This is a genomic window from Vibrio sp. SCP2 (assembly GCF_059295395.1).
The window spans coordinates 1-57671 of record NZ_JCAFVV010000014.1 but is presented as its reverse complement, the minus strand read 5'-3'; the positions used below and the strand labels follow the sequence as shown (position 1 = coordinate 57671).

Below are 57671 nucleotides of genomic sequence, written 5' to 3'. Positions count from 1 at the left end.
TTTTGCCGCAAACTCCGGTCACCTTGATTCGCAAAGCCCCAATGGGTGACCCGCTACAAGTCGAAGTTCGCGGAGTTTCGCTTGCTGTCCGCGTTAACATTGCCGATGCAATTACAGTGGAGGCGAACTAATGGAGTACAAAATTCTAACGGTTGGTAACCCTAATAGCGGTAAAACGACACTCTTCAATGGCTTAACAGGCGCCAAGCAGCAAGTAGGTAACTGGGCAGGGGTCACTGTCGAGAAGAAAACAGGTAAGTACTCTCATTCTAGCGACGACTTTTTGCTTACCGACCTTCCGGGTATCTATGCTTTAGACAGCGGCAATGATGGTAATAGTATTGATGAGTCTATTGCGTCAAGAGCAGTGCTAACCCATCCCGCAGACCTAATTATTAATGTTGTCGACGCCACTTGTCTCGAACGCAGTTTATATATGACTTTACAGTTGCGTGAGCTTGGCCGCCCTATGGTTGTTGTACTTAATAAGATGGATGCGCTAAAGCGTGAGCGTCAGACCATCGACATTAAAGCGCTTGAAAAAGTGCTAGGTTGCCCAGTGATGGCAATCTCTGCCAACAACAAATCTCAAGTTCAATCCTTTAAGGACCGCCTACATAAAGCGTTGGTACAAGGTGTTGCACTGAATGAAATCCGCCTAGACTACGGGGCAGAATTTGAGCAGGCAATTGAAACTATCTCGCCAATCTTCAAATCGCAATCTGAAGTATCGGCGCGAGCATTGGCGATTCGTGCACTTGAAAACGACCTTTTGGTTGTAAACTCTCTAGCGGAATCTGACCGAATGATCGTAAAAGCGGAGCAGCAGAAAGTTGAGCTAGATATCGATCTACTGGTTGCAGATGTGAAATATACTTTTCTTCACCAGCAGTGCCAGAAAGTGCGTCGCAGCGAAGGTAAACTAAGCCACAGCTTCACAGAGAAAGTGGATGCCATCATTCTCAATAAATGGGTCGGTGTGCCTTTCTTCTTTGTTGTCATGTATCTGATGTTTATGTTCTCTATCAATATTGGTAGCGCCTTTATCGACTTCTTCGATATTGGTGTCGGCGCTTTGCTGGTTGATGGTGGACATTACCTACTTGATGACCATCTGCCAGTTTGGCTAGTGACCTTATTGGCTGACGGTGTTGGCGGCGGTATCCAAACCGTGGCAACGTTTATTCCTGTGATTGCTTGTCTATATCTGTTCCTAGCGGTACTGGAAAGCTCTGGCTACATGTCGCGCGCGGCATTTGTGCTCGATAAAGTAATGCAGAAAATTGGTCTACCGGGTAAAGCCTTTGTTCCATTAGTTCTAGGCTTTGGTTGTAACGTGCCATCGATTATGGCGACACGTACGCTCGATCAAGAGCGTGAAAGAAAGCTTGCTGCCTCTATGGCGCCATTTATGTCATGTGGTGCTCGACTCCCTGTTTATGCGCTATTTGCCGCGGCCTTCTTCCCACAAAGTGGTCAGAACATTGTTTTCGCACTATATCTATTAGGCATTGTTGCTGCAGTATTTACGGGTTTAGTACTTAAGAAGACATTGTACCCAGGCTCAAGTGATAGCCTAGTGATGGAGATGCCGGACTATGAACTGCCGACGATGCGCAATGTGGTGATTAAAACTTGGCAAAAGCTGAAGCGTTTTGTATTGGGCGCGGGTAAAACCATCGTCGTGGTTGTGACGATTCTGAGCTTCCTAAACTCGGTTGGTACAGATGGGTCATTTGGTAACCAAGATAGCGAAAACTCAGTGCTGTCAAAAGCATCGCAAATTGTTACGCCTGTATTTGCCCCAATTGGTATTCAAGAGGACAACTGGCCTGCCACGGTGGGTATCATCACGGGTATCTTTGCCAAAGAAGCGGTAGTCGGTACTTTGAATAGTCTCTATGCGCCAAGCGAAGAGGAAGGTGGTGAATACGACCTAATGGCGAGCTTAGAAGAAGCCGTAATGTCTATTCCAGATAACCTAGCAGGGCTAAGCTACTCAGATCCACTGGGTATTGAAGTGGGCGACTTGACTGACAGCCAAGCGGTTGCAGAAGAGCAAGAAGTAGATGCGTCTATCTTTGGTAACTTGAAAGGCTATTTTGCTTCAAGCAATGCGGCATTTGCTTATCTGATTTTTATCTTGCTTTACACGCCTTGTGTTGCCGCTATGGGTGCCTACGTACGTGAGTTTGGTCAGAAATATGCGCGTTTTATTGCGGTATGGACGATGGGCTTAGCTTACGGGGGGGCGGCGCTTTATTACCAAGTTACTCACTTTGCTGATCACCCTGCTACAAGTTCAGCGTGGATAGCAGGTATCTTGTTAGTGAGTTTTGCGACTTACCGAATTCTTAAGTCCGTGGGTAGCAAACAGAGCCAAGTTTTAGAGGTACAAACCGCATGATTCTTGCTGAGCTAAAGCAGTGTATTGATCAGAACGGAAGCATTTCTCGTCGTGAACTAGCGAAGAAATTCGCGATGAGTGAAGATGGTGTTGATGCGATGCTCTCAGTGTGGATTAAGAAGGGAAAGATCTCGCGATTTATCGATACCAATGCATCACACAAAGTCACTCGTATCAGATACGCTAAAGTGAAAGCCGATGCCTTAGCTCTCAATGTCACCATGTAGGTGGTTTGTGATAGCAAAAGCCGTTCTAGATAGAACGGCTTTTTAATACGCGTTTGGGAATAAGCAGTTACGCTGGAGAGAAAATCGAGCTCAATGAAAGAACATTTTTAATTCGGCCCAAAAGCTGCGCTTGCTCCTCATCACTACGGAATTGACCGCCTGTATTACCCCAAACAGGACCAGGCCAAGCGATGTCATCTTTAAAGCGAGCGATATGGTGAATATGCAGTTGAGGCACCATGTTGCCAAGCGCACCAAGATTGAGCTTGTCAGGTTGGAATGTGGCTTCTAACGCTTGGCTTACCGCTTGTGACTCTAACAAGAACTGTTGCTGCTCTTTCATTGGCAAGTGATGTAACTCTTTTAAGTTGCTTCGCTTAGGTACAAGGATAACCCAAGGTACAGCCTTGTCTTTATGCAGTAGAGCAAGGCATAAAGGGAATTGACCAATCACAGTGGTATCTTTAGCGAGTTGAGGGTGCAGTTCAAAACTCATAGTTAGTATCCGTTTGTCTCTATTTTCGATTAGTATACGCCAAATAAAACAAAAGGTTGACGCTCTCACGCCAACCTTCGTCATTCTAGCTCTCTAGCTCTCTAGCTCTCTAGCTCTTACATACGCTCTAGCGTATCGATACCTAGTAGAGATAGACCTTGCTTGATTGTTTTCGCTGTTAAAGCGGCTAGCTTCAAGCGACTTTGCTTCACAGACTCATCTTCGCTGCTTAGGATCGGGCATGCTTCGTAGAAGCTAGAGAATTGACCCGCTAGCTCGAATAGGTAGCTACACATGATGTGCGGTTGACCTTCACGAGCAACAGATTGAACCGCCTCTTCGAATTGAAGAAGTTTAGCAATCAGCGCTTTCTCTTTCTCTTCGGTTACTTTGATCTCGCCAGATAGCTCATCCATAGAGATACCAGCCTTAGCGAAGATAGAAGAAACACGAGTAAAGGCGTATTGCATGTACGGTGCCGTGTTACCTTCGAATGCCAACATGTTGTCCCAGTCAAACACGTAGTCAGTGGTACGGTGCTTAGATAGGTCAGCGTATTTAACCGCAGCCATAGCCACCGTTTTCGCGATGTTTGCTTTCTCTTCAGAGTCTAGGTCAGCGTTCTTAGATTCGATTAGCTTGATTGCGCGCTCTTCTGCTTCATCAAGAAGATCAGCAAGACGAACTGTACCACCTGCACGAGTCTTAAATGGACGACCATCTTTGCCTAGCATCATACCGAAAGCGTGGTGCTCTAAAGAAACTTCTTCTGGCACATAGCCTGCTTTACGAACGATAGTCCAAGCTTGCATTAGGTGTTGGTGCTGACGAGAGTCAATAAAGTAAAGTACGCGATCTGCGCCTAGTGTTTCGTAACGGTACTTAGCACAAGCGATATCAGTCGTGGTGTATAGGAAACCGCCGTCACGCTTCTGGATGATAACACCCATCGCTTCACCGTCTTTGTTTTTGTATTCATCTAGGAACACAACTTGAGCGCCGTCATCTTCTTGCGCTAGACCTTGCTGTTTAAGGTCAGCAACAATGCCAGGTAGCATGTCGTTGTACATGCTTTCGCCCATAACATCATCGCGAGTTAGAGAGACGTTTAGACGGTCGTAGTTACGTTGGTTTTGAACCATAGTAACGTCAACAAGCTTTTTCCACATTTCAGCGCAGTATTCATCACCGCTTTGAAGTTTTACAACGTAGTTACGTGCTCTTACTGCGAACTCTTCGTCTTCGTCGTATAGTTTCTTAGACTCACGGTAGAAGGCTTCAAGGTCTGAAAGCTCCATTGAAACTTCACCAGACTCTTTTTGTACGCGTTCTAGGTTTGCGATAAGCATACCGAACTGAGTGCCCCAGTCACCGATGTGGTTAGCACGAACAACTTTGTGGCCAAGGAATTCTAGTGTACGAACAACAGCATCACCGATGATAGTTGAACGTAGGTGGCCTACGTGCATCTCTTTAGCAACGTTTGGTGCAGAGTAGTCAGCAACAATCGTTTTTTGTTCTTCTGCTGCAACGCCTAAACGAGCGTCTGCTAGGGCTACATCAGCCTGTTTCGCTAGGAACTCTTCGCTTAGGAAAATGTTGATAAAACCAGGGCCTGCGATTTCTGTTTTGCTCGCGATACCTTCTAGGTCTAGAACATCCAATACTTTTTGCGCGAATTCGCGTGGGTTAGTCCCTAGTTTTTTTGCAACGCCCATCACACCATTTGCTTGGTAGTCACCAAACTGAGGTTTTGCAGATTGGCGAACGGCTGCAGGGCTGCCTGCAGGTGCACCAGCGGCTTCTAAAGCCTGAGAAACTTTGTCATTAATAAGTGCTTGGATATTCACACGCGCTTCCTTCAATTCTTGGGAATTGGTTAGCTATGCATTCGTTACTATTCGGGTGATTCTTCGAGTGGAACCATGAATAATATCCACCAAGTGGAGTGAATGCATATCTCGATCTAGTTCATAAATTTGGCGCACATAATAGCAACTTTATTGCTTCTCTTATAGGGAGTGAACTGGGAAATTTACTACTTTTCCTGATGATCTTGTTACTATTAGGAAAAAATTAACGTTTTGACTAAATCATTCAAGAGGAATGGCTGTTGAAAGCATAAAGAACTGGGTTACCAACCAAACGTGAACAGTTTGATTTTATGCATAAAATTCATGAATTAAGCGAATTTCTGCATATTAATTGCCCATGTTTTTACTCGTTGGAGCACATGAACGAAAAAGACGGCTACAAAAGAGCCGTCTTGAGATTGTTTTAAGCCGAGCTAAGCGATTAGAACTTGAGTTCTGCACCCATGAAGTAACCATCCATACGGATGTTGGTTTCCTTAATTGTCTTATGCTTAAACTCGTTATCCATAACGCGGTAACCCGCCTTTAAGCCGAGATCAAGTGGGCCCATTTCGATGGTCCATTTTGCGCCAGCTTCACCATCAAAAGTTTTGGTGCCGTCAAAACGACCCGCAGAAACCGTTGAGTACAAGGTGACTGGTGTTGCTGGGATGGTAAATTCTACATCACCGTACGCAGCCGGTTGCCACTCATTATCTTTTACGCCAGAAAAATGTTGCATGTTTAGACCGAAGTCAACGCCGATCATATTAGTGTCGATCAAACGGTAGTAAGCAATGTAGTCAACTTGGCGGTACGACATATCAAACTTGTCAGATTTTACGTTTGTTGAACGGATTTTTGCGTTAGGGATTAGCGGAACAAAGTGTTCGAAACCGACGTAGTATGAATACTGTGATTGGCGTTCACCCGCTTTAATGTCATCTACTTTTGCTTCCGCTGACCAGTAATCGAAGCCACCTTTAATTTCAAAGGTATCCCCAGGTGCCGATAGGGCCGCAAATGGAGTAAGAGCAGAAAGGGTAAGGCCAGCGCCCAAAAGAGTTTTCTTAAAAGACATGATTGCAATCTCGTAGCAAAAGTTGATGAATAAAAACGGCACGAAATATAGCAGCATTAGAGATTGGAAAAGTCCGGGTAATGTCATTGTTTTACGTTGAACTATATGGTTCAGCTATTAACCATTATCTTCGAAATATGAGTGGTTTAGTGGTGACACACTTTTATGGATGCTGTCACTGCTGGTACTGTGCATCATTGAACGGTAACATTCACGCATTAGCACTGAAAGGAAAGTTCGATGACCAGTCAATTACAGCAAGCTGCGCTTTTGCCATCGCAAATGCAGCAAGACCTGCCTGAGTTCATTTCTCAAATCATGACGCTTGCTGACAAGCTTGGTTTAGAGTTATCTCAGTATCAAGCTGATCACATCGCCATGCGCATTAATGAGCCAGATTTGGCTATGCAAGCACATCAGGAGTGGAGCTCGTATGGGCAAGTTATCTCACAAGCACAGATCAATGGCCGACCTATTGTTGTTATTGCGTTTGATACACCGCTTGAAAGTCACGGTTGGAGTTTTGAGTGTTTGGAGTTGCCTTATCCAGCACAAGGGAAGTTTTACCCAAAACAGGGTTGGGAACACGTTGAGTTTGTTGTGCCTTCAACGGCGCAAACCGCAGAGGAGTACCTAGCGGATCTCATGCAACAATTCCCTGATTTTGCGACTCAGTGGGAGAGGCTGTCAGATCTCGGCATCAAAACTAAGCTATCAAGCCCGAAAGGGGAAGGTGAGCGTCTGAATAACCCGACGGTGGCATTCAAATGGCAAGGGGTGTGCATGAAGCTCCACCCCCATTCATTGAAAAAGATTGTTGAGTCTGAGCAGGCTGTTTAAGCCTGCAAAATCACATAGCGATTAGCCAAGTTCAATATCTTTAGGTCTCAATTGAAATTCTTCAATTGAGCCTATCTCCAAACCAAGGTTTAGCTTCTCTGATTCATGATGCGCGTTACCTTGAGTATGCATAATGAGACGATTAGCTGTTCTTGGCTTAAGCTCGTTAACCACAAAACGAATCATGTCGGTGCGGGTTAATGCTTTTAACTCTTCTAACACCACTTCCCGCTGATTGAACTCCGTATCCTTATTACCAATCGCCACCCATAAGCGTTGGGCGCGCCCACGTAAAGTGGTATCTGGGGTCGAAATTTGATTCCACAGACCTCGTTTACTGCTATGCCATTGGTATTCATTAAGCTCGAGCAACACCATGTAAAAGGCGTTGAGGAACTCGTCAATGGAACTGATAAGATCAATCGGCGCCGCATTTGGTGACTGAACATAAAGTGCAATTCCCGGGTGCCTATTTAATGGCAGATTCCCCGTACCAACCATGTAGCCAAGCTGCTGTTTGGTTCGGATCTCATGGAAGAAGGTCGCAGACATCAAGTGATTGGCTAAGGAATACAAAGCGATGCTTTTGGGACTGGTATCGTCACACTGGTAATACAGTACAGTGGCTGAATCTTCCTGATCACAGAAGACTTCTCGTTGGAATGAACCGTTTTTGCCGAGCATAACAAGTGGGCGCAGGGCTTCTTCATATTGCTGGTCTTGTACTCTTAATGCATCTTTGAGTGTGTTGCCGAGTGACAGTGCATCTGCTCTTGTCCAATCGCCGTAGACAAACATTTCGACGTGTAATTCCGCCAAGATCGCGTCAACAAAGCTCGCTAATTCATCTACCTCTATTGACTCTAAGGCTTCAACTAAGACGGAGTAGGGAGGGTTGTTGGGTTGTAAAATACCTGTCAATGCGTTGAAAAGCTGTGAAATTGGACGATCCTGAGCTGAATTGCGCCAATTTCTTAGCAGTTGCTGCTTGATGGTGTTAAATCGCTGGCTACTAAACTCACGCTTAGCGAACCTCTCTAAGATCTGTTTCATTAACTCAGGCTGCTTTTGGCTAAAACCCGATATTGTGAGAGTGACACCACCTTGATGGGCATACATGTTGTAACCCATCCCGGCAATCTCTGCTTGGTAAGTATCAGCAGCGAGGCTGTCTAAAAACATCTCTACACAAAGGCGCGTTTTGACGATGTTTCGAGGGGTTTCTACCGCATGTGGGCTATCTATTGCGATATAAACGACGCCCTTTGGTACACGAAACTCATCGTCTTGTAGATGCCAAAGCTTAAACCCTGGCAGCTCTTCTAAAACTTGAGGGGTTGCATGGGAAATCTCTAGTTCTTTAGGGTCAAGGTCGTAGCAAATGAACGGGTTTTTTTCAGGTAGTTCGAACGCTAATGGACTTGGCTCAAGGTAGTGCTCCCTTTGTTGTTGAGTAAACTCTGTCACTGAGTAAGGGGTGAAGTACCATTTGGCCGTTTTATCATATTCATAGCCATGCGCGATAAGCGTTGTACGCAGATTGGCTGGAGAAAAGTAGTCAAGCAGCGACTTAAGCAGTGTTTCATCGTAGCGCTTCATCATGAAATCGCCGTAGACGATGTCTTGCTCTTGATAGTGCTGCATATTGACCACTAAGTGGCTCACCAGATCGAGAGGACGAGTTGGCTCTTGGAAGCGAAATGCGGACTCTAGAACCGCTTGCTTTTCTAGGTAACGCCACTCATCTAACCCGTTTTCTGCAATCAAAGAGATATAACTAAAGACCGCTTGAGTAATATCGTCTATGTAATCAAGACCAAGTGGAGTGAGTGCGCAGCTGACCGTAAACTCACGATAATTGCTGCCACTTGTGCCTCCTCCGGCAGATAAAGAGGTAATCCAGCCTTTATCTTTGAGCACCAACATTAAGCTTCCAGCACCTTCGTAACCGAGTAGGTGAGCAAAATAAGACAACGGTTTCGATTGGTAGTGCTCATCCATGCTTGGCATTGGGAAAGTCAGGATGAGTTTACGAATCTCTTTGACCGGTTCGACATTAACTAAGATTGAGGTTGATTGCTTGTCGGTATAAGGCGCAGTAATACACTTCCCTGATAGTTCATGATTAGGAATTGCCGAGAATTTTTCGTGGCACCACGCTTCTAACTCATCCAGCTCTTGAGGACCAATCAATGTGAGCGTCATTAAGTCGGCGGAGTATTGCTCATAGTGGAAGCTGACAATCTCATCTCGAATCGATTGCCCATCTCTATCAGCCAACGTCTCTAAATTACCAACTGAAAATTTGCTGAAAGGGTGGACAGGATTAACCAGCTCTTTGTGGACTTGATACAACCTTCTCGAGTCATCGTTGAGTTTTAGTTTGTATTCAGATTCGACCGCTTGGCGCTCTTTATCTAGTGCCTCTGAGTTAAAAAGAGGCGCAGTAAAAAACTGACTAAAACGATCAAGGCTTGGTTCAAATGCGCTCGGCGAGACATCAAAAAAGAAACAGGTATGTTCAGTGCCCGTCCATGCGTTATTGCTGCCACCGTGTTGATTAATATAGCTTTGAAACTCACCCACTTTAGGGTATTTTTCTGTGCCCAAAAATAGCATGTGTTCTAAATAGTGGGCGAGGCCTTCTCTATCGGCTGGGTCGTCGAAGTGACCAACATTCACTGCTAATGCAGCTGCGGACTTTTGCGCACTGTGATCGTGAATTAGTAAAACCCGCACACCGTTAGCTAAGGTGAGGTAACGGTACTGGTTCGTATCATTTGGACTAATGTGCACAATACACTCTCCGAACTTATGAAGTGGTCTTATAGACAATAGAGTAATTATGACTCGGATATGGGCGACTGCAAACTATCTGTTTGAGAAATATGAGCAAAATGGGTTAACGATAGTTAACAATTTGACTTTAAATAGTGTTAAGAAAGTCAGGGTCTTTGCTCAAAGAATTGATATAATTATTTACAGTTCAACGAAAATTTAGCGGTTTTATAATTTTCCGCTCAATAATAATTACGCTGTAGATAAACAGTGAGACAACAATATTCCGCATTAAAACGACGGCGGATAGTATTAGGAATATGCCATGAAAATTTTCATCATGCGTCATGGAGAAGCCGAGCATTTTGCCCAATCAGATGCCGAAAGAGAGCTCACTCAAAATGGTAGGAGTGCCTCTGTCGCGGTAGCCCGTGCTTGTGCGGAGAGAGGTTTTTCACAGTTCGATAAAGTGTTAGTCAGCCCCTATGTTCGCGCTCAGCAGACCTGGCAAGAAATATCGAACTGTTTTCAATCCGAGCAAGTAGAAACATGTGAAGACATTACGCCTTACGGTGAATCAGAGCCGGTTGCGGACTATGTATCGGCGCTTATCGATGTTCACCAATACCAAACGATCTTGTTGGTATCGCATCTTCCGTTAGTCGGCTATCTTACCGCCGAGTTTGTCGCTGACATTCATCCGCCTATGTTTCCCACTTCAGGTTTAACCTGCATTGAATATTCGCCAGAAAAACGCTCTGGTGAGATTTTGTTCAATATTCAACCCTAATTGTTGCGTTTGGCAGGGAAAGCTTACCTCCCTGCTAAGCCACTCTTCATTACGCTGAATCCTCAGTCAGCCATTAATTTGACAGAGTAGATGGACTGGATATTGCATAGCTAGTCCAAGTTCTTCTTTTTTCCGACTATTGTAGCTACTCAACTATGAAGTTTTCTTTGCCGTTTGCGGACAAGTTACCACCAATTCCTCAAAGAGCGATGCCTGCGATTGGCGCTCCGATCATGGTATTGGCTACATTGGCAATGGTTATCTTGCCAATTCCAGCATTCTTGCTCGACTTATTCTTTACCTTCAATATCGCTTTAGCCATGGTTGTCTTGTTGGTGACGGTATACACCCGCAGACCCCTCGACTTCGCAGCATTTCCTACCGTACTGCTGATATCGACACTTTTACGTCTGGCGTTAAACGTAGCGTCAACGCGTGTGGTACTGCTTTATGGTCATGAAGGTTCAGGTGCCGCTGGTAAAGTAATTGAAGCCTTTGGTAGCGTAGTTATTGGTGGTAACTATGCAGTGGGTCTTGTGGTCTTCCTGATCTTGATGATCATTAACTTCATGGTTGTGACCAAAGGTGCAGGACGTATCTCTGAAGTTAGCGCACGTTTTACCTTGGACGCCTTACCGGGTAAGCAGATGGCGATTGATGCTGACTTAAATGCCGGACTGATTGACCAAGACCAAGCCAGAACGCGTCGTCAAGAAGTGACCAAAGAGGCAGACTTCTACGGCTCGATGGATGGTGCTTCAAAATTCGTAAAAGGTGATGCGATTGCCGGTATCTTGATTCTGTTTATCAACATCATCGGCGGCCTATCCATCGGTATGGCCCAGTATGACCTTGGCTTTCAAGAAGCGCTTCAAATCTACACCCTATTGACGATTGGTGATGGTTTGGTTGCCCAAATTCCATCGTTACTACTTTCAATCGGTGCGGCGATCATGGTAACTCGCCAAAACACTGATGAAGATATGGGACAGCAGGTTGTCTTCCAAATGTTCGACAACCCGAAAGCCTTGATGATTACCGCTGCTATTCTTGGCGTGATGGGCTTAGTCCCGGGAATGCCACATTTTGCGTTCTTGTTGTTAGCCATTATTGCTGGTGGCGGTGCTTACTGGATTTACCGCAAGCAGAAGAAAGCAGCAGAGCAACCGGCGACTCCCGCAACGACCGAACAAGAAACGGCGACACCCAAAGAGCTCTCTTGGGATGACGTTCAACCTGTCGATATCATTGGTTTAGAAGTTGGCTATCGACTTATCCCTCTGGTTGATAAAGACCAAGGTGGTGAGTTATTGGAGCGTGTTAAAGGAGTACGTAAAAAACTATCGCAAGATTTTGGATTCTTAATTCCAGCAGTGCATATTCGCGATAACCTAGAGCTCACACCAAACAGCTATCGTATTACCCTGATGGGGGTAGCTGTCGGTGAAGCAGAAATTCGACCAGATATGGAGCTCGCCATTAACCCTGGACAGGTCTACGGGATGATTGAAGGTGAACCAACAATCGACCCGGCGTTTGGACTTGAAGCGGTTTGGATACGCGAAGAGCAACGCGAACATGCGCAAGCGCTCGGTTATACCGTGGTCGACTCATCGACGGTACTGGCAACTCATTTAAGTCAGTTGCTGACCAACAATGCCTCACAACTAATTGGTCATGAAGAAGTGCAAAATCTGCTTGAGATGCTTGGTCGAAGCACACCTAAGTTGGTGGAGAGCTTTGTACCAGATCAGCTTCAATTGGGCGTGGTAGTTAAAGTACTGCAAAATCTGCTTAATGAAGCGGTACCAATCCGAGATATCCGTACCATTGTTCAAACCTTGTCCGAGTACTCAAGTAAGAGTCAAGAACCCGACATTCTGACTGCTGCGGTTCGCATCTCATTGAAACGCTTAATTGTTCAGGAAATCAATGGGATAGAGCCTGAGTTGCCAGTGATTACTCTTATTCCTGAGTTGGAACAAATATTGCATCAGACAATGCAGGCTTCTGGCGGGGAATCAGCGGGAATTGAGCCAGGCTTAGCAGAGCGACTACAATCATCATTAAGCCAAGCGACTCAAGAGCAAGAGCTAAAAGGTGAACCTGCGGTGCTTCTGACATCTGGCGTGTTACGTTCTACGCTTGCCAAGTTTGTTAAGAACACGATTCCTTCACTAAGAGTTCTCTCTTATCAAGAAGTCCCTGACGAGAAACAAATTCGCATTGTTCAGGCTGTCGGAAACTAAGTCTAATGCGTTGATATACGGTACTTAATTTGAAGATTAAACGATTTTTTGCCAAGGATATGCGCACCGCCTTACTCCAAGTGAAAGGGGAGTTAGGCGATGACGCGGTGATCATGTCAAACAAAAAAGTCGCGGGTGGTGTAGAAATTGTCGCTGCGGTTGATGGGGCTGAAGGAGCAAAACGTCAAAGCAACGGTTATAACTCAAACCCTCGTCACAATAATACTCGCCAGGCACCTGCCAGTATTCCTACGCCAAATCAACGCGCACTGGATGACGACCGTGTGAGCTTGCAATCCCAAGCGGATTCGGGTCGCTCAATGACCAAGCGCTTTGCGAGTATGCTTAAACAGTACAGCAATGGCGCAGACGGTTCGCAGCAGGAACGCGATGACAACCCTGATTCTTTGTCTGCCTTACTTCAAAGGCAGTCGGCGACACGTGACCAATCGCGTGAAAACGTTCAGATTAAAGAAGATTCCCCATTAGCACGTTTAATTGCTGAAGATCGCCGAGTTGAAAGGCCAGCAGCTAAACTTGATCCAACGCGTTATGAGCGTCAACGTCGTGAAGATCCTTCAGTCTCGAATGAAGACCTAGAAGAGATGAAAGAAGAGATGACGTCGATTCGTCAGCTTCTAGAACATCAGGTTTCAGGCTTAATGTGGCAAGAGGTGGAGCGTCGTGAGCCATTGCGCGCGATGCTCATTAAACGCCTAGAGCGTATGGGTGTCTCTTCTGACCTAGCCGATCAGCTCGCCTGTTATATTCCTGAAGATACGCCACCGACTAAGGCATGGAAAGCGCTGCTTGGCTTGGTTTCAGACCAGATACCTATTTCTCGCCAAGATATCTTAAAACGTGGTGGTGTGGTTGCACTGTTAGGCCCAACAGGAGTGGGTAAAACCACAACGGTTGCGAAACTGGCGGCACGTGCTGCGATGGAGTACGGATCAGACAACGTAGCACTGGTTTCGACAGACACCTATCGTATCGGTGCACACGAGCAATTGGCGATTTACGGAAGAATTATGGGATGTCCTGTAAAAGTCGCTAAAGATTCCAATGAGTTAGCCGATGTAATATATCAATTAAGAAATCGTCGCCTAATTCTGGTTGATACAGCAGGTATGGGACAGCGTGATGTAAGGCTGTCTGAACAATTAGATACGCTTATGCATGAAAGTGGAGAAATGATTCACAGCTACTTGGTTTTGCCTGCAACGGCGCAACGAAAAGTACTGCAAGAGACCATAGATCACTTTAAACGCATACCGCTATCAGGGTGCATTATGACTAAACTGGATGAATCGCTGAGTCTCGGTGAATTTGTCAGTGTCGTTGTACAGAATTCTCTGCCCGTTGCTTACATAGCGAATGGACAACGAGTTCCGGAAGATATTGTAATAGCGCAACCGAAGTACATGGTCGCTAAAGCAAACGAATTATTAGAGAAGTCGACAGATGATGAACCTCACTACTGGAATAGTGAAGCGGAGAGGTTCTAGGCGGCGGACGATTATGACTAAAGATATGATACAAGACCAAGCAAGCGGATTACGCCGCTTAACACAGCCATCATTGACCAAGGTTATTTCTGTAACCGGTGGTAAAGGCGGTGTTGGTAAATCAAACGTAACGTTGGGTATGGCTATCTCAATGGCTCGCCAAGGCAAAAAAGTCATGGTGCTAGATGCTGATTTGGGATTGGCAAATGTCGATGTAATGCTCGGTATTCGGCCAAAGCGTAACCTAGGCCATGTGCTCGCAGGCGAATGTGAACTTAAAGATGCGATTGTAGAAGGTCCGCATGGTATTAGGATCATTCCAGCGACGTCGGGAACCCAGTCGATGACCGAGCTGTCGCATGCTCAGCATATCGGTTTGATCCGAGCGTTTGGCAGCTTAGAAGATGAAATGGACGTTTTGCTGATTGATACAGCGGCGGGTATTTCAGACATGGTTGTGAGTTTTTCTAGAGCTGCACAAGATGTTGTTGTAGTAGTTTGTGACGAACCTACGTCAATCACTGATGCATATGCTTTAATTAAACTGTTAAGCAAAGAACATCAGGTGCAACGTTTTAAAATCGTTGCAAATATGGTCAGAAGCTATCGAGAAGGCAGAGAATTGTTCGCAAAGTTGACCTTGGTCACAGAGCGATTCTTGAATGTGAGCCTAGAGCTCGTAGCATGTATTCCGTTGGATGATAAAGTTAGACAATCTGTTAAGAAACAAAAGATTGTTGTAGACGCGTTCCCAAGATCTCCGGCGGCTCTCGCAATTGGCTCCTTAGCGAATAAAGCGCTGACATGGCCAATTCCGAAAACACCGAGTGGACATCTTGAGTTTTTTGTAGAACGCTTACTAAATAGACCTGAGATGCTAGAGGAACCATTTGGTGAATAAGGCTTTGACCTATGAACAGTATGCGAATCAAGATAGCCAACGAGCATTTTTAGAGAAATACTCGGTGTTGGTGAAGCGTATTGCTCACCATTTGCTAGGACGTCTGCCGCCAAGTGTCCAAGTAGAAGATCTTATTCAAGCGGGCATGATTGGATTGCTCGAAGCGCAAAAAAACTACGATGGTAGCAAAGGCGCAAGTTTCGAAACGTATGCTGGCATTCGCATCCGAGGTGCTATGCTTGACGATATACGTCGAGGGGATTGGGTACCTCGTTCTGTACATAAACATAATCGTGAGGTTAGTCAGGCAATATCTACTCTAGAAGGTTTACTTAATAGAGATCCAACTGATGCAGAGGTTGCACAGCATTTGGGGATTAGCCTAGACCAATACCATACAATTTTAACGGATATTAACTGCTCTCGTTTGGTCGGAATAGAAGATCTGGGCGTTTCAGAAGATGCAATTTCACCCGAAGATACCGACAAAGAGAACCTTCCATTCCAAGGTGTAGCAGATGAGTTTTTCCGAAAAGCGCTAGTAGATTCAATTAAATCGCTTCCAGAACGTGAAGCTCTAGTACTTTCGCTTTATTATGATGAAGAGTTAAACTTAAAAGAAATCGGTGAGGTGATTGGTGTTAGCGAGTCACGCGTTAGCCAAATACTAAGCCAGTCAATGCAGCGTCTACGCACAAAGTTAAGTGCTTGGACAAATAATGAGTAAACATCACTGATCTCGAACTCAGTGGAGGCAATTTTGAATAAAAACATGAAAATCCTTATTGTTGACGACTTTTCAACAATGCGTCGTATTGTTAAGAACCTACTTCGCGATCTTGGGTTCAACAATACTCAAGAAGCGGATGATGGCTTAACGGCGTTACCTATGCTCAAGAAAGGGGAGTTCGACTTTGTCGTGACAGACTGGAATATGCCAGGCATGCAAGGTATTGACCTTCTCAAGCATATTCGAGCAGACGATGAACTAAAGCATCTTCCAGTGCTAATGATTACTGCAGAAGCGAAACGCGAGCAGATCATTGAAGCTGCGCAAGCAGGTGTAAATGGTTACATCGTTAAACCGTTTACTGCTGCAACACTAAAAGAAAAACTAGATAAAATATTTGAACGTTTATAAGTCAAGGTATTGACTTAAGGCGCTAAAGGCCAATTCAGAATGATTTCATTAGAACAGGCAAAACAACTCGTAGAGATGTTGGAAGCTGGTCAGCAACAGGAAGCGGATCTTCTTGTGAAAGACATCTACCAAAACGACTCGAATCCAATGTTTCAAGAAATTGGAGAATTGACTCGTGACTTACATGAGTCAATTAAACATTTCAGCATGGATGACCGCATGAGTGAAATTGCCAATGACGAAATCCCAGATGCAAGGGATCGCCTCCAATACGTCATTGACAAAACTGAGGTTGCCGCCAATAAAACCATGGATGCAGTTGATCGCTGTATGCCTATTGCGGATAACCTCCATGAAGGGCTGCTGCAAGTTCGTCCTCAATGGAATGAGCTTATGCATGGTCGAATTGAACTCGCTGAGTTTAAAGCACTTTGTCACCGCATCGATGATCTACTTGGTGAGGTTGAAGGAGACAGCTCAGAACTTCGCGGGCAATTGACTGAGATTCTAATGGCTCAAGACTTTCAAGATCTGACCGGTCAAATCATACGCCGCGTGATTACCTTAGTCGACGAAGTCGAAGGTAGGTTAGTTGAAATACTAACAGCGTTTGGTTCGAGTCAGCTGGAAGAAAGCACGAATAACAAGAACAAAGCATCGACGGACCCTGAAGGTCCAATCCTTAACCCTCAAGAAAGGGATGATGCCGTTTCATCACAAGACGAAGTCGATGACTTACTCTCAAGTCTTGGGTTTTAGAGGTAACATATGAGCTACGATTTAGACGAAGACATCCTACAGGACTTTTTAGTCGAAGCAGGAGAGATATTGGAACTTCTCTCTGAGCAGTTGGTCGAGCTGGAAAACAATCCTGAAGACAAAGATCTCCTCAACGCTATTTTCCGCGGTTTCCACACGGTAAAAGGTGGTGCGGGATTCCTTGCACTCACCGAACTCGTTGACACCTGTCATGGTGCAGAAAACGTGTTCGATATTTTGCGAAATGGACAACGCTCAGTTACTGCAAGTCTAATGGATACCATGCTACAAGCCTTAGATACGGTTAATGAGCAGTTTAAGGCCGTCCAAGATCGTGAGCCGCTTCCTCTAGCAGAACAATCTCTTTTAGATGAATTACATAGACTTTGTAAGCCAGAATCTGAAGATGAAGTAGTAGCTGATGCCCCTGCCGCGGTAGAAGAACCAGTGGTTGAAGAACCTGTTATCGAAGAGCCTGCACCAGTTGAAGCACCTCAAACGGAAGTTTCAGCAGGGTCTATTGATGAAATCACCCAAGACGAATTTGAGAAGTTACTTGATGAACTACATGGTTCAGGCGCTGCGCCTGGTGCCAGTCAAGCCGCTCCTGAAGCCGTCACGCCACCGCCGGCCGCCGCACCTGCGGCAGACCTCGAGATGAGCGGTGATATTACCGATGATGAGTTTGAAAAACTTCTAGATGAACTGCATGGTGCAGGTCAAGGCCCGGGCAAAGGCGATGCCGCGCCAGTAGCTCCATCTGCGCCTGCGGCACCATCTACACCAGCGCCTGCGGCACCATCTACACCAGCGCCTGCGGCTCCAGCAGCCGGTGCCGGTGACAGTGATTTAATGACTGATGAAGAGTTCGAAAAACTTCTCGATGATCTTCATGGTTCAGGTAAGGGCCCTTCTATTGAAGAGCTAGACGCGGCAACTAAGCCTGCGGCGACTAATCCAGCACCTCCTCCGGCTCCTGAACCTAAGGCTGCGCCTGCACCAAAACCAGCTCCAGTAGCTAAAGCCGCACCAAAAGAAGCGCCTAAGCCGCCAGCGAAGAAAGAAGCCGCTGTACCGGCAGCGCAAGCTAAGAAACCGCAAGCAGAAGCGACGGTACGTGTTGATACTTCAACACTTGATACCATTATGAACATGGTTGGTGAGCTTGTACTGGTGCGTAATCGACTGCTTAGCCTAGGGTTAAACAGCAACGATGAAGAAATGTCGAAAGCGGTTGCTAACCTAGATGTTGTTACTGCGGATCTTCAGGGCGCGGTAATGAAAACGCGTATGCAGCCAATTAAAAAGGTATTTGGCCGTTTCCCTCGCGTCGTTCGAGACCTAGCACGTAGCTTGAAGAAAGACATTAATCTTGAAATGCGTGGTGAAGATACCGACCTAGATAAAAACTTGGTTGAAGCGCTTGCCGATCCATTGATTCACTTAGTTCGTAACTCGGTTGACCATGGTATTGAAATGCCTGACGCTCGTGTCGCAGCAGGTAAATCCAAAACGGGTAAAGTGATTCTTTCCGCTTCGCAAGAAGGTGACCACATTGAACTTGCCATCGTCGATGATGGTGGCGGTATGGACCCGGACAAGCTTCGTGGTATTGCGGTTAAACGCGGTATCATGGATGAAGACGCGGCTTCCCGATTAACAGATAAAGAGTGTTTCAACCTGATCTTTATGCCTGGTTTCTCTAGTAAAGAGCAAATTTCAGACATCTCTGGTCGTGGTGTTGGTATGGACGTTGTTAAAACAGCGATCAATACGCTTAACGGTTCAATCGATATTGACTCTGAAATGGGTAAAGGTACCAAGATAACCATCAAGGTACCGCTAACGCTTGCGATTTTGCCAACACTTATGGTTGGTGTAGCGGGGCACCCATTTGCGCTTCCATTGGCAAGTGTGAACGAGATTTTCCACTTAGACTTGAGCCGTACTAACGTAGTTGATGGTCAGCTGACCATCATCGTACGTGAAAAATCGATTCCACTGTTCTATCTACAAAACTGGCTGGCGCCTCAAGCAGGTCAAGTCGAGTTACGTAAAGGACATGGTCACGTCGTGATTGTGCAAATCGGCAGCCAACGTGTTGGTTTTGTCGTCGATACACTCATTGGGCAAGAAGAGGTGGTGATCAAGCCACTAGATAACTTGCTACAAGGTACACCAGGTATGGCTGGTGCAACCATTACCAGTGATGGCCACATCGCACTGATACTAGATGTGCCAGATTTGCTTAAGCAGTATGCCGCTGCTTCTCGAATCTAAATCGCGAAATATAGAAGGACAAATATGGCGATCAAAGTATTAGTTGTCGATGATTCGAGTTTTTTCCGCCGCCGAGTGAGCGAAATCATTAACTCTGAAGCGCGATTAGAAGTTATTGATGTTGCGACTAACGGCAAAGAAGCGGTAGATAAAGCCCTGCGAATCAAGCCTGATGTCATCACCATGGATATTGAAATGCCGGTTATGGACGGCATTACCGCAGTTCGCGAAATCATGGCAAAAAGCCCTGTGCCTATCTTGATGTTTTCTTCGCTTACCCATGATGGGGCGAAGGCAACATTAGATGCACTCGATGCAGGTGCGTTGGACTTTTTGCCAAAGAAATTTGAAGATATCGCACGTAACCGCGATGAGGCAGTAACCTTACTTCAGCAGCGCGTGATTCAAATTGCATCAAAGCGTGCAATGATGCGCCGCAGTATGCCAAAGCCTGCGGCACCAAGTCGTCCAGCATCACAACCTGCGACAACTCGCTCGTCTCTTCGTCCGGCGCCAGCGGCTCCTACCGCTAAGCCTACAGTAGCCACACGTTTTAAATCGAGTGGTAAAAAGTATCAACTGACCGCTATTGGCACCTCTACGGGTGGGCCAGTAGCGCTACAAAAAATTCTCACTAAGTTACCTGCAAACTATCCTCATCCGATTGTGCTTATTCAGCATATGCCAGCTACATTTACGGCGGCATTCGCAAGTCGATTAAATTCCTTGTGTAAGATTCAGGTTAAGGAAGCGGCTGACGGTGATCCATTGAAACCTGGCGTAGCTTATTTAGCTCCGGGTGGCAAGCAGATGATGATTGAAGGACGTCCTGGTTCGGCAAAACTGCGCATTATTGATGGTGGCGAACGCATGAACTACAAGCCGTGTGTTGATGTCACTTTTGGTAGTGCAGCGAAAATCTATTCTGATCAAGTCTTGTCGATGGTACTGACAGGAATGGGCGCAGATGGTCGAGAAGGGGCACGTATGCTAAAAGGTGCCGGCTCAACGATATGGGCTCAAGACGAAGAAAGCTGTGTTGTTTATGGCATGCCACAAGCAGTTGCAAAAGCGGGGATCTCAACAGAGGATCTGCCGTTAGACAGAATTGCTGAACGTATGTTAGTCGAAGTCGGTCTAGCATAGAGGTAAACCATGATTGTTTGGAGCATCGCAAACCAAAAAGGTGGGGTTGGAAAAACCACCACAACGATTACTTTAGCAGGGTTGCTAAGTAAGCAAGGTAAGCGTGTTTTATTAGTGGATACTGACCCTCATGCTTCGTTGACGACTTATCTCGGCTATGACTCTGACAACGTGCCCGCGAGTTTATTCGATCTTTTCCAGCTTAAGGAATATACCGAGCAAACCGTGATGCCACTTGTGATGCAATCTGATATCGAAGGGATCGATTTGATCCCGGCACATATGTCACTGGCGACACTAGACAGAGTGATGGGCAACCGAAGTGGTATGGGATTAATTCTCAAACGCGCGTTGATGGCAATTAAACAGCGTTACGATTATGTTTTGATCGATTGTCCACCAATTCTCGGCGTAATGATGGTCAACGCGTTGGCCGCCAGTGATCGAATTTTGATTCCCGTGCAGACAGAGTTCCTGGCGATGAAAGGTCTTGAGCGAATGATCCGTACTTTGGCTATCATGCAGAAGTCACGCAATAAGTCGTTCAATGTCACGATCGTTCCGACGATGTACGATAAGCGGACAAGAGCATCGTTGCAGACCTTACAGCAGCTTAAGAAAGATTATCCTAATCAGGTGTGGTCATCTGCGGTACCAATCGACACTAAATTTCGAGATGCGAGTTTAAAGCATTTGCCTGTATCTCACTTTGCATCAGGCAGCCGCGGCGTCTTTGCTTATAAGCAGTTGTTGATTTATCTAGAGAGGTTAGCGATAGATGACTAACCAATCTTTGCTTTCAAGTGAACAAGCGTTAGATGATTACTTCTCTGCTTTATTAGAGGAATCACTTGAAGCCGAAGTCAACGACCTCTACCAAGAGCAAGCTCCTGAACTGGAGTTGGTCGCTGAAGCTCACGATGAGCATGGCGAACATCAGCTTGAACCTATGGTTCAGTCAGTCGCTGAGAAGAGCTATTACCAAGCGCCAACAACAGAAGTTGAAGTACCCAATTTAGAAGATGTTGAGCGTCTTCTAGAGCAGTTAGAAAGCACCAACCCAGTTGCAGAGCTTGAACTGGAAGAGGTGATGGAGCAAAACACGGCTGATATCGCTCAAGTTCAGACACAAACTGCCGTTGAAGAGATACAAGACTGGGTGGTTGAAGAACCTGAAATATTGGTTGAAGAACCTGAAATATTGGTTGAAGAGCCTGAATTTAAGGTCGAAGTTCCCGATCTTGATGAAGTCATCACTGAACCAGCGATTGCTGAGCCAGAAGTAGAAATCGATACCAGCATCGAAATCGAGCCAAGTCTAGAGACACAAGCTGGTGGCAGCGATATTGGCGTTTGGCATTCAACGCAAAGAGATGTCGAGTTTCAAGTGCTCTACTTTGATGTCAACAGCGTGACGTTTGCCGTCCCGCTTGATGAGCTTGGTGGTATCCATAGAATCGCTGAACTAAACCATTTAATCGGTCGCCCAGATTGGTACTTAGGTTTACAAACCAGTCGTGAAGCTCAGCTCGATGTCGTTGACACTGCAAAGTGGGTGATGGCAGAGAAGCTGCAAGATGACAGTTATAAAGAGCAGTACCAGTATATTGTCATGTTAGGTGCAAGCATGTGGGGCCTAGCTTCCACGCAGTTAATGGGTACTGAAGCATTAAATCCAGAAATGGTACGCTGGCGAGAAACGGCAGGGAAACGCCCTTGGCTTGCTGGTATGGTAAAAGAAAAAATGTGTGCTTTGATCCACGTTGAAGCATTGATAGCTATGCTTAATGCAGGACTTGATGTTAAAGCATTAGATAAATAGAACATTTGTGCCGATTTTGGCTTAGAGAGGATAAGGTATGTCTCAAACAAATGAAGTAGAAGTAAGAAAAGAGCAGTCGAACGACGAAGTGCTTCAGTGGGTGACGTTCCAGCTAGAAGAAGAAACTTATGGCATCAATGTAATGCAGGTTCGTGAAGTACTTCGTTACACTGAAATTGCGCCAGTTCCTGGAGCACCTGACTACGTACTCGGTATCATCAACCTGCGTGGTAATGTCGTGACGGTTATCGATACACGCTCGCGCTTTGGTTTGATGGAAGGTGAAATCACTGATAATACTCGTATCATCGTGATTGAGTCTGAACATCAAGTGATCGGTATCTTAGTTGATAGCGTTGCAGAAGTGGTTTACCTACGTTCATCAGAAATCGATACCACACCGAGTGTGGGTACCGATGAGAGTGCTAAGTTTATCCAAGGTGTTAGTAACCGTGATGGTAAGCTACTTATCTTGGTGGACCTTAACAAGCTACTGACTGATGAAGAGTGGGATGAGATGGCTCACCTATAATGGACACTAGTTGGATGACCAGTGCTCCAGTTTTGGCTGGAGCAGTCGCGTTAGTTTTTTTGTTTATCTGCTTAGCCTTGTTTCGACTTAAACGAGGTCAGATCCGTTCAGCAGAGCATTTACGCCAACAAAATCGTCATCTAGACAAAGAGCTACAAAAAGCGAATAAACAATTACTTGAAGTACGCTCAGTGGTTGTTGGGCTTGGTCAAAAGGTCAGTGAACAGCAAGATATCATTCAGCATTTAAATGAGCGCATTACAGAACTAGAACAAGCTGATAGTGATGGTCGCCTTTACTCAAGGGCAAGTAAGATGGTTCAGCTAGGTGCTGACGTCAACGAGCTTATTCAAGAGTGTGAGTTGCCAAAAGCCGAAGCTGAGCTGATGATGTCTTTGCAAAACAAAATCTCTGGTAAAGAGAAAGTCCCTCCTCTAGAAACTCGTCCTCCACAGCAAAAATTTGCTGCAAAAAAACGAAGTGCCAAAAGATAGGTTGCTTAAAAAGTGTCTTCGGACACTTTTTTTATTTTTGAATGTAGCCATTTAGTGGTAGTTAATAAGATTTATGTTTGAATATTAACAGATTCTTACTTAGTTTCGTGATTCGTATAGGTCTAATTCTATTTTGTGGTTAAAAGGCTGTGGTAAGATACTAGCTCGAAGTTTATCTAGTGATAGCAAATGTTAGAAGTATCTCAACTGACTGCAATAAGAGATGAAAGAATTCTCTTTGAATCCCTTTCTTTTACCATAGATTCTGGTGAATTAGTTCAAGTCGAAGGACGTAACGGAACAGGTAAAACAACGCTACTGCGCATCATCACTGGACTTGGTGATCGCGACAATGGTGAGATTTACTGGAACGGTGAGAACATAGAATCCAACCGAGATGCTTTCCACCAAGACCTACTGTTCCTTGGTCATCAAACTGGTGTGAAACGTGAGCTTACCGCTTATGAAAATTTGCGTTTCTATTTAAGTATCCATTCACGTAAGCCTGTCGACAAACAAACTATTTATAACGCATTGACTAAGGTAGGGCTTGCAGGTCGTGAAGACGTACCCGTGGCTCAGTTATCTGCGGGGCAGCAGCGTCGAGTCGCTTTAGCACGTTTGTGGCTAAGTGATCACAAATTGTGGATTCTTGACGAGCCTTTGACTGCAATTGATAAGCAAGGTGTGAAAGTGCTTGAGTCGCTGTTTCTTCAGCATGCAGAAAACGGTGGTATTGTCATGCTTACTACGCACCAAGATATGTTTGCGGATAACCCTAAACTCAGAAAAATAAAACTAGGTAACTAATCATGCTCGGCACCATAAATAGTATTATAAGACGCGAGCTGCTGATTGCCTTTCGTCGCCAAGCCGATATTTTTAACCCTCTGTGGTTTTTTATTATTGTTATTACGCTGTTTCCATTAAGTATCGGTCCAGAGCCCAACTTGCTGGCTAGGATCGCGGCGGGGATTGTTTGGGTTGCAGCGTTACTCTCTGCTTTATTGTCTCTTGAACGTCTGTTTCGTGATGACTTTCAAGATGGCGCATTGGAGCAGATGATGCTAATGCCTGTCCCTTTGCCAGTAGTGGTCATTTCAAAGGTGATTGCGCACTGGCTTTTGACAGGTTTGCCATTGATTCTGATAAGCCCACTGTTGTCCATATTGCTGTCTTTAGACTTCAATACTTGGTTAGCCGTGGTATTGACGCTACTTGTCGGTACGCCAACACTCAGCTTTATTGGAGCTATTGGTGTTGCGCTGACAGTAGGGTTACAAAAGGGGGGCGTGTTGCTTAGTTTGCTCGTTTTACCGCTGTATATCCCAATTTTGATTTTTGCGACGTCGGCGATTGATGCCGCGTCACTGGGGATGGCGTACAACGGACAGTTAGCAATTCTCGGCGCTATGTTTATGGGGGCGATGACCCTCACGCCGTTTGCAATTAGTGCTGCACTACGAGTAAGTGTCAATTAGTTGTTTTTGATCAAGCACGAAAATTCCCCTTTCTATAAATTACAAAACTAATAATTGTTTAACGAAAAAGTTAAACGAACTTGAAGTAAGAGTGAGAACGACGATGTGGAAATGGCTCCATCCTTATGCCAAGCCCGAATCAGCCTACCAGCTTTGCGGTAAGCTTTTGCCCTGGTTCTCTGTACTGGCGCTGGTGTGTTTAACCGTCGGCACAGTATGGGGGTTAGCTTTCGCACCTTCTGATTATCAGCAAGGTGATAGCTTTCGAATCATCTATATTCATGTGCCTTCTGCTATCTGGTCTATGGGCGTTTATATGTCTATGGCTATCGCAGCTTTCATTGGTATCGTCTGGCAAGTTCGTTTGTCAGATATGGCAGCGTCTGCCATGGCACCTATTGGTGCGGTATACACCTTTATTGCGCTACTAACTGGCGCGATATGGGGCAAACCAATGTGGGGTACATGGTGGGTATGGGATGCGCGTTTAACTTCTGAACTTATTCTTCTTTTCCTCTACTTGGGTGTTATTGCTCTTTACCATGCGTTTGATGACCAAAAAACAGCAGCAAAAGCGGCGGGTATTTTGGCAATCGTCGGTGTGGTGAACTTACCTATCATTCACTTCTCTGTAGAGTGGTGGAACACCCTTCACCAAGGCGCAACCATTACTAAGTTTGAGAAACCATCTATCTCAAGCAATATGTTGTGGCCTTTGCTACTGAACATTTTTGGATTTGCTTTCTTCTTTGCCTCCGTCACCATGATTCGTTTCCGTAATGAAATTATTAGCAAAGAGAGCCATCGCCCTTGGGTGATCAAGTTAGCAGCAGATAAGTCTCAGAGAGGGAGTTAAACATGCATTTTGAATCTTTGAGTGATTTCTTTGCCATGGGCGGCTATGCCGGTTATGTCTGGACAGCATTTGGTGTCACGTTCGGTGTGATGATTGTCTTGTTGGTATTGAGTGTGAGAAGAGGTCAATCTCTCCTCGGCGAAGTACAAGCGAAAATAGACAGACAAGCGCGAATTGATGCGGCGAAAAATTTGGAGAACACATTATGAACCCAAGACGTAAAAAGAGGCTCGGCATTGTTCTTGCGATCTTTATCGGTATCAGTGCCACAATTGGTTTGATGCTGTATGCATTGAACCAGAATATGGACCTTTTCTATACCCCGACAGAGCTTGTTAACGGTAAACCTGATGGGACTAAACCTGAAGTCGGTCAGCGCCTTCGCATTGGTGGTATGGTTGTGGTTGGTTCCGTTAAGCGTGACTCTGAGTCTCTACGTGTATCGTTCGATCTACATGATGTCGGTCCAACAGTAACGATTGTTTACGACGGCATTCTTCCAGATTTGTTCCGTGAAGGGCAGGGTATTGTTGCTCAGGGCGTTTTAAAAGATGCGACGACAGTAGAAGCTTTTGAAGTATTGGCTAAGCACGATGAAGAGTACATGCCGCCAGAAATCGCAGAAGCAATGAAGAAAACCCATGAACCATTGCAATACACAGAACAACAAAAACAAGGAAGCGGTCAATGATTGCTGAAATTGGTCACTTTGCACTGATCATCTCACTGGCATTAGCAGTACTGCTAAGTATTCTGCCTTTGGTTGGTGCGTCTAAAAACAACACTTTACTAATGAATAGCGCCAGACCTTTGTCTTGGGGCATGTTCTTGCTACTTGCCGTTTCATTTGCAATTTTGCTATGGGCTTTCTATACCAACGATTTCACGCTTAACTATGTTGCGAGTAACTCGAACAGCCAGTTGCCGTGGTATTACCGTCTAACCGCGGTCTGGGGCGCGCATGAAGGCTCATTGCTGCTTTGGGTATTGATCCAAGCAGCATGGACGGTCGCGGTTGCGACGTTCAGTCGTGGTATGCCACAAGAATCGGTTGCACGTGTACTTGCTGTTATGGGCATGATCACAGTGGGCTTCCTACTGTTTATCATTCTAACCTCGAACCCATTCCTGCGTACTTTACCGTTCTTCCCGGTTGATGGTCGCGATCTCAACCCACTGCTTCAAGATCCGGGCTTAATCATCCACCCGCCAATGCTGTACATGGGTTATGTTGGCTTCTCGGTTGCTTTCTCATTTGCGATTGCTTCTCTGATGACAGGTCGTTTAGATACTGCATGGGCACGCTGGTCTCGTCCTTGGACAACCGCAGCTTGGCTATTCCTAACCTTAGGTATCGCGCTTGGTTCTTGGTGGGCGTATTACGAGCTTGGCTGGGGTGGCTGGTGGTTCTGGGATCCAGTAGAAAACGCTTCATTTATGCCTTGGCTTGCAGGTACCGCCTTGATGCACTCATTAGCGGTTACCGAAAAACGCGGTACATTTAAAGCGTGGACAGTACTATTAGCTATCTCTGCATTCTCGCTAAGTTTATTAGGTACCTTCCTAGTACGTTCAGGTATTCTAGTATCGGTACACGCGTTTGCTTCAGATCCATCGCGAGGCATGTTTATCCTTGGCTTCCTAGTCTTTGTTATAGGCGGCTCATTACTTCTATTTGCACTGAAAGGTGCGTCGGTAAGAGTACGTGGTAATTTTGACCTAGTGTCGCGTGAAAACGCATTGTTGGCTAACAACGTTCTATTGATTGCTGCGCTTGTGGTGGTGCTAGTTGGTACACTTCTACCACTTGTGCATAAGCAGATTGGTTTAGGCTCCGTATCCATCGGTGCGCCATTCTTTGACATGCTATTTGCGTGGTTGATGATCCCATTTGCATTCCTATTGGGTATCGGTCCGCTTATCCGTTGGAAGCGTGACAACCTGTCAGCGCTTAAGAAGCCAATGCTAATTTCAGGGGTTATCTCACTGATACTAGCCGGTGTGTTTGTGACTATCTTCTCTGAACACTTCCTATTTATGGCTTACCTAGGCTGGGTAATGTCACTGTGGATCATCTGCTTACACGCTTTCGAATTGTACGAGCGTGCGACCCACCGTCATCCATTTATGGAAGGTGTTAAAAAGTTACAACGCAGTCACTGGGCAATGATGTTAGGCCATCTAGGTTTAGCGGTGAGTGTTATCGGTATTGCAATGGTGCAAAACTACAGTATCGAGCGTGACGTTCGTTTAGCGCCAGGTGAACATATTCAGATTCAAGGTTACGATTTCCATTTTGAGGGTCTTCGTGACAAAGATGGTCCAAACTATGATGGTTACATCGCGGACTTTAAGATCACGCGAGATGGTAAATACATCAACACTCTGCATGCAGAGAAACGTTTCTACACCACAGCGCGTTCTATGATGACGGAAGCGGCCATTGATCGTGGTTTCACTCGTGACTTATACATCGCAATGGGTGAGCGCCTTGATGACAACAAATCATGGGCGGTGCGTATTTACCACAAACCGTTTGTTCGCTGGATTTGGGCTGGGTCATTGTTGATGGCACTAGGTGGTGCAATCGCAATCAGTGACAAGCGCTATCGCTTTAGAAAAAGTGCTAAGAAGCAGGAGGCATAATGAATAAGAAGTTTTTATTTATCCCCTTAGTGGCATTTTTGGGCTTGGTCGCAGTCTTTGCGACCCAGCTAGTTAAAAACCAACATGGCGACGATCCAACGAAACTTGAGTCGGTGTTAGTGGGTAAAGAGGTTCCAGAGTTTCGTTTAGAAGACTTAGCAGAACCGGGTAAGCTATACGACCAAGCGATCTTTAAAGGTGAGCCGCTATTGCTAAACGTGTGGGCGACCTGGTGTCCGACGTGTTATGCCGAGCACCAATACTTAAATGAACTGGCAGACCAAGGCGTCAAAATCATCGGCTTGAACTACAAAGACCAGCGCGATAAAGCCGTTGGTTGGTTGACCGATCTTGGTAACCCTTACCTGATTAGTTTGTTCGATGGCAATGGCATGTTAGGCCTAGACTTGGGTGTTTATGGCGCGCCAGAGACCTTCCTTATCGATGCCAATGGTATTATTCGTTACCGTCATGTCGGTGATGTTAATGACCGCAACTGGAATGAAACGCTTAAGCCGATGTACGAAGCGATGCTAGCGGAGGCGAAATCATGAAGAAATGGATGATTGCGCTAGTGGCTAGCTTAAGTTTTGCAATGTCAGCGCATGCAGCGATTGAAATTCACGAATTCGATTCTTTAGAGCAAGAGCTTCAGTTTAAAGAGCTTGGCGATACACTGCGCTGCCCTAAGTGTCAGAACAACACCATTGCTGATTCCAACGCTGAACTTGCGGTCGATTTACGTGAAAAAGTCTATGAAATGACCAAAGAGGGTAAATCAAAGCAAGAGATCATTGATTATATGATTGCTCGCTACGGCAACTTCGTTACCTATAATCCACCATTCACGATTGCAACGTCTATCTTATGGATTGGTCCAATTGCCGTCGTGCTATTTGGGTTTGGATTTATCCTAGTTCGCAGTCGCAAACGCAAAGTAGACGTTACAGAAGACGACGAACAGCAGTGGGATTCAGAAAAAGAAGCACGTCTAAAAGCGTTGCTTGATGAAAAGAATGATGGAGATAAGCAGTAATGACACTATTTTGGATAGCTTCTGTCATTCTAGTTGCGGTGAGCGTTTTGCTGATTGCACTACCTTTTATCAAGAAGAAATCAAACAACGATGAGCAGCTTCGTGACGAACTCAATAAAGCGTTTTACAAAGACCGCTTAGAAGAGCTCGAAGAAGAGACAGATGAAGGCTTAGTTGAAGACCAGCAAGAGTTAATCGAAGATCTTAAACAGTCGCTGCTTGATGATATTCCAAGCCAAGAGAAGCAAAAGCAAGAGAGCAGCATCTCTGCAATGGCTGTGCTTGTTCCTTCTACGCTACTGGTCATTGGTCTGTCTTATGGCTTGTACTTCAAGTTTGGCGCGTCTGAAGATGTGCAGCAATGGCAGGAAGTTAGTGCTAACTTACCTGCATTATCTAAAAAGCTCATGTCACCAGATGGAACGGCTCTTAGCGATGATGAAATGCAGGATCTTACTTTAGCGTTACGTACACGTCTTCACTATCAACCAGATGATTCAACTGGCTGGCTACTACTCGGTCGTATTGCACTGGCTAACCGCGATGTCGGCACAGCCGTGGGTGCGATGAAGAAGGCATACAACCTTGAGTCGGACAATCCTGATGTGATGCTAGGCTATGCTCAAGCGCTAATGCTATCGCAAGACGATACCGATCAAGATAAGGCTCGCCGCCTGCTAGGTCAGCTGGTACAGCAAGATTATGTTGATTTGCGAGTATTCTCACTTTTGGCATTTGATGCATATGAGCGAAAAGATTATCCTGCAGCGGTTCGTTATTGGAGCATTATGCAGCAAATGATTGGTCCTCAGGATAGCCGTTACGAAATGCTATCGAGAAGTATCGAGAACGCGCAGAAGCAAATGGGTCAGCAAGTCGGCACAGGTAAATCTGTCTCGGTAAGCATCACACTCGGTGATGAGGTTAAGGCTGATCCTAACGCTTCTCTGATTGTTTCGGTTCATACTGCTGATGGTTCGCCAATGCCAGTAGCGGCAGCAAGATACCCGCTAGGAACTTTCCCACGTACCGTTGTCTTAGATGATGGCAATAGCATGATAGAAGATAGAAAGCTCTCTTCTCTTGAATCTTTGATGGTGCGCGTACGTATAGATAGTGATGGCAACGTTGCAACCAAACAAGGGGACTGGTTTGGTGAGAGCGAAGCCGTTAGAATGGGCGAACCAGTTGAAGTTATGATTGATAGTCAATATTAATAGTTATTGATTATGAGTTGACGAAGGCCGGTAACATTACCGGCCTTTTTTTATGGATTAATAATAATGAAAAAAATAAAGCCGCAGATATGGATATTGTTGCTAACCCTCGGGTTGGCCGGGTGTGCGTCAGCGCCCGAAGACGAATCTGCATTTAGCGATCCCGAAGTCTATGACCCTATGGAGAGCTTTAACCGCTCAATGTGGGCAATTAACTACGAATACCTCGATCCTTATTTTGTACGACCTGTCTCTTTAGCGTACGTAAATTATGTCCCTTCGCCGATTCGAACTGGTATTAGCAACTTTTTAGGTAACCTCGATGAACCAGCGAGCATGGTCAACAATCTGATTATGGGTAATGGTGAAAAGGCGCTCGATCACTTTAATCGCTTTTGGATCAACTCCACTATCGGTGTTGCAGGTTTAATCGATATTGCTTCTGAAGCGGGTATTACCGATCACAACGAAAAATCATTCAGTGATGCTATTGGACATTATGGCGTTGGCAATGGTCCTTACGTGATGGTGCCCGGATATGGTCCTTGGACTGTGCGCGAAACCGCTGATTTAGTGGACAAAACCTATGTGCCACTTTCTTTACTTAACTTCTGGGCAGGTCTAGGTAAGTGGGCATTAGAGGGGATGGAAACTCGCGCCGCTTTAGTTAATCAAGAAGCTTTACTCGACAATTCTCCTGACCCGTATGCAGTGGCTCGTGACGCTTATCTTCAGCGTCAAGACTACAATGCTGAGATAGAGAAAGATGATTACAATCATGAAGAAGAAGAGTACTTGGACGAGTATTTAGAAGAGTTTTAATCGTCGATAGATTGATAGAAGAAAGGCTTGGGTTAAACCAAGCCTTTTTGCTTTCTATAGCGTTCTTTTGATTAGAAAGTGTAGTTAGCTTGTACGCCGATTAGCCATACATTGCCCGAGACTTCACCGTTGAATGCGCCACCAATTGCCGCGGCTGTTTGGTCAGATGCGTCGCGAGGTTCGTTAATTGGCGCATCTTTAGCAATGATGTAAGTAAAGCCTGCATCAAGCGTAAGAGCCCTAGTCGCTTGGTAAGTTGCACCTAAACTCAGCCATGTACGATCGGTTTCTGGAATGGTCGCAGTACGGTTTTTATCAGACACTGCTGACATATCGTAGGCAATACCAGAACGTAGCGCTAGTTTTGAATCTAGCTGATAGGTGGTACCTAAAGCAAAGCGGTAGTTGTCTTCCCAGTTTTCAGATTTAATTAGATCAGAGCTACCATCGTTAAACTGCGCATTGAGTTCCTTGAAAGAGCTCCAGTCTGTCCAGTTAATACTTGCATGAATCGCAAGTTGCTCAGACAGTTGGTGAAAACTTGCAATCTCGGCAGTCGCAGGAAGAGCGATCGCTAGCTTACCTGGTTTGTGGTTACCGAAAGTCAGACCCTTTGCGTAGCCTTCGAAGTCCATCATCACTTCAGATTTATAAGCAAAACCTAGACGGTGTGCGTCATTGATCTGCCAAGCTGTACCAACTTGCCAACCCCAAGAGGTGTCGTCACCTTCCATATATTTTAGTGTTGTACCTTGAGCAACTGAGATTGGGGCATTAGTAATTGGGTGCTGACCAACAATGTTTGTCGCTGGAGCAGTCGCACCGAAGCTACCTTCTCCCATAACATAACGAACGCCGCCACCCACACTTACTGCGTCAGTCACTTTGTAAGCTAGGTTGAGGTTTGCTTCCATTGTGGTAATGCTGGCTTCGTTACCAAAATGAGAGGCTGCGAAATCAGTGCCTAAATTGGTTTCCATACCGTAGTTAGTGCCTAAAGCAAAACCAACCGCCAGTTTGTCTGAGTAGCGATGAGAAATGTATAGGTTTGGAATGATGGCATCGTTAGCAAAATCATTTGCTGAAGCAGAGCTACTGCTGTTGAGAGTTTGATGATTGACCTGACCACTAACGTCGATGTTTGGATTGACATAAATCGCGCCAGTTGAGATCTGAGTACCCTCTAGGTAAGTCAGCATAGCAGGGTTGCGCCACTGTGCGCTTGCGTTGTCTGCCATCGCAGCTTCACCAGCGTAAGCACGGCCTAGGCCTGTAGCTGAGTATTCTGCCAACTGAAAGCCTGCTGCGTTTACGCTTGTAGAGGTAGCCACTAGGCCGCATGCAACAGCAAGTGATAGAAGAGTCTTATTCGTTTTCATTGTAATGTTCGCTGAACTGATAGTATTTGTGTCGAGCGATCATAGAGTTAGAGCTATTACTTTAAAAATTAAAAACACTGTACCGACGCTTTTTGGAGTTTTATATAGGTATTGCGTGGTTTTATAGGGGTAAATACTGGATGTTAACTTAATGTTTTGATTTTTCAGCGAACATTTGTAGCATCAATGTCGATTATGGAGTACGGGTGTAAGCTAGAAATTTTGGAATGGTGAAGCGAATCGAGCTGAGGGAGCCTAGAGATTATAGATATTCGCCCAAAAGAAAAAGGCCAGCACGCGCTGGCCTTTGGATAGGTTTTGTAAGCTGAGCTTAGAATTTGTGCGTGTATTGAACACCAAATAGAATAGCTGTTGCTTTAGTTGTAGTATCTAGCTTAACAGTGCTAATCGTATCATTAACTTGCTTATCTTTACCTACTAGGTAAGTGAAGCCTAGGTCAAGCGCTTGGTCTTTGTTGATGTGGTAGGTCGCACCAGCAGAGAACCACTGACGGTCTGAATCAGGTACTGAAACCGAAGTTAGCTCATCTTGTACACCTTCATCAAACATGTAGCCTACACGCGCTTCCCAGTTTTCATTGACGTAGTAAGTACCACCGATTGAGTAGTGGAATGTGTCTTTCCACTTGTACTCTTTGATCTCAGTACCATTAGTTGTTGCTAGACGGTCAAATGCGCTCCAACCAATCCACTGTACGCTGTAGTGAACGGCAAACTTAGTGTCTTCAATGCGGTGGTAACCAGAGAATTCAAACATATCAGGCAGTGGGATTTTTAAATCGCCAATGTTTGGGTTTTGTTGGTAAGAAACCGTACCGCTAACTTCTTTTTCAGGGCTGTAATGGTAGCTTAAACCGAAACGGTTGTTTTCATTTAGCTCAAACACAGTACCCAAGTTGAAACCAACTGCCCAACCAGATGCATCGATATCCATCAATTGTTGTGTTGAAGTTGTTCCAGCAGGGATACCTGCTCCCACTACATTCATTGTTGATTGGCGCTTGAGCTCACCTTCACCATAGATGATATCTAGGCCACCACCAACACTCCATTGTTCGTTGATACGGTATGAACCAAGCAGGGCGATATTCGTTGTGGTTACATTAGTTACGCCACCAAATCCGTCAGCACCAGGTACCAAAGTATTTGTAGCCGGGATAGTTGTACCAGTTCCTGTTCCCCAGTTGCTATCAAACTCATTAGTAGTACCGAAGTTTGAGTAGATACCTAGACCAACCGCAATCTTTTCATTCACAGGGTGAACAACGTAGAGGTTTGGAACAACAGAAGTGGCGTTATTCGTTGTGTTATCTAGTGAAGTTGGAGTGCTACCAGGCAGTGGTGAAGTATAAGTAGCGTCCTTGATCTCAACTTTAGAGTCAATAACGTTAAAACCAACAGAAATTTCAGTACGGTCAAATAGTGACATTGCAGCTGCGTTGCGCGACATAACTGAAGCGTTATCCGCGATGACAGCATCACCTGCAAATGCACGGCCTAGGCCCGTTGCTGATTGAGAGTTAAGTTGAAAACCGGCAGCGAGAGCTTGCTGCGAAGCTAGAGAAGTTGTTGCGATTGTCACTGCTAATAGTGATTTTTTAAACAGACGCGTCTTGTTCATTTGTGCTTTTTCCTTTTTGTTCGTCTCTAGTGGACGATATTATTTGAGCAAAAGCTCAGTGGTGGCTGATACTAGACTCAAGTATAAGATATAGAAATCCGACCATTGCCGATTAGGGTGATAAAATTATGGAAATGATGGTTATCTGGCAGGAAAATGCTGCAAAAAACGTCTTTTTAGAGTCTTGACTCTAATTTTGTGCTAAGAAAATGGCTCAAACAGATTGTTCAAGCCATGACGTGGGTCACAAATTGTTGCGATTTTGTTAAATCATCGGTTTGATGATTTTAGATATGCTTTCAGCGATCTTAGCCACATCTTCACCTTCGTCACCGACGATGATCATGCTGGTATCTCCCATTGGTTCCACAACCCCGGCCATACCATCTTCATTGAAGTCGACTGTTTGGTTAGATGGAATCCCAGTTAAGAACAACGTGACTTTGCCTTTTTCCCCTCTGAATACCATATGTAGCGCATTCGACTTGCCGAAGCCGCAGTGGTTTAAGTAATACACATGGTACGGAAAGGTTTCAGATAGTTGGTGGTCAAAAGGCATCATCTTGGCGTTGATTTGTGATGATTTAACCTGTTCATCAAGATTTTGGATAAATGGCTTCTCATCAACAACATGCTGAAGCGCCGTCGTGGCCAAGCTCGCTTGCGCTGGAGATACAACCAGGTTGCTCCAATTTAGCTGGCCAACTAGCAAACCTGCTACAAAGGCTACCGAAGCTGCCATTGCCATCGCTTTGCGAGCAAAGTTAGGTCGCACGACGTTATCTCTCGCAACGGACGTCTGATTAAATAAAATCTTATCAGCCAGATCTTCAGGTACATCGACTGCCATTGCTTTTGCAATCTGTTTGTCGAGATCGAGGATTTCATCGGCGAACTGTGCGTTTTGTTCACTTTCTTTTATCGCCGCACTTATCTCACTATCTCTTTGTTTAGGATCGGACATGATGCGTCGGCGAAATTCTAATTCATCCATTTTGCTGCCCCCTATGTGTATTCTCTGAATCTAACATCTCTTTCAATTGGTTCCTCGCTCTAAACAGTCGAGTCATTACCGTATTTTTATTAAGACCGAGTATCTCACCGATTTCTTCGCCGCTGAATCCGCCCACAACTTGAAGGAACAGTGGCTCTCGATAATCTTCCTCAAGCTTCATGATCTGAGCTTGAACCCATTGTGTTTGGTGGTGAGGATCATCAGAAACCTTAGCATCGTTGCCATGGTCGTCGATATCTACCAGATCAAACTGTTTGCGTTCAAAACGGCGCGCATTTTCTCGTCTTAATATGGTGATAAGCCAAGATTTAGCTGCTTTTTCGTCTTGCAAGCTATCGAGAGATTTCCATGCACGTAGGCAAGTTTCTTGTACAAGGTCTTCTGCAATGGTTGGATCTTTACACAACCAATAGGCGTACCTGTATAAGTCTCTGTGATAAGCTCTGACAAGCGCTTCGTATTTTCTTTGTCTGTCCATATCCGAGTTGACCGGATCATTGGACTTTTTCTTTCCAAAAAAATTGATGATTGACACAGGAGCCTCCCTCGTTGCTCTGTGAATTTATTGTTGTTGTCACTGCGATAAGTGGAGCAGTGGTACTCATTCATTTCTTAGCAAGCTAAAGTTATCGCTTGAATAAAAGCGTAGCAATTGATGTTGTGAATAGGTGAAGTGAAATATAACAGCATCTGTTCGCCAGTATTCCACTTAAAATTGATCTATTTCAAAATCTGGCCAACTCGAAAGGTTATAGTAACACCTGTCATCTAGTCGGTGTTTACACTGACAAGTTGAGCAAGATGACACTTCCTTTTGAAGGCTGACTTTACTTTCTCCTAATCAGGAAACTGATTATTTCAATTGGCGTAAGTTAATTGCTTTATATATTCCAACCACACAGTCTTGTGTGGTTTTTTTTTGCCAGCAATCTCTACGACAACCATTCTACCTATAAGTTACACCTATTTTATCAAGTTATCTCTTAGTCCAGTGTTATTTATCGCTATTGACCGATAAGCAGCGTAATCTGTCGTAAGTCACGTTTATTCAAACGACCGTTTGATTGAATTAACATTCTCGTTACAATGATTCTGGTCAGACCTCTACTTATTAAGGAGCAACAATGGGCAAGCAGGAAGTGAAAACTCGCTCAGGAGAACGTGTAGCGATTGTCGCAGGATTGCGAACACCGTTTGCACGTCAAAGTACAGAATTTAGTCAAGTCCCGGCGGTAGACCTCGGAAAAATGGTCGTGAGTGATATGCTTGCTCGCACTGAAATCGATCCAAAACTGATTGAGCAGGTTGTGTTTGGTCAGGTTGTACAAATGCCTGAAGCACCAAACATTGCGCGAGAGATCGTGCTTGGAACGGGGATGGACATTAATACCGATGCTTACAGCGTGACACGTGCTTGTGCGACGAGCTTCCAATCAGCCGTAAACGTTGCCGAAAGCATTATGGCGGGAACCATTGATGTCGGTATTGCTGGCGGTGCGGACTCCTCTTCTGTTCTGCCAATTGGTGTTTCGAAGAAACTAGCGGCAAACCTGCTAGCACTGAGTAAAACCAAGACGCTCAGTCAAAAGCTCAATATTCTTAAAACTCTGTCATTGAAAGATTTAATGCCAGTACCGCCTGCTGTCGCTGAGTATTCTACTGGCTTATCAATGGGTCAAACGGCGGAGCAAATGGCGAAATCGCATGGTATTACTCGTCAAGCACAAGATGAACTTGCTCACCGTTCTCATACTCTTGCTGCTCAAGCTTGGAATGATGGCAAGATAGAAGGGGAAGTCATGACGGCATTCCCTGAACCTTATAAGAAATGGATCGCTAAAGATAACAATATTCGTGAAGATTCTACGATTGAGGGTTACGCAAAACTTCGTCCTGCATTTGACCGCCAGTACGGCAGTGTAACCGCGGCCAACAGTACGCCTCTTACCGATGGTGCTGCGGCAATCATGTTGATGCGCGAAGGCAAAGCGAAGGAGCTAGGATTAGATATCATGGGCTACATCCGCTCTTATGCTTTCTCTGCAATTGGTGTAGAGAAGGACATGCTTATGGGGCCTTCTTACGCAACGCCGATGGCGCTCGAACGCGCGGGTATCGAGCTCTCAGATCTGACGTTAATCGATATGCATGAAGCCTTTGCTGCGCAGGCGCTTTCAAACGTTAAGATGTTCGCAAGCGATAAATTTGCCAAAGAGAAGCTGGGTCGCTCCAAAGCGATTGGCGAAATTGATATGGATAAATTCAATGTGTTAGGTGGCTCGATTGCGTACGGTCACCCATTCGCTGCGACAGGCGCGCGTATGATCACTCAAACGTTGCGTGAACTGCAACGAAGAGGTGGTGGTTTAGCATTGAATACAGCCTGTGCCGCAGGCGGTTTAGGCGCAGCTATGGTACTGGAGGTAGAGTAATGAGCGACAAAACTGCATTTAACTTATCTATTGATGATCAAGATATCGCTTGGCTCTCTATTGATGTTCCAGGCGAGAAGATGAATACCCTTCAAGCCGCTTTTGCTGAAGAAATGGAAGCGATCTTCGCTCAACTTGCGGAGAAAGGTGCGGCAATTAAAGGTTTGGTGGTTCATTCGTTGAAACCAGATAACTTCATTGCGGGTGCCGACGTACGTATGCTTGATGCTTGTACCAGTGCTAAGGAAGCGCAAGCATTGGCAGAAAAAGGACAGCAAATGTTCCAGCAGCTTTCAGACCTGCCTTATCCGGTTGTGGCTGCTATTCATGGCCCTTGTTTAGGTGGTGGGCTAGAGCTTGCACTGGCTTGTGATTACCGTGTGTGTAGTGATTCAGACAAAACCCGTTTAGGTTTGCCAGAAGTACAGCTTGGCCTATTGCCAGGCTCGGGCGGTACTCAGCGACTGCCTCGTTTGATCGGTTTGTTGCCTTCATTAGATATGATTCTTACTGGCAAACAGCTTCGAGCAAAGAAAGCGAAAAAACTGGGCGTGGCAGATGCGGTCGTTCCTCACACGGTTTTGCTTGATGTTGCGAAAAGCTTTGTCGAAAAACATGCGGGTAAGAAAAAAGCGAAACGTAAGGTCTCAACCAAAGAGAAGCTAATCTCAAATACGGGCTTAGGCCGCAAAGTGATTTTTGAGCAAGCCGCTAAAAAGACAAATGATAAAACTCGTGGAAACTACCCAGCAGCTGACGCTATTTTGGAAGTGATTCGCTTTGGTCTCGAAAAGGGCTTTGAAAAAGGTCAGAAGAAAGAAGCTGAGCGTTTTGGTGAGCTAGTGATGACCTCTGAGTCAAAAGCGCTACGTTCGATCTTCTTTGCAACCACAGAGATGAAAAAAGAGCACGGCAGTGATGCTCAACCTAAACCTATTGCAAGAGCAGCGGTACTAGGTGGTGGCCTTATGGGCGCAGGGATCAGTCACGTAAGCGTGGCTAAAGCTAAAGTGCCTGTTCGAATCAAAGATGTGTCCAACGACGGTGTACTTAATGCGCTCAAATACAATTACAAACTGTTTGAGAAGCAAAGAAAACGTCGAATCATCTCCAAAGCACAATTACAAAGCAAAATGTTGCAGCTTTCTGGTGGGACAGATTTTACTCGCTTTAATCACACCGATATTGTTATTGAAGCGGTATTCGAAGATCTCAACCTTAAGCAACAAATGGTGGCAGATATCGAGAGTAACGCCAAAGATAGCACCATTTTCGCGACCAATACTTCGTCTTTGCCAATCCATCAGATTGCAGAGAAAGCGGAGCGCCCAGAGAACGTCGTCGGTCTACACTATTTCAGTCCAGTAGAGAAAATGCCATTAGTAGAGGTCATTCCTCATCAAGGTACTTCGGATGAAACGATTTCAACGGTAGTGGAATTTGCGCGCAAGCAAGGCAAAACACCGATTGTGGTTAAAGATTGTGCAGGTTTCTACGTAAACCGAATCTTAGCGCCTTACATGAATGAAGCGGCGCAAGTTCTGTTGACTGGAGAGCCAATCGAACAGCTTGATACCGCACTGCTTAATTTTGGTTTCCCTGTTGGTCCAATCACCTTACTTGATGAAGTCGGCGTTGATATTGGTGCCAAAATTATGCCCATCTTAGTCGCTGAGCTTGGTGAACGTTTCCAAGGGCCCGACGTGTTTGACAAGCTGCTTAACGATGACCGTAAAGGGCGTAAGAGCGGTAAAGGCTTCTATACCTACAAAGGCAAAAAGAAAGAAGTCGACAAGTCAGTGTATAAGTTACTGAGCTTGAGCCCAGAATCTAAGCTTGCTGAGAAAGACATCGCTATGCGTTGTGTTCTACCAATGCTCAATGAAGCGGTTCGATGTTTAGACGAAGGCATCATTCGCAGCCCAAGAGATGGTGATATTGGTGCTATTTTTGGTATCGGTTTCCCTCCATTCCTAGGAGGTCCATTCCGTTATATGGATCAAATTGGAATCGAAAAATTGGTGGAAATCATGAACGAACATGCGCAGAAATATGGCGATCGATTTGCTCCATGTGATGGTCTACTCACGCGAGCAGGCATTGGCGCTAAGTTCTACGACTAAAACCAAAGCTCTACTTAGGCGAACCAATGGGTTCGCCTTTTTCGTTTATGGGCGTTATTATCAAGAAAAACAAGACACTAAAAAGGAAGTCTCATGGATGCTCTAGATTTATTGTTGAACCGTCGCTCAATAGCAAAGTTATCTGAGCCTGCTCCTGAAGGAAAAGCGCTGGAAAACATTATTCGCGCAGGACTAAGAGCGCCAGATCATGCTGGTTTGACACCCTGGCGCTTTGTTATTGCGCAAGGTGAGGGGCTCAACAAGTTGTCTGACATTCTAGTCAAAGCAGCGCAAGCTGAAGACAGTGAACAAGCTGTTGTGGATAAGGTTAAGAATGCGCCGTTTCGTGCCCCGATGGTGATTACTGTTATTGCTAAAGTGACCGAACATGAGAAAGTGCCGGCGCTAGAGCAATACCTTTCAGCAGGTTGCGCCGTTCAAGCGATGCAGATGGCAGCGGTTGCTCAAGGTTTTCAGGGATTCTGGCGTTCGGGCAAATGGATGTTCCACCAAGAAGTGCACCAAGCGTTTAATCTCGAAGGTGACGATGAAATTGTTGGTTTTCTTTATCTTGGTACGCCAGGTTGCACACCAATGAAAGTACCAGAGCGGGATTTGAGTAAGTTCGTCGAGTATCTGTAAGAATTAAAAAAAGCTTGGTGATTACCAAGCTTTTTTACTTTTGGCGCTTGATTCGGTCAACAGACCCTAGTGAAGATTGTAAGCAATAACAAAATCAATAAACAAACGTACTTTTTCTGGTAGATGATCTTTATGGTTATAGAGCATATAGATATCGCGCGGGTTAGCACTCCAGTCTTCAAGAACGCGAACTAAGCTACCATCCTCAATGTATTCCCTCAGCATGACATCAGGCATAAGAGTGATACCTAAACCAGAAGAACAAGAGCTTCTTACCACGTCTAAGGTATTGGCTTGAAAGCGACCTTTATCGTTATTGATCACGGTTTCACCGCTATTGTTCGATAGCTGCCATTTAAGCAGTGGCGATCCTTTAAGCAAAGAGTGGTGATGCAGATCTTCCGCGTGCTTGGGTTCTGGATTTAATTTCAGATATTCAGGGCTAGCGACCAGAATATCAGCCACTGAGCTGATTTTACGCGCGATGAGACTTGAGTCACGCTGCGGACCAACTCGAAAAATCACATCCCACTCAGTTGGGTCCAACTGATCGGCGTGGTTGCTGGTCGTTAGCTCAATATTGATGTCTGGGTACTTTGCCATAAAGGCGTTGTACATAGGCATCATCATGCGCTTGGTCAGGTTAGAAGGCGCGGTAATACGAATTTTACCCGCAGCCCCTCGGCACTCATCGGTTAACTCCTCTGCAGCTGAGGCTAAGCGACTAAGCAGAGGAGAACATTCATTGTAAAAACGTTCACCTGCTTCTGTAAGGGAAAGTTTACGAGCATGGCGATTGAGAAGGCGTAGGTTCAAAGAATCTTCTAGAGCCTGAATACGTCGCGTTATTGTCGCTACAGGAATCATCGTTTTACGAGAAGTTGCGGTATAACTCCCGTTTTCGACTACCAGTCTAAATAGGTTTAGATCATCTAATTTCATTGTATCAGACACACATTTTTACGAATTTGGTTAATTTATATGTATATCAAACGTCAAAGTTTGAGTCACATCAACAAGTTTATCGATATTTGCTATTCCATACATATAGTATGCAACAAGGCTTCAAAGTGGAAGATTTGTATAAATCGCAGTTCGAGACTACTTTTTAAGGAGTGTGTAGAACTAAATACAACAATAACAATAAAGAGTAGTAACATTAGTTTGTGTGAGGCAAAGATTTATGCATAAAACAGTTGAAGTTGGAACCAGTGCGGCTGTGCCTGTCGCCGCTGGGCAAAAGGTGATCATGCTGGTGGATGACGATCCTATCTTCCGCCGCATCACACTCGGCTTTCTAGAATCCCAAGGCTACAAGGTTGTAGAGGCGGAGAATGGACTCGATGGGTTGCAAAAACTGCGTTCTAATGAACCGGATTTGATTCTGTGTGATCTGTCGATGCCCATTTTAGATGGTATCGAGTTCGTTGAAGAAGTCAGTCTCGAATACCCCTCATTGCCGCTAATTGTTGTTTCTGCTACCGATGAAATTTCAGATGTGGCGAAAGCGCTACGTTTTGGCATTAAAGACTTTCTACCTAAACCAATCAGTAATCATGAGCACCTAGCGTGCGCTATTGAAAACACTCTTGACGACTCGGATAACCATTTAAGCGATCAACGTGATTTTTCCAGCCAATGGTTCAGAGTCGATAGCGGTGATATGCCAGAAGAGCAAGAATTGCATTGGCATTTAGAGTACCTTGACGAGAATCCAAGCGCGGCTAAAGATTTGCTACATGCTCTGTTACCAGACAAAGATACTTCTCAAGGCGATTGGAAATGCAGCTATCGTTTGCTCCAGTCAACGGATGTGATGCCACTTGTCTTTGATTACGCATGGCTCATTAACGGGCAGTTTGCTTTTTATCTCGTTGATTCTGACAGTGAAGGGCAGCATGGAGCGGCTACCACCTTGTTGGTTCGCGCGCTTTTCCATGATTACCTACGTAACCTCAAGTGCTTTAATGCCGATCTTAAAGACATCGCAAGCTTGCTTGAGAAGGGGATTAAGTGCTCCGATTGCAGTACACCTGTTAAAGCCATATTTGGTATCGCTGATTTATCGGAGGGGACGTTATCACTTCTCCCTGCAGGATTAGATGCTCAGTGGGCTAACGGGTATTTTTCTCAGCACATTCCGGCAGGGGTTATGCTAGGAGAAAATTGCGTTAAAAACTTTATTACCACTGACTTACCCATTCAGTCAGCTTGCCAGTTAACGCTAAGTCGTTTGGGCTCAAGCAGTTTTAGCTTAGATATTTATCGTGGCAGCAACGCCTAGCCACAATAGCTAGAATCATTAGCTGAGCATGACTCATCCCGATGGTGGGTATAAGGCTCAACAGACACATTTCAAATAACCCTTTTGTTAGTCGGTGTTTGTCGACTAACGATTAGGGTATAGTCCGCCATAAAACAAAAACAACCCAAGTTATTAACATTTGATTAATCTCATGGGAGTAAAGTCAACACCTATAATTAGAGAAGCAAGCTCATGGCAGACAAAGATTTTAAAGAACCTTATAATATTTACTACTTTCTTGGATTCATAGCAGTACTGCTTATCCCAACGCTACCAGCAACCTTGACTTGGATTCGCGTGCTTAATGGATATGCAGGCTTCTAAATAGCGTTCGGAGCATACCATCTTAATTCGCAGACTCTTTCTTAATTTTGTTGGTGTGCTCAGCCTAATTCTGGGCTTTATAGGTATTTTTTTACCACTCCTACCGACCACTCCGTTTATTCTTCTTGCTAGCGCTTGCTTCATGCGCAGCAGTCCCAAATTTCATCGTTGGCTGCATCAGCACAAAACCTTTGGTCCTATTCTCACTAACTGGCATCAAAATGGCGCTGTGACCGCTAAGGTCAAAAAGCGTGGTGTGATATGCATACTCATCAGTTTTGCCTTTTCAATTTGGGTCGTACCGCACTTCTGGTTAAAGATTGCTCTTGTATTGATGCTCATCATTTTACTCAGTTGGTTTATTCGTCTGCCTGTGACTGAGTACCTTGCCGATAGAGAAGAAAATCACTAAGATTGTGAAGAAGTGTGCCCGCTTTTGAAGTGGGCGTTTGTTTTTTAGGCACAATGAACCGTGGCAGTTACTTTAGTCATTTCCAGAGGTTAGGTTGTGCTCAGAATTACGCTAGTCAATGGGTAAGCGTTTAGAAAAATGCGCCAACTAGCCAATCTAAGAATGAATTATGACTACTGAAACAATCTCACAGATCAAATCAAGCATTAAAAGCATCCCAGATTACCCTAAGCCAGGCATTCTATTTCGTGACGTAACAAGCCTAATGGAAGACGCAGCGGCTTATCAGGCAACGATTCAGCTGTTAGTTGATAAGTACAAAGATATGGGCTTTACCAAAATTGTTGGTACTGAAGCTCGTGGCTTTCTGTTTGGCGCACCATTGGCTCTAGAGCTTGGTCTTGGTTTTGTACCAGTACGTAAACCGGGTAAGTTACCACGTGCAACTGTTGCTCAGTCTTATGAGCTAGAATACGGCACAGACACGCTTGAAATCCACGTTGACGCGATCAGTGAAGGTGACAAAGTGCTTGTTGTTGATGACTTACTTGCTACAGGCGGTACGATTGAAGCAACAACGAAGCTGATTCGCCAACTTGGTGGTGAAGTTGAGCACGCAGCTTTCGTTATCAACCTTCCAGAGATTGGTGGTGATAAACGTCTTGAAGGTCTTGGCCTTAACGTTTACAGCATCTGTGAGTTTGAAGGTCACTAATCGGGTAGGTTATTTATAGGTATCGTTTCATGAGTTATCTTGCCTTAGCGCGAAAGTGGCGACCAACCAAATTCAACGAAGTGGTTGGTCAAGCCCATGTTCTCACCGCGCTTGAAAATGCGTTGGCGCTAAATCGCCTTCATCATGCCTACTTGTTTAGCGGCACGCGTGGTGTGGGTAAAACCACTATCGGTCGTCTGTTCGCCAAAGGTTTGAATTGTGAAACAGGCATTACCGCATCGCCTTGTGGAGTCTGTGATACCTGTAAAGAGATCGATGAAGGTCGTTTTGTTGACTTACTAGAGATCGATGCGGCATCTCGAACTAAGGTTGAAGACACTCGTGAACTTCTCGACAACGTGCAGTACAAACCTGCACGGGGTCGATTCAAGGTCTATCTGATAGATGAAGTTCACATGCTCTCACGCCATAGTTTCAACGCCTTATTGAAGACGTTGGAAGAGCCTCCTGAGTACGTGAAATTCTTACTGGCAACCACAGACCCACAAAAACTTCCCGTGACTATTTTATCTCGCTGTCTTCAGTTCCATCTGAAACCAATCAGCGTCGATAATATTCACGAGCAGCTTGATCACATTCTTCAGCACGAGAGCGTTGATGCAGAAGCGAGAGCATTAGGTATGATCGCACATGCGGCCGATGGCAGTATGCGTGATGCGCTAAGCCTGTCTGACCAAGCGATTGCCCTAGGGAATGGTCAAGTGCTGACGGACAGCGTCGCACATATGCTCGGAACCTTAGATACCGATCAAGCACTACACTTGCTTGAAGCCATTAGCTCTAAGCAACCACAAACGGCGATGGAGTGTATTGCAACTCTGGCACAAAATGGCGTTGAGTGGGATGGGTTGCTCCAACAGTTAGCGACACAACTGCATAGACTTGCTATGTATCAGGCATTGCCTGCGACATTAGACCAAAACCAGCCAGATGCGGAAAAAGTTGAGCTGCTCGCGCGTGCATTGAGCCCACAAGATGTTCAGCTTTATTACCAAATTGCGTTAAAGGGACGACAAGATCTCCCTCTATCTCCTTCTGAAAGAGTGGGGTTAGAGATGGTTATCTTGCGTATGATGGCGTTTAGACCTGTCTCCCAGCCGCAAGCGAATGCCATTAGCACTCAAGCTGAAGCGTCTGCTCCTGTTGAACCTAAACCTGTGAACACGGTTCCTGTGGTCAACCCAGCCCTGCGTACTCAACCTAAGGCATCAACTCCTCAACCTCAGGCTTCTCAACCTGCTCCAAGCGCGAACGCAGTGCCTCCTGTTGCGGATTATGGCTACGAGCCACCGCAATATGATGAGCCACCGATTGAGCAATACATGCCACCAAGTGAGCAGTTTGTTCCCCCTCAGCCAGATATGGGGCAGCCAGCAGCTCAACCGCAAAGACAGCCATCATCGCAGCCGAGTGAACGAACTTCTTCACCTTTGAGTGGTCTACGTCATCAGTTACGTTCGCAAAGAAAAGGGTTAAACCCTGGGCAAGGTAATACGCCAAAAAAGGCTAATGCGACATCTGCAAAACCAGAGTCTGTTCTTGACCGTGTAGCAAAAAAACACGGTGGATCAGCGCAGGTGTCGCCATTGTCACAATCCAACTTCAATGCAGCACCTGAGCCAGCTAAGGATGAGCCATATCAATGGAAGCCGACCTTACCTCAGACTCAGAAAGAATCGATAGAGCTAACGCCAACGTTACTCAAGAAAGCGTTAGAACATGAGAAAACACCAGAGATGGTGCAAAAGCTCGTAGATGAGAGCTTAGAAAAAAATGAATGGGCGAAACTGATTAGCCAGCTAACAACTGCGAAGCTAACGGAGCAGCTTGCACTAAACTCATATTATGAGAAAAGTGGCGCGTCTATCTCATTGACGCTAAGAGCGACACAGGCGCATCTGAATACCGACAAAGCGCAAAGTGAACTGCTTGGTGAGCTCAATCGCGTTCTCGGAGAAGAGTGCCACCTAAGTGTCGAAGTAGGAGAGAGTGGTGAAACGCCACTGGAGCTGCGAGATAAGCTCTATCAAGGGCGTTTAAAGCAAGCTTTCACTAGCCTAGAGCAAGATCAGAATGTTCAGTTTATCGAGAAGCGCTTTGCTGCTCAGCTCGATAAAGAGAGCGTGAGACCAATATAATTGTCGGGGTTGAGTTTTACTAATTGAGCCCCATCTAATAACGAAACAAGCTAACTAACCAGAGAGATAAACATGTTTGGTAAAGGCGGTATGGGCAATCTAATGAAGCAAGCCCAGCAAATGCAAGATCGCATGCAAAAGCTTCAAGAAGAAATCGCTAATATGGAAGTAACAGGTGAGTCTGGTGCTGGCCTAGTGAAAGTGACTATTACAGGTAGCCATAGTGTTCGTCGCGTTGACATTGACGAGAGTCTAATGGAAGACGACAAAGAAATGCTTGAAGATCTTATTGCAGCAGCTTTCAACGACGCAGCACGTCGTGTTGAAGAAACTCAAAAAGAGAAAATGGCTGGTGTAACTGGTGGTATGCAACTTCCACCAGGCATGAAGATGCCTTTCTAATAGAGTAAGAATTAATGCGCACCAGTCATATGCTGGAGCAATTGATGGAGGCCTTACGTTGTCTACCTGGGGTTGGCCCCAAGTCGGCGCAGCGTATGGCCTTTCATTTGTTACAGCGTGATAGAAAAGGCGGCTTGCAGCTCGCAGATGCATTAAGCCATGCGATGACCGAAATTGGTCACTGTAGCGAGTGCCGAACTTTCACTGAAGAAGAGACGTGCCATATCTGTACCAACCCTAAAAGACAGGAAAATGGTCAGATTTGTGTGGTAGAAAGCCCTGCTGATATTGCAGCGGTTGAGGCAACTGGCCAATTTTCCGGTCGTTACTTCGTGCTGATGGGGCACCTTTCACCGCTAGATGGGATTGGTCCTAGTGATATTGGTTTAGATACGCTAGACTTCCGCCTTCGTCGCGGAGATATCAGTGAAGTGATTCTTGCCACTAACCCGACGGTTGAGGGTGAAGCAACGGCCCATTATATTGCTGAGCTTTGTCGAGAGCATCAAGTTCAAGCGAGCCGTATTGCTCATGGTGTCCCTGTCGGAGGTGAGCTAGAGCTCGTTGATGGCACAACGCTATCGCACTCTTTACTTGGTAGGCAGAAGCTTTCTTAATGAAATGATAAGACCGCGGGAAACTGCGGTTTTTTATTGGAATCGATATTTGATAGCAATCCATCCCTAGATTGCGCGTGAGAAACAACCCGTTAGAAACGGTAGTCGAATGAGAGGCTGATCTGATTGTTGTATGGGATTGAAACCTTGGTTGTTTCACCACTATCCCAGTTAATGGTGTTGTCGTATGATTCAAACATATGACGGTATTGTAAATCAGCAGACAAATTATCAAGAATTTGGTATTGCGCACCAACTTGTAAACCGTAAGTGAAGTCAGTATGACTGGCTTTGTGAGAAGCGCCATCCCCTGTATCACGATTGTAAATCGACATTTCAACTCGGTTGTTAACCAAACCAACCGTAGCCCCCCCAAATAAAGATAAATCTGAAGTTAGTGCATGAAGGTAATCATAAGAAATCAGGTACTCTGTTTGAGCAAGATCGACACCTGAACTTACGTGCTCAGGTTCTTCATTTAGACGGTTACGATAGAGTGAAGAGTCGACCATGTGGTTGATCGTGGCAGTAAATCGGTGGTTATCCTCTAAATATAAGCCGGCTCTGATGTGGAATGCGCCACCCTTAGCGTTATCGCTGAACGTGCCGAACTCGCTATCGCTGACTTCTCCCTTTACTCCTTGATAGCCACCACCTGCACCGATGAAGAACTCAGTGGCGTGAACCGAACAAGAAAGGCTAGCAATCACGAGTAAGCTAAGCTGTTTTTTCATTTTAACCTCCAAAGAAATGAGGCATACATTATCTTTGGAGTGAAATTAGAGAACTAATTAACAGACCTTATAACGATGATAAGCTTTACTTATCAAGTCAGGCTTTCAAGCTCTGTGATGTTGTCTAATGCTTGTTGATTTGATGAGCCACACACCACAGGGCATGGTTTAAACTGGTGACAGACCTTTGGCCGCTCTGGCTTCCCAAACAGTTTGCAAAGATTATCTTCATTTAGCTGAATACAGCGTTGTCCCGCGGGCTTTCCTTTAGGCATGCCGGGTATAGGTGAAGAAATACTAGGGGCTATGCAGCATGCACCGCAGCCTAATCGACATTCCATCTACTTGCTTCTCTGATCAATAATCTCGATATGGTAGCAAAAAATGTGAACTCTATCACCTGGTTACACCCTTATTACTGAAGTTAAGATTTTGGGAGGCCAAGTCTTGTATGAGACAGAGCTTGAATTAATTCAGTGCGTTCTTTCTGTGTTGCAATGAGTTTTTTAGGGTCGGTTATTGTATAAAGATTGGGGGCAGTATGTCGCTCAAAGTTGACATGTTTCCCATTGAGGATCAATTCAATATGCAAGTGTGGGCCTGTTGTTCTTCCACTATTACCTGAACGCCCTATTTCTTGTCCCTGTGAAACATGGTCACCTGTTTGGACTGATCGTTTTGATAGATGAAGATATCTAGATACTGCGCCATCCGAGTGTTGGATGTTTATGTAATGACCTGCAAAGCGGTTGTATCGAGACTTAATTACACGTCCGTCAGCGATACTATGAATGGGAGTCCCTACAGGAACAGCATAATCTGTCCCTAAATGGGGCATAATTCGATTGGTAATTGGGTGGAGGCGCTTAAGACTAAATTCTGAGCTTACTTTATAGGTGTTACTTAGAGGGTATTTATAGGTGTTTTTACTATCCACCTTCTCTCCAAATTGATTCAATGCCTCGTTGTTTTTATTAGCGCTAATAAAAAAATTACTTTCACTGCCACTGTAGTAAAAAGAACGGATTGACCTTTCATTATGATTATTGTTATTTAACTTAATAGCAAATCGGTCTCCTTTTTTTACGGAGCCTATAATATCGAACTGGTCTCCAATTAAATTTAGTAACGTGGTTATTTCTTTGTTTGATAGTCCGGAGTTTAATATTGAGTTAACAAATGAGTAATCGATGGAACCAGTTATGATGCTCTCACTTTTGGGCAGGGCGCGAGGGAGAGAGTCTGTGTACTCATCAGCAACCGTCAGGTGTCTAGGAGCCTCGAGAGCATAATCTGGACTAAGCGCGTATCGTGTAATGGAAACACCTACAACCAATGCTACTGAGGTGACAAAAAGAGCCAAGGCAATATTATTACTGTTTTGTCGAAGTATTAAGCTAGTCATTGATTCTGAGGCTGAGGATTAAGAAAGAGTTGATAGGGATTATAATATTTTGAAAATTTTTTACACTCGTCTAGCCATAATTAGTGTGTTTTAACTAATTAAACAATTATACGTACCGGATTATTCAGGGTGGCGATGTGGAATTTGACTGTTCAAGTAGTTTTTTTGTCAGATAAAGTGGTTTTTTTGCCACGTTGAGATATTTTTTGACGATAATATAATCGCGGAAAAATACACTTCGCCAAACTATTATGTTCACTAAAAATATACTGAAACTCTACCTTAGCCTTCTGGCCGCGTCATTAATATTAACCGCTTGTGGTGGCGGTGGTGATGGAGGTAGCGACAATACCCCTCGCGCTCGTGAAACAGGAATCATTTACGGAAATGTTTTCGATGCTCCAGTTTATGGTGCAACAGTTAACGTTTGGGAATATGACGACGGGAAGCTAGGCAGAAAATTGGCGAGTGCAACCACAGATTCTGTGGGGAACTACAAACTAGAATTTGAAGCATCGTCTCGTCCATTATTGGTTCGCTCTGAAGGGGGAGGATACACCGACCCATTGACCAAAGAGACAGTTTCAGTAAGTAATGGCAATGTTCTTAAGCTCGATGCAGTAATCAATTATAGCGAAGGCAAGACTCATAGCTTGATGCTCACTCCATTGACGAACATAGCAGCGGGTCTAGCAAAGTACAAAATCTCAAAAGGTGAAGCAGGTTCCAGTGCAATTTCTTCCGCGATAGGAAGTGTGAACACAATGTATGGTTTTAATGTCAATGAAACCTTACCGATTGACATCACCAAAGGTGGTCAAAGCGGGTACGCAACTCCAGGACACCAGTACGGGGCTTTACTTACAGCCTACTCGTCACTGTCTTACGACATGATTAAAAAGCATGGTAACTCTGACAATGTCTATACTTCCATGCACCTTGCCGATATTCAATATAGAGATGTAGTTGCTGACGGCTTGCTCAATGGTGAAGAGATCAGCCCAATAACAGGCGGGCTAACGAAATCAACGTTTGGTCAAAAAAAGATCACTAGTGATGTGTATACAAACGAGCTTTCCCAACATGTTTTAATTGTAGTGAATAACCCAGACCTGAATGTATCTGGCACATCTGGCGATGATTATGTTGAATTTAGTAAACAGTTGAATGGACAGGGTACGAATGGAAACAGCGGTGGCCTAATCCCTCCTAGAGATGAAACTCAGATAGATACCACTGCGCCAAGTGCTACCCGAGTTGGAAGTGAGGTGTTAGCAGGCAAAGATAAAGTTGCTATCGCTTTAACTGACGAAGTCGGTGTGAAGGATGTGTCAGTTTATATTCAGTATGAACTGAATGGATCATGGTCAAGTGAATATCAATGTGATGACTTGCAATCTTCAGGAAGTCAGTTTTGCTCGATCGTCTTTGATGAGTTTAAAGCAGGCCTACGTGAAACCAAAATCAACGTAAATATTGATACCGCAGCTATTGATAGTGTTGATGTTGATAGCAGTACAGGTTTATCAAATATAACGGGTGCTCGTTTGGTTGCCTATACATCAGATGTTTTAGGCAACGCACTGGTAGCCGGAAGTGATATTGGGCATTTAATTCCGTTCAAATGGGATAACAATGAGCCTGTTATTGAAATTACCTCAAGTACTACCATCAAGAAGGAAGATACCGACTACGTACTTAAAGGTATTGTGAAAGAGCCACCTGAAGAGCTAGCTTCTGTGACGGTGTCGTTTAAAGGAGGTTTACCAACAGCATTGGAGTGTGTTTCAGCCAGTGCGGGTAAGGCTTGTGAATTTAGCAACAACTATAAAACCTCAGATTTTCTATCATCCACTTCGTTTGAGGTTCGCGCGACAGACCAAAGAGGTAATGTAGGAATCAAGCCTTTTGAGGTACGTCAGGATGATCAAGAGCCGACTCAAGATCTCTCGTTTCCAGAAGGTGCACCTATGAACTTTGTTCATGTCGATGTATCTGGAGAAAGAACCACCGTTGAAGGCCCTTATAATCAAGATACTTATACACAAGATAATGTTCAGACCAGCCAAGACTACTTAAAGATCGATTATATCTATGCAAGCGAAGGCATAAAGAAGGCGATTCCTAATACTGACTTTAAGAACTTTAACCCTAGTGTGCTGAAAGAAAACAAAATCCCTTATCTACGTGTCAGAGTGTTCGACATTAATAGCAGTACAGTACTAGGTTCGAGTGCAGACGATTTAACATTAACGGTTAAATACTATGTAAGCGCCAAAAATGATGGCAACTATACGTATAAAGACCAAATCAAGAATAAAGCGGCGGATGGCACTGCCAATATTCCACATGAGACAATTGTAAAAGAGAATGGTCGAGTAGAAGAAATGATCTACTATGTACCATTCGTGAGAGAAATACTTGGCTCCAGTTTTAAGAGCGCGTCAGAAAACAGCAGCCATATGATTACCATTCAAACGCAAGATGGTGCTGGCAACGACAGCCAGCCGCTGAATATCTATTTTCGCAGTAGTTTTGACTTGCCAACGATGAAGGTCGTGACGCCATTCATTGGAGCTCGCGTACAGTTGGAGGGCCTAGCTCCATCTGGAGAGTTTACATCATTGGCAAGTTGTACGACTCAAACTAGTCAAACGAAAACAGAACTTGATGTCGCCTCTTGTGAAGCAACAACTGACCTAGTCAATTACGACTTTATGCGAGTAAGGCTCATCGGTATCGAGGGCGCTGCGCCACATTACTATCAGTGGAAAAACGATCCAAGCGCAAAGCAGGAAGTTAAACTTAATAACGCTAACATTGGCGCTTATTTTAAACTCAACGGTTCGCAGACATTTTATTTAACAGAATTGTCAACTTATCAAACAGGATTGTTCGACTACCAGTGGAACAAGCTCGCAGCAGGTGGAAAAACTTCTGCACGCGCCATTGAAATTTTGGATGATGTAAAAGAAGCATTGGCGGGTCGCTATAACAATTCGTTTTTTGGCTTTGATCCAACGGTTACACCCTATGCTACTAATGAGATGTTAGCCAATCCGATTCCTAAGAACCCTTCCAATGATTACTTACATCGTTTCCTAGTTGAAGGGTTTGAGAAATTGGCGCAACAAACACCGTTATACAATTCTGTGGACTTCTCGTCAGCGGTCTATGATGACTTTAGCTATGACGGTAAAGCCAATGGCATGGGGGCGGGTAATCGCCAGATTGTACTTGATCTCTATGAGTTCGGGCCTGATACATACCGAAAGCATTTGGCTCAACATTACTACGATATTATGACGAGCAATGGAATAGAGTCTAACGTCGCGCAAGCCTACGCTGATGTCATTTCCAAAGCTAACCCAAATTTGGATGGAACTCCTATTTTCGATAAAGAAGGAGAAAGTATTGATAAGCTTCCTCCTCAGCCGACCATCTTGATCCAAAGTGGCAGAGAAACCACTGTTGGAAGTAAGCGTTATGTAGCTGGCCAACTGGAATCAAAAATTATACTGGAGGACCCTTCTGGCATCGATACAAAAGACGGGAGTCAACCTAAGTTTGTCACTAGATGGTACAAGCAAGGTGACCCAAATACCCCGATCGATTTAGATCTTGAAATTACAGAAGGCGGAGCGAGTTCGAGCTATCGCAAAGAGTATGGGTTCACTCTAAATACTCAGTCTACTAACTTACCAGGTATTGTTGAATTTGCGTTGGAAACCAGTGCAAAAGACTTGCAAGGTAACGCCTATGGTTATGATGGTAAAGCGCCTCACTTACAGTCACTCTACGTCGATAATGACTACCCTAAAGCGAGTTATATATTACCGAGTGGCATAGAGTCTGATGAAGTCTATCTGAATGCAAGCTACGTACAGGAGTTGACGTTTAAGATTGAAGATACAGTCGGTGATAAGTTGGATCAAAGGGGACTAACTTTTTCAAAGTTAAGCGGGGAGAAACTCCCATTCACACACGATCTGTTTTCTAGCAACACGAATGAGTTCTTTAAAGTCAAACTCTGTACCGGTACTCGTTGTGCAGACCAAGGCAAAGTCATCGACCCAGGTCAAGGTGAATGGCTAGTATCCGTATCGGCTGAAGACCATCTTGGTAATAGAGTCACCGATGGCACTTCATCAGCACCTAAATTTAAGGTATTAATTGACTCGAAGGCACCGGTTGTGAATGGAAAAGTGATTTCCAATCGTCTAGGCGGAAATGCAGCTTGGACGCCTGATATTAGCTGGGGATTAAGTCCGGGTAAGCAAGTTGACGTTTTACTAAAAACGGGGGCTGGCAAGCTAGTTAACCTGAAGCACTATGAGGTTGAACCTCCAACCAGTGATGAACCTTATTTGTTCGGAACACAGCCTGACGTTAGAGTTCGGTTGATTCCCTCGGCTTTCGACTATAAGGAAACAAATACGTTCAAGGTGGTCGCAGCGAACAGCGCTTTCCCTGCGAGTACAAGTGAAGGAGAGTTTGAGTTTAAAGTCGACAATAAAGGCCCAGATATTGTTTTAGATAGCCCATGGATTGCCGACGCAGTTTCAAAAGAAAGCTATGTAATGGGTCGTAAATTTAACATTAGATTCAGTTCTGTGACCGACGATTCAGAAGTGAAAACGGTTTCTCTATGGCAGGATGGAAAAGATACTGCCTTATATACCCTCGAGCCTAAGAACCCTAGTCAGCCATTTGAAATGTCTATTGGGACTGATCAGAGTGATCAAATTCAGTTAGACCCAGACGATAAATCAGTCAAACTGATTGTAAAAGCGACAGATGAATATGGTTTTGTCTCTGAGTCTCAGCCAAGCAAAATACTGCTCGATAGAGAAGGCCCTACGTTATCTTTGCATGGCTATAAGCCAGAGCGTGAGGATATTTACTACCTTGGTAAATATGTATTTGACGTGATTGCTGAAGACCTTGATAAAGAAGGTGTACCTTCATTGGCTGGTGTGAACAAAGAGAGCTTGGAATACTGGACGTATACAGATATCCCACCTCAGACTGAAACAGGAACAAAAATCGGCGAGACGTTGAAGTTACCTTTGGGTGACTTGAAAGATGGTGATAACTGGGTGCGTCTAAAAGGTAACGATGTTCGAGGAAATACTTCTACGTCTGACTTTAAAGTTAAAGTTCACAACAGCATGCCTAGTATTAAGTCTTATGCGTTAGCGTACAAAGATGATCAGACGAATATTGATGGTGCAATTACTCGTGACGTTCCAGTCGTCGTGACGATGGAAGTAGAGGACGTAAGTGGTATTGATAAAATTGAGGCGACTTATAAACACTCTGCTCAACCGCAGTCTTCCGATCTTGCTTTCATAGAGATTTCGAAAGGTAAGTATCAGGCTGAATTGTCGCCTGCAGACCTTCCAGAAGATGGAAGGTACGACCTTAGAATTAAGGTTTTCAATAACGTGAAATATAACGCGGAGTCTGATCGTAAAGTTAATGACTTTACTAAAACGATGAGCGTGCAAAGACAAGGTGTCGCCCTTACTGTAGCAACGCCGAACCCGTTCCAAAGTCATATCTCTGGTCCAGAATTATCGGTAACGTTTAATCCTGTTGGAGAAGTAAAAGCTAAGACTTTAGAGTGTTGGGTGAGAGAAAACTACACTTCGGATAACGCACCATCTGATAGTTACGCGTACTCGGGAATTATTGATAACCCTCAAGAACCTTACTCTTGTACTGTTAAAAGCGACCGTAATATGTCTGACATTCCTGTAGTCCTGATAACAAGAACTATTGGAACAAATGACAAATCTACAGTATCCAAATTCCGCTTTGAGATGGTAGATATTGAACCACCAGTTGTGAAACACGGGGACACATACCAATTTGTTGGCAATGAAGTGTCTGTTGACTCTGAGGATGGTACAACCAAAACACTGGAATTCTCATTAGACTTTGAAGATAAGCTATCTGGCGTAAACATCTCAGATCAGAATGCGTACCCTAAACTAGTCAGAAACCGTGGAAATATGGCTTTTACTCCTCAAACCTGTACTACGCAAACAGAAGGTAAGACGTCATGTACTTACAAGGAAAAATACGATGACATTATTGATGGTTTGAGTTCTAGTCACGATTACAAAGTTAAAAACTTGAGTGACATCGCTGGGAATGTAGCTGCTGATCATAGCTTGGCGTTGTTACTTCCGTCTGGTAAGCCTACAGTTGACATTCTAAGCCCTCAGACCGATTCAGTGATTGATGGTCAGAAACTTAGTGTGTCATTTAAAATTAAGCGAAACGATAATTCTAAGTTAGACAACTTAACAGCTACTGTAGGTAGTGAGTCTTATAACTTTAAAGATAACCGCTCCATGTTCACCCCAATTGAGGTGTGTGGCCCAGGGGATCTGGCTGGATATGATTGTTCGACGTTCTCTACCCAGTTGTCTAAAGATACTGACGGTAAAACTTTGAATGTTAGTATTTCTGCAATCGACGTCTGGTCAAACACAAGTAGTGATAGCATCAATGTCAAAGTTGACAATTCACCACCTACTATTGGCGATGAGGTATTTATTACTCAGTCAGGGGCCGACAAAATTCGTTTCAGATTTAACATTAAAGATGAGGTAAGTGGTCTAGCTAAGGTTAAATACAAAGTTCTCAATCCATCATTTGAAGAAGAAAAACTGACTGATATGGATTACTTTGAGATAGATAAATCGATGTTAGAAGGTCTTGACAGCATAAAGGTGGACATAACAGCGACTGATAAAGTGAACTTGACCACAACAGCGTCTAAAACTATCGATATTAAGACACCGGAAGTTACGGTAAGTTTTGAAGGCGTTACGTCATTAGAAGGTGGCAAGCTATTACTGAAAAAGAACAACCAACCTTATACTATTACGACGGTAGATAAGGAAGGCGTAAGTGCTTCCCAATATAGTTTAGAGCTAGTCCCAAGCACTGGAGACAGCTTGAAGTATGCAGGTAACATTAACTCATCAAGTGCTAATGGCACGATGAACTTTACGGTTAATGATCAAGCTGCTTATACCTTTAAGATGACCGTAACGGATTCTATTGGTAGACAAGTGAAGAGTTTCAAACTCTTCAATGGTAATTACGATGATACAGGCATTCCTACCATTGTTGACCATGAGCTACCAACGGTGTCGATAGCAAGTGCGACTCAGCTATCCCAGGTTCCTGACAACGGTAGATATCAGCTAGATGTCACAGCATATGTCGCTGACAAGAATTTAAATGTGGTCAGCTCATTTGCAGATAATGGTAGCGGACGCTTTAACCCTCAATCAGTCACAAAGCCTACTAATGAGTCGGATCCTTATGTATTCCACTATCTTCTTGCGCCGGGGAGCTATACGTTCAATGTGAGCGCCAATGATCTAGCAAATCAAAGCGCTGAACGTACGATTAGCGCGAAAGTTGAGGCAGCGACAATTCCGACACTAGCAATCTCGACATCAGCTACTCCCCCTCTCGCAGGAGGGGAAGAGGCGACTCTAACGTTTAAATTTTCTGAAGAAGTCAAAGATTTTGACTTCTCAGATGTAAAACTTACTGCGAGTGATAGTGGGGGTATTGGTCAGCTGAAACAAGAAACTTGGGCGACAACTGACAATATTACTTGGACGGTTAAGTACTTAAGTCCAGTCGGCGAAAACAAAAATATAACGATACGGGTTGATGATAATAGTTACCAGAGCTTAAACACTATCCCCGGAAAAGGGGATAGTTTGCTTCTGGGGGTTGAAGGCGTGTTACCAACCCTTACCAATGCGACCTTTACTCCGGGTTACCAAGCCATTGGTCAAAGTGTTGGTGTGAGACTGGAGTTTGATAAAGAGCTGCAGTCTGCGACCGCGACTTTAGGGGGCACGACCATCAGTTCACTGGCGGCGACGGCAGACAAAAAAGTGTGGACAGGTAACGTCATGGTACCGAGCAGCAGTGACCGCAGTGTGGGACTCGTGGTGAGCAACTAC

49 protein-coding genes (1 of these 49 running past the window's edge) are annotated in these 57671 nt (G+C 44.9%); 37 read left to right on the top strand and 12 right to left on the bottom strand.

Translation table 11 applies throughout. The features are described from left to right. The 3 genes in view from AC5O63_RS21350 to AC5O63_RS21340 are tightly spaced (each overlapping or abutting the next) and all read left to right on the top strand, a layout consistent with a single transcriptional unit that may run on beyond the window. Window positions 1-131, top strand: partial view of a FeoA family protein gene (locus AC5O63_RS21350; RefSeq protein WP_004747666.1) — the 3' portion only. Its footprint begins 97 nt before the window's first position; 131 of the gene's 228 nt are visible here — the last part of the coding sequence; its start codon lies off the left edge, out of view; its stop codon occupies window positions 129-131. Next, window positions 131-2407, top strand: a complete 2277-nt coding sequence (gene feoB / locus AC5O63_RS21345) for a Fe(2+) transporter permease subunit FeoB (RefSeq protein WP_494506181.1) — start codon at window positions 131-133, stop codon at window positions 2405-2407. The genes AC5O63_RS21350 and feoB overlap by 1 nt, the downstream gene beginning before the upstream one ends. Next, complete coding sequence (locus AC5O63_RS21340) at window positions 2404-2634, top strand: FeoC-like transcriptional regulator (protein WP_494506180.1); 231 nt, start codon at window positions 2404-2406, stop codon at window positions 2632-2634. Before feoB ends, AC5O63_RS21340 begins: the two co-directional genes overlap by 4 nt. 67 nt (window positions 2635-2701) lie before the next feature. Here AC5O63_RS21340 and AC5O63_RS21335 read toward each other — a convergent pair whose 3' ends face one another. From AC5O63_RS21335 to AC5O63_RS21325, 3 genes are all read right to left on the bottom strand, one after another. Next, window positions 2702-3130 carry an HIT family protein gene (locus AC5O63_RS21335; protein WP_494506179.1) on the bottom strand — a complete coding sequence of 143 codons (429 nt, stop codon included), beginning with the start codon at window positions 3128-3130 and terminating at the stop codon, window positions 2702-2704. Window positions 3131-3246: 116 nt separating this feature from the next. Beyond that, window positions 3247-4980, bottom strand: coding sequence for an arginine--tRNA ligase (argS, locus tag AC5O63_RS21330; RefSeq protein WP_494506178.1), 1734 nt, complete (start codon window positions 4978-4980; stop codon window positions 3247-3249). 445 nt (window positions 4981-5425) lie between these two features. Continuing rightward, a complete protein-coding gene (locus AC5O63_RS21325; RefSeq protein ID WP_494506177.1) occupies window positions 5426-6064 on the bottom strand; it encodes a TIGR04219 family outer membrane beta-barrel protein in 639 nt (212 codons plus the stop codon). Between the two features lie 240 nt (window positions 6065-6304). On the opposite strand from AC5O63_RS21325, the gene AC5O63_RS21320 reads away from it, so the two are divergent. Next, complete coding sequence (locus tag AC5O63_RS21320; protein ID WP_494506176.1) at window positions 6305-6904, top strand: VOC family protein; 600 nt, start codon at window positions 6305-6307, stop codon at window positions 6902-6904. A gap of 21 nt (window positions 6905-6925) precedes the next feature. Here AC5O63_RS21320 and AC5O63_RS21315 read toward each other — a convergent pair whose 3' ends face one another. After that, the gene (locus AC5O63_RS21315) at window positions 6926-9700 is read right to left on the bottom strand and encodes an insulinase family protein (protein ID WP_494506175.1); all 2775 of its coding nucleotides are present in this window, start codon (window positions 9698-9700) and stop codon (window positions 6926-6928) included. Between the two features lie 307 nt (window positions 9701-10007). Between AC5O63_RS21315 and sixA the strand changes: the two genes are divergently transcribed. The 23 genes from sixA to AC5O63_RS21200 all read left to right on the top strand — a co-directional run bounded on the left by sixA (window position 10008) and on the right by AC5O63_RS21200 (window position 31362). Continuing rightward, window positions 10008-10472, top strand: a complete 465-nt coding sequence (gene sixA, locus AC5O63_RS21310; RefSeq protein ID WP_494506174.1) for a phosphohistidine phosphatase SixA — start codon at window positions 10008-10010, stop codon at window positions 10470-10472. A gap of 155 nt (window positions 10473-10627) precedes the next feature. Next, window positions 10628-12721 (top strand): flagellar biosynthesis protein FlhA, encoded by a 2094-nt coding sequence (gene flhA / locus AC5O63_RS21305; protein ID WP_171322511.1) that lies wholly within the window; start codon window positions 10628-10630, stop codon window positions 12719-12721. A 29-nt stretch (window positions 12722-12750) separates the two neighbouring features. Then, complete coding sequence (gene flhF / locus AC5O63_RS21300) at window positions 12751-14229, top strand: flagellar biosynthesis GTPase FlhF (RefSeq protein WP_171322513.1); 1479 nt, start codon at window positions 12751-12753, stop codon at window positions 14227-14229. A 13-nt stretch (window positions 14230-14242) separates the two neighbouring features. Next, a complete protein-coding gene (locus AC5O63_RS21295) occupies window positions 14243-15130 on the top strand; it encodes a MinD/ParA family protein (protein ID WP_038197399.1) in 888 nt (295 codons plus the stop codon). Continuing rightward, entirely contained in the window at window positions 15123-15857 is a 735-nt protein-coding gene (locus tag AC5O63_RS21290) for an RNA polymerase sigma factor FliA (RefSeq protein WP_004748637.1), read from the top strand. Before AC5O63_RS21295 ends, AC5O63_RS21290 begins: the two co-directional genes overlap by 8 nt. Before the next feature lie 45 nt (window positions 15858-15902). Beyond that, window positions 15903-16271 carry a chemotaxis response regulator CheY gene (cheY, locus tag AC5O63_RS21285; RefSeq protein ID WP_006879571.1) on the top strand — a complete coding sequence of 123 codons (369 nt, stop codon included), beginning with the start codon at window positions 15903-15905 and terminating at the stop codon, window positions 16269-16271. Between the two features lie 39 nt (window positions 16272-16310). Next, complete coding sequence (locus tag AC5O63_RS21280) at window positions 16311-17030, top strand: protein phosphatase CheZ (RefSeq protein WP_004748639.1); 720 nt, start codon at window positions 16311-16313, stop codon at window positions 17028-17030. A 9-nt stretch (window positions 17031-17039) separates the two neighbouring features. Beyond that, a complete protein-coding gene (locus AC5O63_RS21275) occupies window positions 17040-19310 on the top strand; it encodes a chemotaxis protein CheA (protein WP_494506173.1) in 2271 nt (756 codons plus the stop codon). Window positions 19311-19334: 24 nt separating this feature from the next. After that, the gene (locus AC5O63_RS21270) at window positions 19335-20456 is read left to right on the top strand and encodes a protein-glutamate methylesterase/protein-glutamine glutaminase (protein ID WP_171322517.1); all 1122 of its coding nucleotides are present in this window, start codon (window positions 19335-19337) and stop codon (window positions 20454-20456) included. Window positions 20457-20465: 9 nt separating this feature from the next. Next, window positions 20466-21242: a ParA family protein gene (locus tag AC5O63_RS21265; RefSeq protein ID WP_239826254.1), complete on the top strand. Its 777-nt coding sequence runs from the start codon at window positions 20466-20468 to the stop codon at window positions 21240-21242. After that, complete coding sequence (locus AC5O63_RS21260) at window positions 21235-22278, top strand: chemotaxis protein CheW (RefSeq protein WP_494506172.1); 1044 nt, start codon at window positions 21235-21237, stop codon at window positions 22276-22278. The genes AC5O63_RS21265 and AC5O63_RS21260 overlap by 8 nt, the downstream gene beginning before the upstream one ends. 37 nt (window positions 22279-22315) lie before the next feature. Continuing rightward, window positions 22316-22810 carry a chemotaxis protein CheW gene (locus tag AC5O63_RS21255; RefSeq protein ID WP_004413313.1) on the top strand — a complete coding sequence of 165 codons (495 nt, stop codon included), beginning with the start codon at window positions 22316-22318 and terminating at the stop codon, window positions 22808-22810. Further along, on the top strand, window positions 22810-23304 hold the full coding sequence (locus tag AC5O63_RS21250; protein ID WP_494506171.1) for a DUF2802 domain-containing protein: 495 nt from the start codon (window positions 22810-22812) through the stop codon (window positions 23302-23304). The genes AC5O63_RS21255 and AC5O63_RS21250 overlap by 1 nt, the downstream gene beginning before the upstream one ends. A 189-nt stretch (window positions 23305-23493) precedes the next feature. Then, the gene (gene ccmA / locus AC5O63_RS21245; RefSeq protein ID WP_004748645.1) at window positions 23494-24114 is read left to right on the top strand and encodes a cytochrome c biogenesis heme-transporting ATPase CcmA; all 621 of its coding nucleotides are present in this window, start codon (window positions 23494-23496) and stop codon (window positions 24112-24114) included. A gap of 2 nt (window positions 24115-24116) precedes the next feature. Beyond that, a complete protein-coding gene (gene ccmB / locus AC5O63_RS21240) occupies window positions 24117-24785 on the top strand; it encodes a heme exporter protein CcmB (protein ID WP_004748646.1) in 669 nt (222 codons plus the stop codon). A gap of 103 nt (window positions 24786-24888) precedes the next feature. After that, entirely contained in the window at window positions 24889-25641 is a 753-nt protein-coding gene (locus AC5O63_RS21235; protein WP_004748647.1) for a heme ABC transporter permease, read from the top strand. A 2-nt stretch (window positions 25642-25643) separates the two neighbouring features. Continuing rightward, window positions 25644-25850 (top strand): heme exporter protein CcmD, encoded by a 207-nt coding sequence (gene ccmD / locus AC5O63_RS21230; RefSeq protein WP_004748648.1) that lies wholly within the window; start codon window positions 25644-25646, stop codon window positions 25848-25850. Further along, on the top strand, window positions 25847-26332 hold the full coding sequence (gene ccmE, locus AC5O63_RS21225; RefSeq protein ID WP_171322526.1) for a cytochrome c maturation protein CcmE: 486 nt from the start codon (window positions 25847-25849) through the stop codon (window positions 26330-26332). The genes ccmD and ccmE overlap by 4 nt, the downstream gene beginning before the upstream one ends. After that, entirely contained in the window at window positions 26329-28287 is a 1959-nt protein-coding gene (locus AC5O63_RS21220; protein WP_494506170.1) for a heme lyase CcmF/NrfE family subunit, read from the top strand. Before ccmE ends, AC5O63_RS21220 begins: the two co-directional genes overlap by 4 nt. Beyond that, entirely contained in the window at window positions 28287-28841 is a 555-nt protein-coding gene (locus tag AC5O63_RS21215; protein WP_004748651.1) for a DsbE family thiol:disulfide interchange protein, read from the top strand. Before AC5O63_RS21220 ends, AC5O63_RS21215 begins: the two co-directional genes overlap by 1 nt. Continuing rightward, window positions 28838-29323 (top strand): cytochrome c-type biogenesis protein, encoded by a 486-nt coding sequence (locus AC5O63_RS21210; protein ID WP_494506169.1) that lies wholly within the window; start codon window positions 28838-28840, stop codon window positions 29321-29323. The genes AC5O63_RS21215 and AC5O63_RS21210 overlap by 4 nt, the downstream gene beginning before the upstream one ends. Then, the gene (ccmI, locus tag AC5O63_RS21205) at window positions 29323-30540 is read left to right on the top strand and encodes a c-type cytochrome biogenesis protein CcmI (RefSeq protein ID WP_494506168.1); all 1218 of its coding nucleotides are present in this window, start codon (window positions 29323-29325) and stop codon (window positions 30538-30540) included. The genes AC5O63_RS21210 and ccmI overlap by 1 nt, the downstream gene beginning before the upstream one ends. A gap of 66 nt (window positions 30541-30606) precedes the next feature. Further along, a complete protein-coding gene (locus tag AC5O63_RS21200) occupies window positions 30607-31362 on the top strand; it encodes an MlaA family lipoprotein (protein ID WP_494506167.1) in 756 nt (251 codons plus the stop codon). A gap of 71 nt (window positions 31363-31433) precedes the next feature. Here the strand turns inward: AC5O63_RS21200 and AC5O63_RS21195 are convergent, their stop codons facing one another. The 4 genes from AC5O63_RS21195 to AC5O63_RS21180 all read right to left on the bottom strand — a co-directional run bounded on the left by AC5O63_RS21195 (window position 31434) and on the right by AC5O63_RS21180 (window position 35876). After that, complete coding sequence (locus AC5O63_RS21195; protein WP_494506166.1) at window positions 31434-32741, bottom strand: outer membrane protein transport protein; 1308 nt, start codon at window positions 32739-32741, stop codon at window positions 31434-31436. Window positions 32742-33072: 331 nt separating this feature from the next. Then, complete coding sequence (locus tag AC5O63_RS21190; protein WP_494506165.1) at window positions 33073-34383, bottom strand: outer membrane protein transport protein; 1311 nt, start codon at window positions 34381-34383, stop codon at window positions 33073-33075. Window positions 34384-34648: 265 nt separating this feature from the next. Continuing rightward, a complete protein-coding gene (locus AC5O63_RS21185) occupies window positions 34649-35377 on the bottom strand; it encodes a DUF3379 domain-containing protein (RefSeq protein ID WP_272786684.1) in 729 nt (242 codons plus the stop codon). Continuing rightward, window positions 35370-35876, bottom strand: a complete 507-nt coding sequence (locus AC5O63_RS21180) for a sigma-70 family RNA polymerase sigma factor (RefSeq protein WP_253649379.1) — start codon at window positions 35874-35876, stop codon at window positions 35370-35372. Before AC5O63_RS21180 ends, AC5O63_RS21185 begins: the two co-directional genes overlap by 8 nt. Window positions 35877-36522: 646 nt before the next feature. Between AC5O63_RS21180 and fadI the strand changes: the two genes are divergently transcribed. The 3 genes from fadI to AC5O63_RS21165 all read left to right on the top strand — a co-directional run bounded on the left by fadI (window position 36523) and on the right by AC5O63_RS21165 (window position 40595). Further along, entirely contained in the window at window positions 36523-37830 is a 1308-nt protein-coding gene (fadI, locus tag AC5O63_RS21175; RefSeq protein WP_494506164.1) for an acetyl-CoA C-acyltransferase FadI, read from the top strand. Beyond that, complete coding sequence (gene fadJ / locus AC5O63_RS21170; RefSeq protein WP_494506163.1) at window positions 37830-39953, top strand: fatty acid oxidation complex subunit alpha FadJ; 2124 nt, start codon at window positions 37830-37832, stop codon at window positions 39951-39953. The genes fadI and fadJ overlap by 1 nt, the downstream gene beginning before the upstream one ends. 93 nt (window positions 39954-40046) lie before the next feature. Beyond that, window positions 40047-40595, top strand: a complete 549-nt coding sequence (locus AC5O63_RS21165) for an NAD(P)H nitroreductase (RefSeq protein ID WP_069665855.1) — start codon at window positions 40047-40049, stop codon at window positions 40593-40595. Between the two features lie 66 nt (window positions 40596-40661). Here AC5O63_RS21165 and AC5O63_RS21160 read toward each other — a convergent pair whose 3' ends face one another. Further along, window positions 40662-41537 (bottom strand): LysR family transcriptional regulator, encoded by an 876-nt coding sequence (locus AC5O63_RS21160; protein WP_004748335.1) that lies wholly within the window; start codon window positions 41535-41537, stop codon window positions 40662-40664. A gap of 241 nt (window positions 41538-41778) precedes the next feature. On the opposite strand from AC5O63_RS21160, the gene AC5O63_RS21155 reads away from it, so the two are divergent. From AC5O63_RS21155 to recR, 6 genes are all read left to right on the top strand, one after another. Further along, the gene (locus tag AC5O63_RS21155) at window positions 41779-42879 is read left to right on the top strand and encodes a response regulator (RefSeq protein ID WP_004748334.1); all 1101 of its coding nucleotides are present in this window, start codon (window positions 41779-41781) and stop codon (window positions 42877-42879) included. A 364-nt stretch (window positions 42880-43243) separates the two neighbouring features. Beyond that, window positions 43244-43636, top strand: a complete 393-nt coding sequence (locus AC5O63_RS21150; RefSeq protein ID WP_038197396.1) for a YbaN family protein — start codon at window positions 43244-43246, stop codon at window positions 43634-43636. Window positions 43637-43805: 169 nt separating this feature from the next. Then, complete coding sequence (apt, locus tag AC5O63_RS21145) at window positions 43806-44351, top strand: adenine phosphoribosyltransferase (protein ID WP_004748330.1); 546 nt, start codon at window positions 43806-43808, stop codon at window positions 44349-44351. A gap of 29 nt (window positions 44352-44380) precedes the next feature. Continuing rightward, window positions 44381-46510 carry a DNA polymerase III subunit gamma/tau gene (gene dnaX / locus AC5O63_RS21140; protein ID WP_494506162.1) on the top strand — a complete coding sequence of 710 codons (2130 nt, stop codon included), beginning with the start codon at window positions 44381-44383 and terminating at the stop codon, window positions 46508-46510. A gap of 72 nt (window positions 46511-46582) precedes the next feature. Further along, on the top strand, window positions 46583-46912 hold the full coding sequence (locus AC5O63_RS21135; protein WP_004748326.1) for a YbaB/EbfC family nucleoid-associated protein: 330 nt from the start codon (window positions 46583-46585) through the stop codon (window positions 46910-46912). Window positions 46913-46926: 14 nt separating this feature from the next. Then, complete coding sequence (recR, locus tag AC5O63_RS21130) at window positions 46927-47529, top strand: recombination mediator RecR (protein ID WP_004748325.1); 603 nt, start codon at window positions 46927-46929, stop codon at window positions 47527-47529. A gap of 92 nt (window positions 47530-47621) precedes the next feature. Here recR and AC5O63_RS21125 read toward each other — a convergent pair whose 3' ends face one another. The 3 genes from AC5O63_RS21125 to AC5O63_RS21115 all read right to left on the bottom strand — a co-directional run bounded on the left by AC5O63_RS21125 (window position 47622) and on the right by AC5O63_RS21115 (window position 49668). Next, window positions 47622-48263: an outer membrane beta-barrel protein gene (locus AC5O63_RS21125; RefSeq protein WP_494506161.1), complete on the bottom strand. Its 642-nt coding sequence runs from the start codon at window positions 48261-48263 to the stop codon at window positions 47622-47624. Window positions 48264-48355: 92 nt separating this feature from the next. After that, a complete protein-coding gene (locus AC5O63_RS21120) occupies window positions 48356-48604 on the bottom strand; it encodes a YkgJ family cysteine cluster protein (protein WP_494506160.1) in 249 nt (82 codons plus the stop codon). Window positions 48605-48687: 83 nt separating this feature from the next. Next, complete coding sequence (locus tag AC5O63_RS21115) at window positions 48688-49668, bottom strand: peptidoglycan DD-metalloendopeptidase family protein (protein WP_494506159.1); 981 nt, start codon at window positions 49666-49668, stop codon at window positions 48688-48690. 251 nt (window positions 49669-49919) lie between these two features. Between AC5O63_RS21115 and AC5O63_RS21110 the strand changes: the two genes are divergently transcribed. Beyond that, window positions 49920-57671: Ig-like domain-containing protein (locus tag AC5O63_RS21110; protein WP_494506158.1), on the top strand; the 7752-nt coding region annotated here is incomplete at its 3' end.

What these genes read in the sequence shown, in the direction of transcription:
- feoB (WP_494506181.1), top strand. Translation starts at nt 131, where the DNA reads ATGGAGTACAAAATTCTAACGGTTGGTAACCCTAATAGCGGTAAAACG.
- AC5O63_RS21340 (WP_494506180.1), top strand. Translation starts at nt 2,404, where the DNA reads ATGATTCTTGCTGAGCTAAAGCAGTGTATTGATCAGAACGGAAGCATT.
- AC5O63_RS21335 (WP_494506179.1), bottom strand. Translation starts at nt 3,130, where the DNA reads ATGAGTTTTGAACTGCACCCTCAACTCGCTAAAGATACCACTGTGATT.
- AC5O63_RS21325 (WP_494506177.1), bottom strand. Translation starts at nt 6,064, where the DNA reads ATGTCTTTTAAGAAAACTCTTTTGGGCGCTGGCCTTACCCTTTCTGCT.
- AC5O63_RS21320 (WP_494506176.1), top strand. Translation starts at nt 6,305, where the DNA reads ATGACCAGTCAATTACAGCAAGCTGCGCTTTTGCCATCGCAAATGCAG.
- sixA (WP_494506174.1), top strand. Translation starts at nt 10,008, where the DNA reads ATGAAAATTTTCATCATGCGTCATGGAGAAGCCGAGCATTTTGCCCAA.
- flhA (WP_171322511.1), top strand. Translation starts at nt 10,628, where the DNA reads ATGAAGTTTTCTTTGCCGTTTGCGGACAAGTTACCACCAATTCCTCAA.
- AC5O63_RS21295 (WP_038197399.1), top strand. Translation starts at nt 14,243, where the DNA reads ATGACTAAAGATATGATACAAGACCAAGCAAGCGGATTACGCCGCTTA.
- cheY (WP_006879571.1), top strand. Translation starts at nt 15,903, where the DNA reads ATGAAAATCCTTATTGTTGACGACTTTTCAACAATGCGTCGTATTGTT.
- AC5O63_RS21280 (WP_004748639.1), top strand. Translation starts at nt 16,311, where the DNA reads ATGATTTCATTAGAACAGGCAAAACAACTCGTAGAGATGTTGGAAGCT.
- AC5O63_RS21275 (WP_494506173.1), top strand. Translation starts at nt 17,040, where the DNA reads ATGAGCTACGATTTAGACGAAGACATCCTACAGGACTTTTTAGTCGAA.
- AC5O63_RS21270 (WP_171322517.1), top strand. Translation starts at nt 19,335, where the DNA reads ATGGCGATCAAAGTATTAGTTGTCGATGATTCGAGTTTTTTCCGCCGC.
- AC5O63_RS21265 (WP_239826254.1), top strand. Translation starts at nt 20,466, where the DNA reads ATGATTGTTTGGAGCATCGCAAACCAAAAAGGTGGGGTTGGAAAAACC.
- AC5O63_RS21260 (WP_494506172.1), top strand. Translation starts at nt 21,235, where the DNA reads ATGACTAACCAATCTTTGCTTTCAAGTGAACAAGCGTTAGATGATTAC.
- AC5O63_RS21255 (WP_004413313.1), top strand. Translation starts at nt 22,316, where the DNA reads ATGTCTCAAACAAATGAAGTAGAAGTAAGAAAAGAGCAGTCGAACGAC.
- AC5O63_RS21250 (WP_494506171.1), top strand. Translation starts at nt 22,810, where the DNA reads ATGGACACTAGTTGGATGACCAGTGCTCCAGTTTTGGCTGGAGCAGTC.
- ccmA (WP_004748645.1), top strand. Translation starts at nt 23,494, where the DNA reads ATGTTAGAAGTATCTCAACTGACTGCAATAAGAGATGAAAGAATTCTC.
- ccmB (WP_004748646.1), top strand. Translation starts at nt 24,117, where the DNA reads ATGCTCGGCACCATAAATAGTATTATAAGACGCGAGCTGCTGATTGCC.
- AC5O63_RS21235 (WP_004748647.1), top strand. Translation starts at nt 24,889, where the DNA reads ATGTGGAAATGGCTCCATCCTTATGCCAAGCCCGAATCAGCCTACCAG.
- ccmD (WP_004748648.1), top strand. Translation starts at nt 25,644, where the DNA reads ATGCATTTTGAATCTTTGAGTGATTTCTTTGCCATGGGCGGCTATGCC.
- ccmE (WP_171322526.1), top strand. Translation starts at nt 25,847, where the DNA reads ATGAACCCAAGACGTAAAAAGAGGCTCGGCATTGTTCTTGCGATCTTT.
- AC5O63_RS21220 (WP_494506170.1), top strand. Translation starts at nt 26,329, where the DNA reads ATGATTGCTGAAATTGGTCACTTTGCACTGATCATCTCACTGGCATTA.
- AC5O63_RS21215 (WP_004748651.1), top strand. Translation starts at nt 28,287, where the DNA reads ATGAATAAGAAGTTTTTATTTATCCCCTTAGTGGCATTTTTGGGCTTG.
- AC5O63_RS21210 (WP_494506169.1), top strand. Translation starts at nt 28,838, where the DNA reads ATGAAGAAATGGATGATTGCGCTAGTGGCTAGCTTAAGTTTTGCAATG.
- ccmI (WP_494506168.1), top strand. Translation starts at nt 29,323, where the DNA reads ATGACACTATTTTGGATAGCTTCTGTCATTCTAGTTGCGGTGAGCGTT.
- AC5O63_RS21200 (WP_494506167.1), top strand. Translation starts at nt 30,607, where the DNA reads ATGAAAAAAATAAAGCCGCAGATATGGATATTGTTGCTAACCCTCGGG.
- AC5O63_RS21195 (WP_494506166.1), bottom strand. Translation starts at nt 32,741, where the DNA reads ATGAAAACGAATAAGACTCTTCTATCACTTGCTGTTGCATGCGGCCTA.
- AC5O63_RS21190 (WP_494506165.1), bottom strand. Translation starts at nt 34,383, where the DNA reads ATGAACAAGACGCGTCTGTTTAAAAAATCACTATTAGCAGTGACAATC.
- AC5O63_RS21185 (WP_272786684.1), bottom strand. Translation starts at nt 35,377, where the DNA reads ATGGATGAATTAGAATTTCGCCGACGCATCATGTCCGATCCTAAACAA.
- AC5O63_RS21180 (WP_253649379.1), bottom strand. Translation starts at nt 35,876, where the DNA reads ATGGACAGACAAAGAAAATACGAAGCGCTTGTCAGAGCTTATCACAGA.
- fadI (WP_494506164.1), top strand. Translation starts at nt 36,523, where the DNA reads ATGGGCAAGCAGGAAGTGAAAACTCGCTCAGGAGAACGTGTAGCGATT.
- fadJ (WP_494506163.1), top strand. Translation starts at nt 37,830, where the DNA reads ATGAGCGACAAAACTGCATTTAACTTATCTATTGATGATCAAGATATC.
- AC5O63_RS21165 (WP_069665855.1), top strand. Translation starts at nt 40,047, where the DNA reads ATGGATGCTCTAGATTTATTGTTGAACCGTCGCTCAATAGCAAAGTTA.
- AC5O63_RS21160 (WP_004748335.1), bottom strand. Translation starts at nt 41,537, where the DNA reads ATGAAATTAGATGATCTAAACCTATTTAGACTGGTAGTCGAAAACGGG.
- AC5O63_RS21155 (WP_004748334.1), top strand. Translation starts at nt 41,779, where the DNA reads ATGCATAAAACAGTTGAAGTTGGAACCAGTGCGGCTGTGCCTGTCGCC.
- apt (WP_004748330.1), top strand. Translation starts at nt 43,806, where the DNA reads ATGACTACTGAAACAATCTCACAGATCAAATCAAGCATTAAAAGCATC.
- dnaX (WP_494506162.1), top strand. Translation starts at nt 44,381, where the DNA reads ATGAGTTATCTTGCCTTAGCGCGAAAGTGGCGACCAACCAAATTCAAC.
- AC5O63_RS21135 (WP_004748326.1), top strand. Translation starts at nt 46,583, where the DNA reads ATGTTTGGTAAAGGCGGTATGGGCAATCTAATGAAGCAAGCCCAGCAA.
- recR (WP_004748325.1), top strand. Translation starts at nt 46,927, where the DNA reads ATGCGCACCAGTCATATGCTGGAGCAATTGATGGAGGCCTTACGTTGT.
- AC5O63_RS21125 (WP_494506161.1), bottom strand. Translation starts at nt 48,263, where the DNA reads ATGAAAAAACAGCTTAGCTTACTCGTGATTGCTAGCCTTTCTTGTTCG.
- AC5O63_RS21120 (WP_494506160.1), bottom strand. Translation starts at nt 48,604, where the DNA reads ATGGAATGTCGATTAGGCTGCGGTGCATGCTGCATAGCCCCTAGTATT.
- AC5O63_RS21115 (WP_494506159.1), bottom strand. Translation starts at nt 49,668, where the DNA reads ATGACTAGCTTAATACTTCGACAAAACAGTAATAATATTGCCTTGGCT.